Here is a 54947-nt window from a genome sequence, read left to right on the forward strand (position 1 = left end):
CATGCTTATCACCCTGTGTTCTCCTGCTCGAAAAGTGAGCAGAAGCAGTTGAACACCTGGGTCAGTTTTCAGTCGGCAGAACAGCCTCTACTGGGTCAGTTTTCGGTCAGCGGCAACATGAATATATCTACGGGCCCACTTAAATGCTCATCTGAATGACAAGGGGGTCATTTAGCTCAACGATGCTACGGGTGTTTAGCGAAGTGGAAACTGTGTCAAGGGCCGCCGCACCGGCTCATCGGGCTTGCCCGATGCACGGAGCGCCGGGGCGAAGCCTTCACCCTTGACGCAGTTGGAACGAGACCAACCTCCGCAAAGGGAGCTGATGGATGCTTTTCCCATCAGCTTCCCGCCGCGTCGCAAGGTAGATCTGGGGTGTCCAGAGGGGCAAAGCCCTTATGGCCCTAGCGGAGCGGCTGGAACCAACCTGATGGGCCATTTTCTTCCGGGCGGATTCCTCACGAGCCAAGAACTGATCCGCAGCATATTCCAGCGCAGCCCAGTAGTTGGCATCCTCGATCACCAGCTCGCCCTCGACAAATCTGTGCGCAATCATATTTCCACCCCCGGAATCCAAAGGCCACGCTTCACGAACTGCTTGAATGCGCCCTCAACGTACAGCGTACCCGTACGCACCTGCCATGCTCGATAGCTCCATTTGATAGCGAGGATCAAAAAGGGCAGTGTCATCGACAAAATGCTGATGCCAGTTGGGGCCGCACTACCTGTTGCAAGGCCGTACAAAGCAATAAGCGGACAAAGCACGGCAAACACCCAGAACATGCGCGATTGTCGCGTGTGTGACTTGATTAGGCCCGTCTGCTCTTCTTCACTCATGCCATTGAGTTGGGCACGCCCCTTTTTAGTGACGAGCGGAAGCAGCACCTTATTGATTGAATCTTGACCGCGCAGCGTAAAGACCCCGAAGCCACAACCGCCCGAGCAAGTCCAGGGATAGAGCGCGTTTTCGTCTGGTTCTGCATCCTTGTGAACAAACATCACACCATTGTCGCACATCGGGCAATGCGGGTTTCTGATCGTGCTCACCAAGTCTTTCAAATGTTGATGGTTCGACGAGATATTGCGCCATCCAAATATCGAAAGAGGTATAGAAACGAACGTGAATTTTGCGGCATTCTTTGCAGTTTTCAAAATTGTCATTTCAAAGCACCTGACGCGCGCGGCGGCAACGTTTCACGGAGATATTAGCCAGAACTTTTTCAGCTACAGCGATAAGCACCGCCATGATGTCCTGAGAGAGATTTTCTTCTACCTTGCATCCTTGTTTCATGGTTTCGACCTCCGGGGTCAGTGGTACAAATTACCGTCCCTTGTGGGCCGGATAATTACGGCGACGGATCGCTGTCGTTATCGCTTTTTCTGGTTGCTGCTTTGGTGGCCTCTACAGTCTGATCCCACCATTTTTTCATGAGCGCTACAGTATGTGGCGTTAGTTCTTGCAGCACGGGCTCATCAGCAGGCAGCACACGAATATATTTATTCTCTAACCAATTTTTAGAAAGATCGGAGTAATGTAAAACAAGCTTGGTGATCGTAGCTTGGGGAGCACTCTTTAATACGTGCATCGTGCTCATGGAGATAATAGAAAGGCTTGATATCGCATAGTTTGCTTCTTGAGTTGTCGCCAATAGGTTAGCGTTCTCTCTTTGCAACGCAGCATAGCTGGCCTTCCATTTGTTGTTTACCTCAATCCACTGGCTATTCGCATCCTCAAACCCTGCGTCATAACCTTCATTTCGGCCCTTTTGATAACCCTGTCTGCGGCCAATAATTACCCCAGTGGTCTCTGCGTTAAAGTCATAAGACATAGTTTTAGTCCCTTCACGTAATTATCGGCTTGTTATTGTTAGCGTTGCTATCTCGGCCACCAGGCCTCGGCGGAGTTTCAGAGTAAAACGACTCGCCACCGAATCCGCTAGGCCCGTCATCAGCAGCCCCCGACGGAACGACTCCCTGCGGGCCCGAGCTAAGCAACTTAGGTGCACCGTTCTGGCCACCACGGCCACCGCCGCCATCACCACCTTCGTGTTGAAGGCCAGATGATCCACCACCGGGAATTGGTTTTTTCCCGCTGCCGCCCCCGCCCAAGCTGCTCGGGCCAAATTTCTCGGTGTTAGAGCGCATCTCGTTAGTGGCCTGCGTCGACCCCATAGAGTCGATACCGATGCCAATCCATTTCAAGACCACATCCGGTAACGTCTGCGAAAGCCCAAAGATCATGTAGATTACAGGCAGCAATAACAGGCCGTACATGATGAGCCAGTTGCGCCATTGGAAGAACTCGACAAACCAACCCAAAGATTCCGCACTTGTCACGTTGGCCGCGCGCATCGCCCAAAATGCTTTACTGATATAAAGCAGAATTGGATTTGCTATTGCCATTGCTGCAAACAAACCGAAAACGATCAGCACTGGTCGAGCAAACAGCGACAACAACATTAAATAACCTTGGGTCTGCGAACCGACAAACGAACGCTCAGGCGTCATATGCATCAGGGCCCAAAGTGGCGCCGCCACAACTGATTGCAGAACGCCAAGAACCCATCCGACCACGGCAATAATAAAAATGGTATAGGGCAGGGATGGCAGAAAAACACCGAAGTAAAACGCTAATACTCCGACCCAATTAGCGACTTCAACGAGTGGCATTAAAAAATTATAGATTACCCATTCAAGCAATGTATCAGCCAGCGGGGTCGCATCAATACTAGTTCCGAAAAACGATACTGAGCCAACCCCAGCAGCTACCGCTTTGGCGCCTGATAGCGCGGTATGCACGATGCGATTTGTTGCTATAGCGGACGCCTGCATGATTGCCAGAATATCGCCAGTGGTCTTGATCCGGGCGATTGCATCGACGTCGCCATCCGTACCAATCAACGAGGCCGTAACTCGCTCCATACCCCAGCCAATAAAGTTGCTCATAATGCTATCGCCACGACTACCCAAGGTGTCGATGTTCAAATCATCCAGCGATGCCGGAGCTAAAGCCGCTTTGATGTCTGCTGCATTGGGCGTTACGGGCTGCTTGTAGCTTGAACCATCGAGCGACTTGCTAATGATCGCCTGATAGACAGTCTGATAACTGCTTAACGCCAACTGGCCCGCCGCGCCGTTCGGCAGCATGTTGAGATTCGGCTGCGTTGCAACCGCAACAGGCTCCGCAAACATAGCCCCCATTTCTTGCCGAATGCCAGAGAGGCGCTGATAAAACCCCCCAGCCATCGCCCAGCCGTCTTTAGTCACATCCTCGACGTACTTCGCCATTATTTTTTGTAGCGTCGTATCGTTCGTCATTTGCGACGTTAGATTTTGAGTAAGCGTATTTTGAGCTTGATTGATAATGGTGTTAAAGCGGTCACTGATAACGGCATCCCAGCCGGTCTTGGTTATATCCGTGGGCCAGGTATTCACCCATGCATCAATATCGGCCATCACCTTGTTCAAGGCGACTATCTTGGCGTTAAGCGCGGCATGCCGTACCGCCTGCATCGCGGCTTTGTTGCTGGTGATCGTAGCGGGGTCGAAAATAGAACCCGTAGAGGTCGAGGTCGTCACCAGCTCCGCAGGAGCGCTAAAGCTATAGACCTTGATCGCCCCACAAATTGGGGCGCCACCGCCAAGGTTGGTGGCCGAATTGCGATCCTTGACAAGATAGGTCGCCGCCTGTCGGCCTTCGCCGTCATCCACCTTGGAGTCAGGCGTGGAAAGCGCCTGTATGGCAGTAGGCTGGTCAAGCGAGCCATAGATCGCATTCAGTGACCGGGCGCACCAGCTGGACGCCAGATAGGCTTGGCCGAACTGGCGAATGTCGTACAAAGGATAGTTGGGGTTAGGCTTCGCACCGCTGCCAAACCCAAGCTGGCTGCTAACACTGCTGAGTGAGCCATTAACGATCCCGTTTTCAACACCAGCTCTAAACACACCGTTGGCAAAGCCAATGCCCCAAAGTCCAATCGTCAGCACGATGATCTGGATAAATGAATAGCCGCTTGATGCGGGCAGTAAGACCCCGCCGCCGAAAACGATACGCAAGGGAGTCCAAAGCGTGCTCCATGCCTTGCCCATCGCTTCGCCTTCATTGGCCGTGTTCGCGACGCCGACAATGGCGATATACGAAACGAATAAGGAGGCCAGCACCATCAGGCCCGAGTTGTATTGCACGAACATCGAGGCCAGCACGTTAGAGCTGGCAGTAACGGTTTCCGGGTCACTGCCTTGTGCCAAAGACTCAATGACCGGCCCAAAGACAGCTTGTAGCACTCCAACACTTGCGTCTGAGCAACTGCTCGCGCCGTCCGTAGTGCCGCACGGTGAAAAGGGCATGCCTGCCATTCGTAGAGCCTCGTGGGATATTTACATTTAAGTCTATAGGTCAGAAACCTCCTTTAAAATACGGGCAAAATTCGCACATGGACTATAGTCCATAACTTTCGGAAAGCACTTAGTTAACTTGATGATTTTATTAGTTTAAAAATATTTTCAATAACGCGAATAAACGCTAAAAAAGCGATCACAATAATGTTTCTTAAAAATTGGGCATAACTTAGACTCAGGGCACTCCATAACCTGCTAGCAGAGATGGCAAAAATTGAGATTTAAGCTCAAGTACCAGGACAGCAAAACACTAGGCATCCAGTACATCGGCAACCCTGTGACTTGTTTTCGCCTCCTGAATGAAACGACAAAAGGCGGCAATCAAAAGCAAAGCTACGTCTGCACGATTAGTCGATGGGACACCGAGCTACCGGAGCATGCTGTCCGGTTACTTACAGAGGTTGAAATAGGGGAGTGGAAAGCGTGGAAGAAGTCTCACGATGCTGGATTCAGACGCAAGCAACTTGAGGCTTCGCTGGATGCCTTGCCGCTCACACTGCGCTATGCGGCGGCGGCGCTGGCTGAGAGCGCACCCACCGCCAATGAGGTGCAAAAGGCCACCATCTGGTCGGCCCTGGACACATTCACACGAGCCTTGGAAAAGGCCAGAGTGGAGCGACCACCACGAGGGCCCGGTCGCCCGCCTGCAATGGACCTACCTGCGCCAGAAGAGGGGCTGCCCATAATGTCTAACCTCGATCAGCTCGGCTCCCCACTTGAGTGTGCCTACCGCTCCCTCGTAGAACGCTACAAGGCCTTACAAGCGCGCAGTAAGCTCTCCAACGAAAACGACGACATTGCTTAGCTGCCACGACGGGTGTTCAGTTGCTCGCGCATCCACTGACCATCCCGCCTCATCTCTGCCCGCAGTTCATCGACCTGTTCAGGCAGCAGCGAAAACAACGACCGCAAGGGCGGCTCTTTGGTCATGCGCTGACCATCTACCCTTTCCGGGTCGAACTGCTCTCTATCGAATGTCATGCCGTATACCTCTACATATTCAAAATGTGCCGGGCACTCACGACCCCAAGGATCGTGCACCCATAAATCACCCAGACCGTCCCGGATGACGTAATACGCGCCGGGATCGTTCCGCACCATGAGCGGCAGAACAGCGTGGAACTCCTGGGCGTCGGGGTCGAACCGCCATGCATACTTCATTCTTTCTAACATGATCCTGCTCTCAAATATCCAAGTCCGGTGTGTCTCGGTCGAGTGAGTTCTGACGCTCGCGATCTTGTTCTTCTTGACGCGGTCGCAACCGCTGAGCCTGGGCCTGTCGAGCGGCTCGCTGATCGTGCTGGCTCGGTGCAGGCTCGCTATCTAGGTGAAAATCCATCAGTATCTGCCTCGCATAATCGCGCTTCTCTGTCCAATCAATGACCGATAAATCGTGTTCTATGATCGCCTGGTTCCACGCATCATCTCTAAACTTAACGGCATCGGGATGATCGCTAGTTAAGTGCTCGCGGCGCGCCGCCAATGGCCGGGTCACATTCTTGTCAAAGTCTTCGTCCCACTGCATGGCCTTGCCTTTCGCCATATGTCGACCAATGAAGCCGCCCGCCTTCTCCGGATCAGGACGTTCGCCCAACGACTCCCGGAATGTACAAGCCAGCTTAGACCGATACCGAAGTATGTCGGCATCGACTGCTTCCATCTCTACATAGTCACGGACTGGCCGGACCGGCTCCCTTGCTGATAAAACTTGTTTTGCCGCGTCTCGCGTCATTCCAGGCTGCTGGGTTGCTATCTTGGCCTCCGCCAGCGTCCCCAAAACATCGACCTGCTTTTGATCTTCCACAACACGCTGCCGCTTTTGGTCTATATCGGCCTTGATCGCGTCCTTACGCCGTTGCTCAAGCTCAGGATCGGCAAACCGTACGTCTAGCCGCCGCTCAGCCGCCACTGCAAGTACACGATCCCGGAATTCTTGATCGCCATGCACGACTACAGCGCCGAATTTTTCTTTCGCAAGAAGCAACCCCATCTCGATGCTGTCCGGATCGTTGTGGCTGTCATTGTTGAGGGTGATACGTTGCCCTTCATCTCGGAACGCCAGGCGGTTATTAATCAAATAGTTCACCGAACCTGTAGAACGATCGACAGCCCATGTAACGCGCTCCGAAAGCCTCGTAGGCCACACCGGGTCAAGATCACTATCCGAAAAAGCTGAAAAATATGCCTGCTGTGTGTTCGCAATGTATCGCTCCTGCGGATGCTTGCCCTTACGCTTGTCTGCGTGGGTAAAGCCCCGAAGCTGCGATATGGCTGCCAGATCGCCAGCCTCTGCACGATCCCCCACCCAGTCCCGATAAGATGGATATTTCTCTTTTCGTAGACTGGCATTTTCAGCCTTAAATATGACTTTTAATTCGTCTCGTCTGGTCGCAGCAGTAAACGCTGCGACCGATAGAAGTGCTCTGCGATGATTGCCGTCTAGCCCACTTCGACGGATGGCATCCCGTTCTGTCCTAAGTCGATCAGTGAGCGCTTTACGCCGCAATTTCTGGGTGTTGGCTAACTCAGCCTTAGCCGGGGCTTTCATGCCCTTCCACTCAACGACAAAACCTTCATATTTTCCGCGCAGCTCTTCGCGTTCTTTGGCGCGCTTCTCGCGGTTTTCGGCGCGCTTAGTTGGATCACGCAATGGGCGATACTTGCTATAGGTCTGATTCTCTACCGCTTCCCGGTCAAAATGCCGGGTTTCAAGTGGCTCGTAAGGGCCAAGCTGCTTTATAAGTTTTCCCCCTCCTAACCCCATGTCAGATGCCTTGATCGGAGCTTGGGCGGGATCACGTACCGACGCCACATAGAAAGCGTTGTTTCGTTCATTTGCTGGTCTTAACTCAAGTCCATGAGTGGCTAGAATGGTATGCAACGTCTGCCACGATGCCTTGGCGGATTTCATTAGCGCCCCAGCATCATTTTTGGGCTGGCCTTTGGCATAGCCTGCTAACGACTCATTGCCGCTGTGAACCTCAAACTGCCGGGCCTTCTCTGGCAGATCTGCGCGCATCCCTTCCCGTGCCTTGAGTCGGTTTGCTGCACTCGTATGGGTCCAATCTATAGACTTCTTACCGTCAACCTCTCTGACAGAAAAAGGCCCATTATCGTGTTTCCACCCTTGGTCAATTTCGATCTGTCGCATTGCCTTATCTAAGGTGAATTTCGAAAACGACATTTTCGGTACTCGGTGCGTATCCGGGTGAACCTTATTCACCATCATATGCAAGTGCGCATTGTCGGTATCACGGTGTATGGCCGACAGAAACTCGTGGCCGTCAAGCCCAATAGCGGCGAGCGCAAATTTACCCGCATCAAAAGCTTGATCGTCGGTTGGGGACTCTCCTACTGACCAGCTCAGAACAAGGTGCATTACCGGGTCTTTCGTGCGCGTACTACGAACAGAAGTACCCCACATTTCAATCCACGCTGTGTCCTCAGAAAGGCAGTTTGTTTGCACTGCTACTGCCCCAACTGTAACTTCCCCAGTCTCAGGATCAACACCATGTCGAAGACTGTTTATGTACTTAGACAGACTACGAAAACTTGTCTTCCCATCGCTCCGACGGCCGCCAATTTTAGCGATCATCGCTATCCGCTTCCTCAACGTCTGGAGCTATGCGTTTGAGGGCCAATGCCGCCTCGTCAACAGCATGCTTAAACGCAATCAATATCTCCGACGTCTGCTGTGAATACGCACCACCACTGCTATTAAATAGCTCTTTTTGCAAGCCACCTAAACTACGCAATTGGGCGGCAAACGTCTTTATGTCTGCACAGATAATACGGTCTGATTGGTTCCGTATACGACGACTCAATCCAGCGCAACGAATAAACATCGACAATGATATGCCTGCATCCTCGGCTTTAGCTTTCAGCGCGTCTGCCTCTTCGGGCAGACAGCGAGTATGAACGACCACAGTCCGTTTCCTTATATTCGAACCAGAACGACCATTTGAGGCCATAACAAACTCCGCTTCTAGTGGCCGCACAGCGGCAGGGGTCTCGGGGCGTAGCCCTGAGCAGGGCAGGTTAGGGGCGATGACGAGCGAAGCGAGGAAGAACCCCGGTGAGATACCAGCACGAAGTGCGCGGTAGCTCAAACCACACCCTGTCCTCAGCTTTAAACCTAAAGCCAAGTATTAAGCATGTCAACCAGGTTACTAATATCAACACTTACACAATATCACCACAATGCAACCACACTACAATAATAGCAACCTAGAAATTACCGCAGTATCCCCACAACCTAAACACTTAACAACCATACTATTACCCTGTTATCACTACATTTCCATCACATTCTTACCATATTACTACCACCCTTTTATCAAGCTATCATCCCAGTTGAACCACAGTTAAATAAAAACAATGAAATGCCTTTACCTTGCCATATCGAAGTCCAAAGCGACTTATTGCCACAAAAAAATGCTGCATGCGCATGTCATTAGGTGTATCTAGATATCGGCTATGAACTGCGGGACAAGGCGTCGTGCAGCTAGTAACTTCGCTGACAAGCTGAGGCAGATAGCCGAAAGTTAAAACTCTAGAGAGGTTGAAGTGAATGCAGCCATACGCTTTATTATGGCTAAGCTAGAGCTAGCTGAGATGGTTTAAGCAGGTTTATTGGCTAAAAGCAGTTTTGATAGCTCCGAGACACGTATAAAACTATTCTGCCCTTCTGCACTGCCTGCTGCTCCTTTCGCAGCAATTCCCACTACGTGCTGACGAGCATTAATTACCGGCCCTCCACTGTTTCCTGGATACAACATTTTATCAACTTCAGAATGCATCACTGGAGGTTTAGACAAAGGATACTTGTTAGTCACTTGTGCACGCATCACCCCTACCTTCGCACCATTTTTAACATTAGGAAATCCCAAAACAACTACCGGATCGCCAATACTTGGTTCCTCACCCTCCTCCAAGTGAAAAAACTCATCAACCTGAAGATCCAAAACTTTAAGAACAGCGATATCAGTATTATAATCCTGAAACAACACTTCCGCCTGATACCGAACGCTCTCATCGTCTACCTGGTATATTTCACACTCAGTTACCCTAACACCCTTTTCTTCGAGCACATGGGCGCAAGTCACCAATATGTCCTTGGATATCATAAACCCTGAACCTTGAGATATAATACAATCTCCCGGCACATCAATAGCACCTCAACAACCCAACACTTGGAACGGACAAATTTATTTACTGCAATACTTGCCTCTCGCTCAGAAGTTAAAACCACTGACGATGGAACTTTGTATTTTAAAGGCAGGACATTAAAACGATTTGAAAGTCTTGCGTATACAGGTGAACTTTTACCAAAGACCTGATGAATAAATAGCAAACGGCCTTGGACGTGTACTGCTAAGGGAGTAGTCGAGCCGGGATTTTTCTCAGATCGCCTCTCGTTAGAAACCTCTTCTCCGACTTGCTCTAATGAATGGATCATCGCAGCTGTCTTACGGACATATTTTCTGTCTACGTTAGCTTTAGAATTCACCACCAAACCGGTAACGATTTGTTTTTCAGAGTTTGAGAGCAGCCGGGTCTTCCTCTTATTTTCGCTAAAGCCAAAGTCAGCAATGATTGCAGCCACTGCACTACCTAATTCTGCTTTGTAATGACTCAGTTCTCCTTGTCGCGAGGAAACCTTAACTATATCTGCGGGGATGAACCGCAACGGACACTTAAAGGAAAATGAAATATCATCCGCATACCTAGAATAAGTCGCTTTAAACCTAACGGCTAGACTGTATAGCAGTCTATCCATACTTGCACAAAACATATTAGAAAGTATTGGTGATGTGGGTGCACCTTGAGGAAGTGACCCATTCAGCGTACACAGGTGGGCTATAACAGTCGCGGTTTCCGGCATTAAGGAATACGGTTCAGCAATGAGCAGGCCTCTGATGCGATGAAACCTTACTGACGGAAAAAAGTCCTCCAGATCCATGTTGAATACGTATTTACTTCTACAGTGTAACTTTGCATTTTTTGCTATATTAAAACCAGCTATGAAACCTGTGACGCCCTTTCTCGGCGTATAAATCTCAGCTAGTCGGATGGCCAAACGAGCTTGCAACGTCTTGAGTTTATCGTCGGGCGCCAATATCAAGCGCTTTGCCCCATTCTTTTTAGGAATGGAGAATTGCGTATAACAATCCGCTATGGGTCGACTATAATAAAAGTATTTTATCTTCGAGTAACTAGTCCCTAGCATTACAGCAAGCTCATCCGGCGTTGTAGCAGGACTAAGCCTATCGAAAAGCAAAAAGCCCCCACCCATATTTCACCCTATTCCTTCAGAGTATCGTCCAGAGTTATCCAGCGCGATGTTGCGTATAGCATTGTCGTGTAGGGTCGCGTTTGAACAACCCAATTTAATACCTGGATGGGGCATGTGCAAGCGTATGCGAAATCATACACTCAGGCAATATACGCACGAATTTTCCACCTAGCGGAGAAAAATACGCAAATCTAAGGAGGCCTCAGAATATTCCGGGCGTCCTAAACAGGGGTATCGTTCAGCGGATTTGCGAGCAGGCGTGATAGGCCTCGCAAGCTACTTACGAGGCGACCTCAATTTTTCTGGGAAAAGTTTTTCCTCACAGCTGCCTGATGTGCGCTTTAGAGCAGTACATCTCAAGTCCGAGAGTACGATGTGAACCTGATGAAGCCAGATTCCGAATGGGCGTTTAACCAGGTTCCTAGAACAATCGCCGCCGATCCACCACACGCCACCAATCGCGCTAGGTGGGCTCGACGGATAGCTGCCACATGACGACCATCAGTCGTTTATCCGGAAATGTAAATTACCACGCACACCGAATACGCCCCCTCGATGAATCCTAAGCCCCTGCTCCTGGGTCTATTACCTTAGGAGTAAGCCTTTCTGCAGCCGATCTGAAAACCAGAGGGGCTGTGATGCCAATATTCATAGCCAAGAGCGCATTAATGCTTCCACCAGACTGCTGGTGAAGATAAACAAGAAAGCCTCCCGCGAGAGGAAGTATAAAATACGGAACCCAATACCAGAGATCTTTTAAATCGGGCCTTTGAGTCTGGGGCAGCTTATGTACCTCGGCCAGCTCAAGCAGCTTTATAATTAGCGCGCTTGCGGCGGCAGTCAGCACGGGTGGTGAAATAATTTGATCCATCAGTCAGCCCTATTCCTCAACGCGGATCCAATTCTTGACCATGTACTAGACTCTTTGCTGTGTTTGTTTCTGGTTGTGAATAGGGCCTCCCCCATGGGGCTAAAAGCAGACGACTGGATAATTAACGCACTATTTTTCCCTATTATCTCTTTCACCCGATCAGGTGAAACCCCTGTAAATTTCGAGATCCCAGATATAGTCCTCCACTTGTAGTTTTTGTCTTCAAGGGCACGAATCACCTTCTCCAAATCATCAGACATGTCTACGCCCCGTCAAACGTTTATCGCAATAGGAATTTGCACGCGCGGGGAAATGGCCACAAGTGCACTATATTTAGCTTGAATTTTTTCGTATAAATCTGGTGTTGTTTTCGATGAAACAGTTACCACGAGAGCATAAGTCAGCTTAGGCGCTCGCCTAGGTGAAACGCTGTTTCCTGGTTCTCTTGCTATATAATGAATATCGAAAACCGGGTCTGAAAGCGATGAAGCCCTTTTTTTAACCTTAGCACTTCGAACGGTATCCCATTTATGTGCATCCGTTCGAAGTTCTTGTTCGTTACTTTGCGTATGCCGCCCGAAAAAAGCAGACGTAGCAGGGAAGCGTGAATCTTTTTTCTTCTGTTTGGGGTCAAATTTATTTTTGTGAGGTCGAAATTTTACATCAAGGCCAGCCCGGGTATATTCCCCAGGAGTATGAGGATCAGTAGTGCACGTATAGCAAAATGTTGCCTTTATGATGACATCGCCTTTGAGGACTTCATCAGGAAGCGGGATGGGGGCTCGAAGAACTTTTCCAGGTTCAAGCTTGCCGGTAAATAAGATCTTTACCTCGCCATCTTGACACATAGTAATTCTACGGATGTCCGACTCGGCCACGCCCCATCCTACCTCTTCGACCGGGTGTCCAGGATTAGAGGCTGAATGAATGAGCAGAGACCTGATGGCGGGAGTGGTCAAAGAATTTCCAAAGTACGCTCTTAAACCAGCTGCCAGTCTTATTACAGCCGGCGTAGAAAAACTAGTACCGCAGTCTTCTGCGATCGAGGGCCCAGGGAAAATAAACTTGAACTTATTGTCGTCCACTCCTCCGAAGGCTACGAGGTCAGGCTTAACCAGTCCAGGGCTTCGCCCAGGACCGATTGAACTGTACACCGCCCTACTCCAACCTTCATGATGGCCATTACTAGCACCTATGGCTAAAGCGTTTACCGAGTCACTCGGAACTTGAATTCGACTATCAGGCCAAGCCTCATCGCCATAATTTCCGACTGCGACGGCGGCAAGGATATCACCCTCTCCCAGGTGATCATCTAACATTGATGTCCAAGCGGTAACCTCGTCGTCTCCTGCAACTTGCGCAGGGCCTATACTGAAGGAAATCAAGGGGTAGTTTGACTGAGACAAAATATTATCGATATATAGCATTACTTCATACAGACTGCCATCTGTCAGTTCGTCACCCAATACGCGATAATGGTCTACTTCCGCGTATGGACGCTCCAAGCTGCCCGGTTGAACATTTCCGAAAAGCAGTGCAGATGTAACCGCTTGTCCATGGTCTAGGTATGCTGGGATAGGAGCGCCGATCCGGAATGACCCACTTGGCTCTATATTTTTGGCCCATAACCCGAACGGGTGGTTGCCTGGCAGACCGCCATCAAACACTGCTATTTTAAAAGTTTCGTCGAGAGCCTTATCAACGGGAATGGATAAGCGGCCGCTGCCAGTGCTTCTCAACATCTGGGGACGGCTTACTGTCCGAAGTACAGGCATTTTCCGAATGGCTCGGATGAAAGAGAATTTCGCCAGATTTTGCACCGATGCTTCAGTCCCCTCCGCACTTAAAAATAGCAACCCTCGACTTTGATAGGACCTTGACATATCCAACTTAACTTTACTTTTTGATGCATACCTCTGAAAGTCAGCTTCCCAGTCAATATCGACAGCACTATCAAAATGCACAACTATTTCTATCTTATTTGAACTCTCGTCAAACTCTCCCAGCATTCTATCTTCCGGCTTTAAAAGCTCTAAGCTTTCAATTTTCACAAGATCGTCTGAGACCTTGCTATCCTCATCTAAGTTTACTAGAGAATTCTTAAAATCCTGAAACGATTCCGGCGATCCCGCAACATACAAAATAGTGGATGCTATGCCTGCATCTTTTTCGCTTCCTCGTCCCGACTTCGGCTTGCTCTTGCTTGGCTTACTACCAATTAGCCTTAGCGAATATTCGGCAAGCAAAGCAACTGGAAAACCAGAGCGTGCAATATATTGAGGATGGAGCGTAAGTGAGGTAACAGCTTTGCCATCTGCCAAGGCATCTTTTGGGGTCGCCGCAATTTCAGTTATGACATCATCTAACATTTGACCAATTCGGCCTACTTGTTCACCCAACTTATATGGTGGTACGGGCTCCCCGAAGCCCGATTTAAAGGGCACGTGATCTGCCAGTTTTTCCCCGCGCCCGAATAGAAATCTTTCTTTCTCGGCCATTATTTAGCTCCTGCTGACAATGCTGATCGAAGTGTATCCCTAGAAACGCCGGTAATTTTGCTGGCTGTTCGTTGTGAGGCTTTCCCCTTAGTCACCAATAGTAATGCTAGCTGCTTTCTCTGAGCGCGATCATCTGGGCACTGACGCTCCAATAGCATTTTCAAAAAACTTGTAGCGCCATTTTCTCCCTCTAACAGCTGAGCCTTCCGCAAATTATTTATTTCTCTCTGGAAGTCACTGTAGGACGTCTCCTGCATAAGCGCCGCTACGAAATACAACCAATCCTTAGGCAAGTTGCTTCCAGATGTCAGCACACTGCCGACTCGCAATAGATCTTCTGTGCTTGGACGCTTAAATTCTACAACCTGATCAAACCGTCGCTGCACAGCTGGATCAAGTAGGTGATAATGGTTTGTGGCTGCAATCAGCAAATTTGTCCCTTGCCACTGATCAAGCTCTTGAAGAATGACAGTAACTAAGCGCTTCGTTTCGCCAACATCCGAGTTATCGTCCCGTTTCTTTGCGATGGCATCAAGCTCATCCAACAATAAGACGCACGGCCGCGAGCGTGCGTACTCAAGAGATCGCTTAATATTGTTTCCCGTTTTTCCAAGGTAGCTGCTTACGACTGTAGCTAGATCCAAGGTAAGTAATGGAACTTTTAACTTCTGTGCTAAATACTTAGCACAGACGGTCTTACCGACCCCAGGCGGCCCGGTGAATAGAATTTTGCTCGTAGGCATTATTCCTGCATCGATGAGCTTCTTAGTATTTTTCCGTTCGGAAATAATCAGGTTCAGAGGCCCCTTAATTTCTTCCGAACTTACAAAACCATTTGGAAGCGTTACCGGATCCTCGACGTTCAGAAGCTCACTATTTGTTTCGTTGTCGGCAGGTACAGGAGAAGTTAGACCAGAATCCTTCACACGGCGCATGGCACTGGTTGCAGTTTGGTCGAAGCGCTGCGAAAAAACTTCATTCTGAATGAGTTCAGCTATCGGGCTTCCGGTTTCTCGGAGGCTTCTTACTAGGCGCAAGGCTTGAATTCGCACCTTCTCGCCATCGCCCAACGCGCCAACCTTTGCGATCTGGACTAATTTGCTGATGACGTCGCTGAACTCGTCCATTTTTCGGTTAAACCTCTGATTTTAAAGCTTCTGACGGTGGACTAGCGCTCATTATCCCATCGGCACTGTGGACGTACAAGAGAGTTTACGACGAACGACACGATTTCGCTGGATGGATGACCAGTTCTTCTGATTTTTCCTCGACTCCGTGCTCTCCCAGAGAGCGTTATAAAGTTCAACGCAATCACCTGCCCGCTGGGGCGTAACGGCTCCACCCGTACAGCCTGTAACGTCCCGACAGCGATCACGAATAGCTCTCAGCATCGCTGCCGCTTCCCCTTTATGCTTCTCGCTTGGGCTTGGGCTTGGGCTTGGGCTTGCGGGGGTACAGCAAGCCCTGCTGAGCGCCTAGCGCGGCAAAGGCTTGTGGCGTTCGCTAAGGCATTGGAATAATGACTGTAAGTGTCGAGCCTTTGATGCTCGCGATCATAAAATCTGACCTCGCCTCAAGCGCCCTGGGATCCCGCTGAATCACAAACAACCTCATTCGAGCTTACTTTGGGAATCGCCAAGCGAGGCATTCAAAACAGCTTTAGCTCCATAGTGCTGATGACTGCTTGATTTGCCGCGCAGTTCTCGGCAACTGAAAACTAGAGCCACAATCGACCTCGTCCGGACGACTTTTCCAACCCAACTCGGCTCGTCCTAGCGACGGCACCACTGCGAGCAATTCAGACAGGACTGGACCACCGGATGGCTACCACTTCACGCAGCCTATCTTTGCGGAAAGATAAACAACCCTGAACACTACTAGCGAATCTAACTGACGCCTCGCTCCGCTCGTTGTCGGCCGGACACCAAAGCCGGACAGCTTCGCCATCCTGCTTTGCTAGCCGGCTCAACTGACTCCGATGCATGTCACCTCACGGACAAGCGTCACCTAACGTTGCATTTGCCGAATACGCTTGGCGATCGGAATGTTACAGCCCTTTGATCAAGCCGGCGCGCAAACGCGCCCGGTTGAGTCCTGGGTCGGCTTGCCGGCCTGGGGCGATTTATCCGGGTCTTAGCGCCCCAAAGGGTGGCCGCAGGCCAGGGCAGGTGAGCTTCATCCACCTGCGCCGCTTAGACGGGTTGTCACGCCATCGTGAGGGCTCCGTTCCGCGCCGTGCCATAGGCACGAAGTGCGCGGTGCATTAATGCTCTTCGAGGTATGAACACCTCGGAAAGCTATTTTTTTTACCGAAGGGGGTTACTGACGAGGGTATAAAATTCCATTTATTAAAAACCGCCCGCAGTGACGTATGGCACGCCCGTGGATATGCATGTCAGGGCTACTGAAACGAGTGATTTTGTCGACTATTGATGACCGGACAGCAGCCGAAAAGTGAGTACTTTTTTAGCACCTTAATCGCGTACAAAATGCGAGTACTACAAAGCCTCCGCTTGAGCGGATACAAAAATAAGGCAACGCAAACTGTCCGTCCGCCGGCTCAGGTTAGGACAAAGGATATTGTCAGGTGGATTGGTAACCAGCTGCGGGCAGGCTATTTTGCCCGCAATGCTCTTATGGCATTTAGCGCCGCATTGCCCGTCACACGCTCAGGGACAAATCCACGGTCTGGCTGCGCATTGCAAGATGGTGCTACAGCTGCCTGCGTACCCGGAAACTCACCGGTTCCACCTGTTTCACGGGCTTGCTTAGCGTGCCAGCGCTTTCGGGAAACTTCTCGACGGTGCTGAGCTAGGGATTGGCGCTCGAACTCGGTCAGTCGACGCTGGTCAATCTCACGTAGCTGGGCATCTCGGCGCTTCTTGGCTGCATTCTGCACACGTTCAAAAACATAGCGCAGACCCAAATCATTCCAGAACTGTTTGGTAAAGCGGATCAGAACGCGGGTACGAACCAAGTTCAGACCGCTTTCGTCTTTTTCATCAAGGCGGATTCGCTCAATTCGACGGTAGACGTAGCCAACCTCGTCGAGGGTCTTGAACAGCCGACAAAGCACCGGTGATGAGACGCCTTCGGAGTCTTCGGCAATTTTGCGTTGGGTGTTGAGCACGTAGCGCCCGGACCCAGGATCGATGTACCCCAGTATCCCTGTGGCCAAGTCCAAGCGCACCAGCAATTGCTCTGCTACTCGCTCGATCACTTGAAATTTCTCAACACGGGTACGTCGATCACCGTGCACCGTATCAAGCCGACGCAGATACTGACCTCGGTAGCCGACCATGTTGCTAAGTCGTTCGTACGCTGAACGGATGAGCGGGTTCTTGAGCTGTTGATTGGAGAGGTGTCTAGGGGCTGCGTACTGGGCAGGCATTGCCCGCGCCGGGCGGCGCAGCGCAGAATGGGGATCGGAAGGTGCAAGCCTCACGGCTTTGTGGAAGGTCATCCCTCACCTCCAACGCACCCTGGCTTGTACTGAACAATATGTCTAGTCCGATTGAGTGCATATATCTTGCCCCCACCGTTATGACGATTAAACATCGGACTGAGCTTTCTTGAATTTCCCATCGGGCACAATCGCCTCTGTGCGTCAAAGCACACCTACTTGCGAACAGCAGGGATGGGAGCTAGGATGCTAACTAGTTGATAGCTGCATCGTATTGTCGTTCCTCAACCGCCAAGCTGAGGGACGCGACACACCCCTGCTGTAGTCACCAGAAGCCCGCTCGCCAAAGCGGGCTTCTGCATTCAGGGGTTCTGCCGAGCGGCGGATTCGGTTGTCGAGTGTCGTTTGGCTGTTTTGGACTCGAGCCAGTGGTCAAGATCATGCTCGAACCAGCCTACGATCCCGCCACTCAGTTGCACCGAAGCCGGGAAGGACGGGTCGTTACGCTCAAGACGCCAAAGTGTTGAAGGGTTGATGCCCCCTAGTTTTTTGCAAACGGCTTTCCGGCGAATGATCTGCATGGCTACCTCTGTGCTCTATCAATTGCATGCAGTGTCAGCAGAGGGCATTCCCAGGTCACGGATTCCGGCTTTATTATTTTCGCGCTCGAAAATCCGTGATTCACAGGCTTGGTCAAAGTAGCTGTAGGGACGGGGGCAGCTAGGGCTGCGAAAAGGTAGCAAGCTCCAAAGTGTATATGAAGGTGACTATATTTTTTGCAGCGATACGTGGTCCCCATAGAGTACGGGCCCTACAGACGACATTTACGGTTTAACGTGTAACAGTGACCGTGGATTTACACGGATCTCGATAGACACAAAATCCCCGTAATCACTCGCTGATACGGGGATTTTTGCGTCTTGGGATCACCATCCTCCTTCCTCGACTACACGCAGACCTTGCGGGCCTGCGCATAACGTATTGGCCAGGGTCACGGCAGCCCGTCGTTCACGATTCCGCCGTGAATACTTTCTGTCAGGTCGCTTCGGGTAAAGGGTGCGCTTTCTCAGGCGGTTTGATTGAGCCGATGTAAACCGCAAAGATAGTCACCAGCGCGCCGCAAATCTGTAGCGTGGAGCTGGCCTTGCCGAGAAAGGTGACATCAATGAAATACGTGATCACCGGCTCCAGCAACAGGATCAGTCCGGCCAACCCCAGGCTGATGGCTCCGATCGAACGGTTGACCAGCAACCAGCCGACAAACTGCACCAGTACCCCGTATATGATCAGCATCAGCAAGGTTTGCCCATCCACGATGGCCAAGCTTTCTCCAGTTGCCAGCGCGTATGTCAGCAGAACCAGTGCCGCCCAAAGACTCAAATTGAGCATCTGTGCGATCTTGTCACCCCCGCCGTCAGGCAACTGGGTGTTGATCTTCAGGAAGTACACGCAGATGGCATACGCCAGCCCCGATAGTACGCCATACACCACGCCCTTCATCCCTACCGCACTGGTCATCTCGGGTAGCAACAACAGATAGAGCCCAACAAATGCCAAGGTGATGGATACCAGGAAGTAGATCGAAGGTTTTTCCTTCAACAGGTACAGCCCCAGTAGGGTCATGAAGAACACCTGACAGTTGGTCAGGATCGACCCGATGCCCGGGCCGACGATATAGATGCTCTGGTGCCAGAGCACCAGGTCGATGGCCAAAAACACCCCAGCCAACGCGGTGTACAGCTGCGCCTTGGCGCTTTTGAGCAGAACCGGTGTTTTGCGCACCTTGAGCAGCAGGAAGAACAGGATCGAGGCGAACAACATCCGATAGAACCCTGCGCCACCCGCGCCGATATGGGCGAAAGCGACGGCTAGAGCAGACAGACTGAGCATAAGTCCGCCGATGGTCAATTCAATGATTGCCCGATTGTTATTAGTCGACATGAGAAACCTCATTGATAAAGACCGGTATTAACTTTATGAACGCTCATACCCCCCCCGGACAACAAATATCAGACTCGATAAAGCAGAAAAGCCCCAAAGGCCTTTTCTGCCACGAGTCAAAAAAAACAACTGATTTTTAATTGACCTTATTAGTTATCAGCAGCACAACTCTTTAAACTTCTTGCGCGGCCAACTTCAACCATTGCTGTACCGGTGCATAACCCAGGATGTTTTCGACATAGCCCTGCAGTTGCGCAGGAATGGCAATACCATAACGACGGAAGCGGAACACCACCGGAACAAACATCGCATCAACAATGCCGAAGTCACCGCAGAGGAACTGTGTTGAACCGCTCACCTCACGGAGCTGGTTCCAGATAGCGAATACCCGCATGATTTCCTCTCGGGTCTCGCCGGTCAGGCTTTCCGGGATGTCACCGGTGTTCAGGCCAAACGACATCTGCGTGCGCAGATGGGTGAAACCGGAGTGCATCTCTGCCGCAGCTGCTCGTGCCAGGGCCTTGACCCGTGAATCCTGGGGCCAAAGGTTGGCTGCCGGATATGTGCCGGCAATGTATTCGCTGATGGCCAGGCTGTCGTTGATGACGACATCATCAAGCAGCAGCGCCGGTACCTTGCCGGAAGGCGAGTGCTCCAGAATGCGCTGGCGGGTGTCGGTTTGTTCCAGTTTGATCTGAAGGGTTTCAAATGCAACATCCGCTGTCACAAGAACCAGCCACGCACGAAATGACCATGAAGACTTATTAAAATCCCCAACTACCAGTTTTATAGACATCGCAACCCTCGCTTGTGTTATGAAATAGGTGCTAAATTTAGCGACCTTTTTTTCATACGTATTGCACAAAACTGGACAATTCATGGACGAGAATCGCCTTAACAAAGCCCCTCGAAAAGACAAGGACTTTGTTCAATTCTGGCGTATACCCGAAGGCGACTGTGAGTTGCTATCTGCGCGTTACAGTACTCAATCTTTCGGCCGACATTCACATGACCGGTACGCTATCGGCGTTATAAGTAGCGGTGTTGAAAAACTTTTTTATCGCGGCAGTTACTACATGGGGGGCGCTGGCAGTGTGGTCACCATTACCCCCGGGGAGATCCACGACGGCTTGCCAGGCCATGATGATGGCTGGATGTATCGAATGCTCTATATCGACCCCGAATGGGTCAATCGGATGGTGTTTCAAGGGCGTTTTTCAGACGATCATATTCATCTTTTTCAAACAGCTCTGAGCCAGGCCCCCGACTTCGCCCGGACCTTTTTGCATCAACATCAAATCATTGAAAAGTCCCCCTCCAGCCTTGAACGGGAAACTATCCTGCTGGATCTGGTGACGCAGCTCTTCGAGCGCAGCGGAGCGCCCATCGAACCGGTCAGTACGGCTGAGCAGCACGCAGTGCAAAAGATCAAGAGGAAGCTCGAAGACGAGTTCGACCAACATCTGTCTCTGGAAGAACTGGCGCAACTGGTGAACCTTGACCCTCTTTACCTGATCCGGGTGTTCAAAAAAAGCGTTGGCGTCTCCCCCCACAGCTATCAAATCCAGAAAAGAATCGCCCAGGTCCAAAAACTGCTGCGCACCGGGTCCAGTCTCGCAGAAGCGTCATTCGCTTGCGGCTTCTTCGATCAAAGCCACATGACCCGCGCCTTCAAAAAAGTAGTCGGCATCACACCCGGCAGTTTCCGCAACAGCAGTGCTTGAGCCTGTAAGTAACCCCATAGCCTGACTCGTTTCCTGAAATGCCTTGCAGTATCTGCGTGAAGCGCCCTTAGAGCCCTCGATGTGAAAACACCCGCCCAAGAAAAAGCCGCGTTCATACGCGGCTTTTTTGTGCCTGAAATAATCACCCACCACACCACCGATCAACTGTGGGAGCTTGCTCCGGGCGGCGATCCGACGATCGCGGAGTGTCAGTCGGCGAAGGTATCGAATCTGAAATCCTCATCGCGAGCAAGCTCGCTCCCACAGGGGGCATGTGTTGGGTCAGACTTTTTTGGTCCGTGGCAAGAAGATCGCCAACACCCCGAACAACGGCAGGAACGAACACAGCAAGTACACGTATTCGATGCCGTGTATGTCCGCCAAATGCCCGAGCAACGCCGCACCAATCCCGCCAAAGCCGAACATCAATCCGAAGAACACGCCGGCAATCATCCCGACATTGCCCGGCACCAGTTCCTGGGCATACACCACGATCGCCGAGAAAGCTGACGCCAGGATGAAGCCGATCACGACGCTGAGGATGCTGGTCCAGAACAGGTCCACATGAGGCAGGATCAGGGTGAACGGCGCTACGCCGAGGATCGAGAACCAGATCACGGCCTTACGCCCGATCTTGTCGCCTATCGGCCCACCAAAGAAGGTCCCCGCCGCGACCGCGCCGAGAAACAGGAACAGGTGCAACTGCGAACTCGCCACCGACAGGTCGAATTTCTCGATCAGGTAGAAAGTGAAGTAACTGGTGAAGCTGGCCATGTAGAAATACTTGGAGAACACAAGCAGCCCGAGCACCACCAGTGCACTGATCACGCGGTTCTTCGACAAGCCATGCGTCGCCGCCTGGCCTTGCTTGAGTTTGAACAGACTCAGGTGGTTGGCGTACCAGCGGCTGATCCGATAGAGCACGAACAGCGCAAACACGGCGAACAACCCGAACCAGGCTACATGGCCCTGACCGAAAGGAATAATGATCGCCGCAGCCAGCAACGGACCGAAGGCCGACCCGGCATTACCGCCGACCTGAAAGGTCGACTGCGCCAGGCCGAAACGCCCACCCGAGGCCAGCCGCGCCACACGAGAAGCTTCCGGGTGAAAGGTCGAGGAGCCGATACCGATCAACCCTGCCGCCAGCAGAATCAACGGGAAGGTTGCGACCACCGACATCATCAAAATGCCGATCAATGTGCAAACCGTCCCGGCGGGTAGCAGCCAGGGTTTGGGGTGCCGATCGGTGTAGTAACCGACCCACGGCTGCAACAGCGAAGCCGTCAGCTGGAACGTCAAAGTGATCAAGCCAACCTGGGTGAAGGTCAGGCCATAGTTGGCCTTGAGCATCGGATAGATCGACGGCAGCACCGACTGGATCAAGTCGTTGATCAAATGCGCCAGCGCCACGGCGCCGATGATACGCATGACCAAAGGGCTGCTTTGTGAAGTCGCGGATGCCGGCTGCGCGCCGGTCTGGACATTGCTGATAGCCATAAGAGTTTCCGTACATCAGATGGGTGCACACGGGCAGGTGCGTCAATGTGCCATTTTTCGGTGCAGCAGCGCCATCCCCTTAGCCTGCTAACGACCTCGGTTTTCATCGCTGAAAAGGTGATAGCGCAACGCCATGGTCTGAATCTTGCCTTGGTAATCCGCTTCAACGCGGCCCCTTACAGAGGGGACCGAGAATGGGAAGTTTCGCTACAGAGCCGGCCTACAGAGCTGACGAGGGTGAACTTTCGAGGCCTTTTAAAAGGGCACAGGTCGCGGCCGCAACGGTTGCGACGCACGCCAATGGCGCGTGGTGTCCAGAGGAGTTTTGGGGCATGCAGGCTTTTTTATCACCGGGGATCGGGTTGCTGGGGCGTTTTGGCTTCGCACGCAAATTTCAGCTGTTATTTCTGCTGTTTATCCTTCCGCTGACGGGCAGTCTGTGGATGATCGGTCAGGACTATCGCGACAAACTGAACCTGATCTCCGGCGAACGTGCCGGGGTTCGGCAACTGCTCGCCCTGGATGCTCTGGATAATCTGCTCGCGGCTCAGCGTGACCGCGCGGCTCGCTGGCGCGCCACGGAAACCAATCGTCAGCCGACACCTGCGACGATCGCGGCGATGGCTGCTTTCGATACGGTTCAGCCCGCCGTCGCCCAAGCCACATCGGACCTCGGCAACGCACTGCAAACCGAAGGCGCCGAGGGCGAAACCCTGGCCCGTTATCAAACCTTGCAAACCGCCCTCAACGGCCTCGACTCTAAAAGCCTGAGCAGCGTCGGTTGGTGGCCGGACGGTTACGATCGTTTCACCAATGCGTTGAGTGCCCTGCAAGCCTTGCGCGAGCAGATCGCCATGGATAATCGCCTGACTCTCGCACCGTGGCTGGAAACGTATCTGCTGACCCAGATCTCCACGCAGCACGCGCCAGACCTGATTGAGCGAGTCGGCCGTCTCGCCAGCGTCGGCCAGGCATCAGTGGTGTCCGGGCAGTTCACCCTGCAAAGCCGTCTGCAACTGCGAGACCTGCGCAGCCGCATCGGCGATGCCCGGGAGCAGCTGGTCAAGACCGCAAGCCTGCTGGAAGCGCGGCTGCCCAGCGCGTTGCAAGCCTGGGCCGGGCAATACCATGACAGCCTCAAGCACCTGGACGCCGAGTTGAAAGTCCTCGATGACGGCGTGTTCGGCGGCAGCATCAAGCTCAAGCCGGAAGAGTTCGAACGCAGCCTCGACGCCCTGCTCGCCGACTTCTCTTCGCTGCGTCAGCAGTCGTTGGTGTCGCTGGATCAGCGTCTGGACTATTACCACGGTTCTGCCATCCGCCAGTTCATCCTGGTAGCGACCATTTTTGGCTGCCTGCTGCTGGCCGCGCTGTACCTGTTCATCTGTTTACAGGCGTCGATCCGTCGCAGCGCCAGCGGCATCACCCTGCTGGCCGAAGCCTTGCGCGACGGCAATCTGAGCCTGCAAGTACCGGTGCAAGGCCGCGACGAACTGGCCGCCATCAGCACCGCCCTCAACGTCGCGGTGGTGCAACTGCGCAACAGCCTGCTGGGGGTCGATCATGAAACCTTGCAGCTGAGCAACGCGGTGCGCACCCTCAACCATCACTCCAGCGGTGCCCTTGGGGAAGTCGAAGCCCAGCAGTTGCAGATCAGCCAGATCGCGGCGGCAGCCACGCAATTGGCCGCGACCTCTCAAGGGGTCGCACAGAGTTGCGAACAGGCCTCCGGCAGCGCTCAGCACACCCAGCGCATCGCCGCCGACAGCAGCCGTGACAGCCAGCGCACGACGGCGAGTATTCAGCAACTCAATCAGCGCTTGAACGACACCGCTGCAGCACTGGGCCGTGTCAGCGAGCAAGGGCAGCAGATTCAGTTGGTGGTGGACACCATTCGCGGAGTTGCCGAGCAGACGAACCTGTTGGCCCTTAATGCCGCCATCGAGGCCGCTCGCGCGGGTGAGCAAGGTCGCGGTTTTGCGGTGGTGGCCGACGAAGTGCGCAGCCTGTCGCAACGTACCCAGTCCTCCACCGCGCAGATTGCCGGCACTGTCGACAGCCTGCGCAACACCGTAAACGAAGCGGTGAGCCTGATGGAAGCCGCTTGCGGCCAGGCTCAGTCCGACGCCCAAGCCGTCACTGGCCTCGGCGAACGCCTGGGGGAAATTGCCAGTGCCGTGCAAAGTGTCACTGACACCCTGGCGCAGATCGCCACAGCGGTCGACGAGCAAGCGACCACCGCCGACGAGGTCAGCGGCAATATCCAGCAAGTCGATCAGGCAGCGGTACGCTTGCTCGAAGGCGCGCGGGCGGTGAACCTGGCAGCGGACACCTTGAGCCAGGGCAGCAAGGCATTGAGTGCCAATACCGGGAGATTTCAGCTCAGTTGACGCCCTCCCCTCGCCCGGTTTTTCGGGTCAGCTGGATAAGCGGTTGAAAGCGTAGAGAAATATTTTAGATTTACGCTTGACACATCTCTGTTACGAGCCAATAATGCGCGCCACTTGGCTACATAGCTCAGTTGGTTAGAGCATAGCATTCATAATGCTGGGGTCCGGGGTTCAAGTCCCTGTGTAGCCACCAAGTACCTGTTTACAGATGTCTCCATGAGTCTCTAAACAACCTCAAGAAGCCCGCCTAGTGCGGGCTTTCTTGTTTCTGGCTATCTCTCCCTGTATCTCTCTATACCTTCCCTCCGTGTATCCCCTGTGTATCCTCGACAAATAATTGAACCGAGGGGATACAAGCCCAAATGAAGCGATCCGAGATAAAACGCCGCCCCTTTCCGATACCGCGTTGGCGCGAAGGGAGCCTAAGAGCAGGGCGCTGAGCTTCTACTCGGGGTAAAAATGTCCCATGAACGTAAGCGCTTCAATCGCCTGGGCGTAAGGGGCAAATCTCGGATCTCCACCCTCGAATGCCTGTGCGACTTTCTGAGCATTTTCAAGGTTGTCCCATTTAGCCAAGTCAGCGAAAACACGGCCTTGTGGTTCGGGACAATAACCTGAGAACTCAATCAACCCATCAAACCCTTTGAGGGTTTCCCGAAGCATCAACCGCAACTCAGGCATTTGGCTTTCGAAGCCTTCCTTGACGGTAAAGATTGCTAGCTCGAGTACATGGCTGTTCTGCGTCATATGTCACTCCAATTGTGTGGTGAGGAGCGACCAGTATCTTGGGGTCGTACTGACACCGTACTGTCAGTGCTTGAGAGGTTGTTGGGCCGTCCATTGATCAGACTGAAACTGCATGTATGACCGCAGGTTCCATTCCGCCTCAAGCTTCTGTCCATCCGTCATGATCTGCAGGCTTCGTATCCGGTCAACTCGAAAGTCTCTGTATGCCTTTCTGGACGTACACCATGTTCCGACAGTCCACTTTCCTCCCCAGTAGAAAAGGCCCAAGGGGAACACCGTCCTGCCCGAGATCTCTTCACTCAAGCTGAAATATGAAAAGTGGACGGCTCTCGCCTGCTGAATAGCGCGGTGGAGATCGTCCAAATATCGTTGGTCTGGTGTGACGGGCTTAGCTCTCAACGCGCGGATATTGGAGAGTGATGGTTCTGTATTGCGAAACGGCAATACGGCAGCAACTTTGCTCAACAGCGTCCTTGCAGAAGAAGCGAGTTCAGTGCCTGCGGAATTTGAAAGCATCTCAACGCCCAACATCAGCGCGTCGAGTTCATCCTGGGTGAGTGTCAGAGGCGGTAACTCAAACCCTTCGTGCAGAGCATACCCAACGCCAGCGACGCCATAGAGAGGAATACCGCTCACAGACAGGTCGTCGATATACCGATAAATCGTGCGGACTGAGACCCCGATACGCCCCGCCAAGTCTTCCGCTGTAATCGGCTGATGTACCCGGATCAGGTTTACTACCTGGAATAGCCGATCTGATTTACGCATGTACTGAAGGACCAATGTGCTCGATTTTAGGAAGGGCGTTGCCATTGCCTCCGACGCATCCCATGTGTCGGGCGCATCTCGTCTGCGGGGCACTGGAGTGAATCAAAAACTGCTCTACTCAGAGCTGAAGTGTTCATTCTCCCCCATTTGGGGAAACAACCCCATGGAAGGCTCGCGTCAAGTACCGGCCGGCATGTTTTCGCGCAGTGTTTCGCGCACACCCTTCACGCACCTTGAAGTGCGCGAACTTTCCGGAGGAGCGAACTGTGAGGCGTGCCCCTACGCCGAGCCACCCAAGAAGTCGCATCAGGAACAAATCGCCGGCAACGCTGACAACGCCCGCTCCCATATCTGCCAGGTACGCAGCCAGGCCATCGCCTGCCAGTCGCTGTCAGCGGGATAGAACTGCTCCACCAGATTCAGCTTGATCCCGCGCCCCACGGCATCTCTCGGATTGCCGTGCAGGTGTAGCCAGTGATCATCGCGCAGATGACGATGAACCTCGGCGCCGGGATACGTCCCACACTCGATCACAAACGGCATCAACCGCGCGTGCGGCAGCGCGTTGATCAACGCCTGGGAGGTGTAGCCGGTGGCGGTAGCCGCAACGCCGGTTTCGCTCAGCGTGTCGGCGCCCGTGTGCAAGGTATAGAGCCAGGGACCATAGATGGCCTGCGCATCCGCAAGCGCCGGATACGCCGACTCGGTAATGGTCAGCAACATCGGATGACCGTATTCCCCGGCACCGGTGTGCAAGTCGAAACACATCGCCACTTCGGCATGGGAAACATGCTTTTGAATGATCTGATGCAACGTGCGGTTCGACCAGCTCGGTGCCAGTCCGCCGTAGAACAAACCATCGGGATGACGGTGCTGGCCACCCTCGACAATCGACATCACCGCTGGCCAACCGTGTTCGCTAATCTGTTCGTCGAGCAAGGCATCGGCGCGATCACGCTCCGAGCCCCGCAACTGCGTGCAGGCATAGATTTCATGAAGCGCTGCGTAGGCCCGGTTATCTGGCAATGCGTGGTCGAAGTTCAGGTGATTGCGGTTCAGGTCGATGTTGTCTTCGTTGACCCGACGCAGCCACGCAGTGCCCCACGGATTGATCAGGTGGATCATCACCACCGCGACATCGGCCGGCAGCGAACGCTTGCCCAACTCCTGCAACCACTTGATCTGACATCCCGAACCATAGAAGCCTTCGACGCCATGAGTGCCACTCAGCACAATCAGCAAACGCTTGGCGCCCGGATCACCCAGCACGGCCACATCGGTGCTCAACGACTCACCGAACGGCCCTTTGAGCGGATGCGGGTACTCGGTCAGCGTCGCACCGGCCGCGGTCGCGGCGGCCAGAAATTGATCACGCTGGGTGCGGTAACTTGGCTGGGTGGGGAACTCGGTCTGCATGTCTGCCTCTTGTTGATCTTATGGCCAGTCTGTTGCCCTCGACCCTACAGAAAATCCGTGGAGTCATGAAGGGCAAAATCATCTTTGCTGTAGGCCTTGGTTTGCGTCACTTCCTTTCGGCCGATAAAGTCCCCTGATCTTTTCCCACGGACGGAGTGCCCCCCACGTGTTCTCAACCTTCCACTTGAGTCGCTATCGCCTGTCAGCCCTTTCGCTGATCGCCGCTGCTTTAACCCTCGCAGCCTGTAGTGCTCCGACCTCTTCGACGTTGCCTGTTGCGCCGGAAATCGCGTCAGGTTATCGCACTGACCTGCAGACCCAATACGCCTCAAAACACATGGCGGCCGCGGCCAATCCGCTGGCGGCCGAGGCCGGGCGGGAGATGTTGCGTCAGGGCGGTTCGGCAATCGATGCCGCAATTGCGATGCAGGCCGTGCTGACGCTGGTCGAGCCGCAATCCTCGGGCATTGGCGGTGGCGCGTTGATCGTGCTCTGGGATGGCAAGGCTGTGCGCACTTATGACGGACGCGAAACCGCTCCGGCCGGCGCCACCGAGAGGCTGTTCCTGCAAGCCGACGGCAAACCGATGCCGTTCACCCAGGCGCAGATTGGCGGTCGTTCGGTGGGGACACCGGGCGTGTTGCGAGCGCTTGAGTTGGCCCATCAGAAACACGGTCGACTGCCGTGGGCGCAACTGTTCGAACCGGCGATCAAACTCGCGGAGCAAGGCTTCGCCATCTCGCCACGCCTTCACCAGTTGATCGCCTCGGACTCGTCCATTCGACGCTCGCCGGACATGGCGGCCTACTTCCTGAATGCCGATGGCAGCCCGAAAGCCGCAGGCACGCAACTGAAAAACCCGGCGCTGGCCGCCGTGTTCAAACGCATCGCCAAGGAAGGACCGGATGCATTGTACAAAGGCCCCATCGCACAAGAGATCGTTGCCAAGGTTCAGGGCCACGCCAACCCCGGCAGCCTGTCGCTGAACGACCTCAACGGCTACAGCGCCAAGGAGCGCGCGCCGCTGTGCACCGACTACAAACGCTGGCAGGTCTGTGGCATGCCGCCGCCGTCGTCAGGCGGGATTGCCGTGGCGCAGATCCTCGGCACCTTGCAGGCCCTGGAAACCCGGGATCCGCGTTTTGCCCTGGCACCGCTCAAACCGGTCAAGACCAGCCAACCTGCGGGCATTGAGCCGGCGCCTGAAGCCGTGCACCTGATCTCCGAAGCCGAGCGCCTGGCCTACGCCGACCGCGCGCTCTACGTGGCCGACGCAGATTTCGTTCCCGTCCCCGTCAAAGGTCTGGTGGACCCTGCGTATCTGGCCGACCGCGCCGCCCTGATCGGCGATCGCAGCATGGGCACGGCCAAACCCGGCACCCCGCCAGGCATTCAGGTCGCCTACGCACCGGACCGTTCGCCGCTGCGCATCTCCACCTCGCAAGTGGTGGCGGTGGATGACGAAGGCGGCGGCGTGTCCATGACCACCACCGTGGAATCCGCGTTTGGCTCGCACCTGATGGTTCAGGGTTTCCTGCTGAACAATCAGATGACCGACTTCTCGTTCATCCCCGAAGAGAATGGCCAGAAGGTTGCCAACCGCGTCGAACCCGGCAAACGCCCACGCTCGTCCATGGCACCGACCCTGATTTTCGACCGTCAGAGCGGCGAATTCCTCGCCACCATCGGCTCCCCCGGCGGCTCGCAGATCATCGAATACGTCGCCAAATCCACCATCGGCCTGCTCGACTGGAACCTCGACCCACAAGCCGCCATCAGCCTGCCCAACTTCGGCAGCCGCAACGGCCCGACCGAACTGGAACAGGGACAGTTCAGCCCGGCGCTGATTCAGGCGCTGAAAGACAAAGGGCACAGCGTGAACGAGATCGACATGACCAGCGGGACTCAGGCGATTGTCCGGGTCAAGGATGCGCAGGGGAAAACGTCGTGGGCGGGTGGGGCCGATCCGCGGCGTGAAGGGGCCGCGTTGGGGGATTGAGTCGTACGCGGGAATGAGCAAGGGCTTACCGGGAGGTAGGCCCTTTTTTATAGCTAACGAATACTGATCGGCAATCTCGCGCAGCCTTTTCCTACCCGCAAATGACTGTTTCTTGGATAGAGTGTGGAAATTGTCGGCATCAACAAACACTACGACGCGATCGACGCTGATACCGTCGAGATGGAGTAACCCATGAACGTACGCCCCATTCACACCGACGAGGACTACCGTACAGCGCTCAAGAATGTGTCTGCACTCTTCGACAATGAGCCTGAGCCAGGCACACCCGAGGGTGATTACTTTGACATCATGATCACCCTCATCGAGGCGTATGAGTCGAACCGGTTCCCAGTCGATCTACCAATACTCCGGCAGCGGGCACTGGGCAAAGTAGTGATCGATATCGTTTGACGGCGCACACAGGGACTTGAGCTTGCCCCTACGGCAAGCTCTATCGTGGCCCCCGACCAGCCTAAAAGGAGGTTTCACATGCTTACCATCGGACAAATGGCCCGCAGCCACGGGCTCACCACCAAAACCCTGCGCCACTACGACAGCATCGGCCTGTTTATCCCGGCGCTGACCGGTCGCGACAATGGTTATCGCTATTACCGCCCCGAACAGATCGTCACACTGGGGCGGATCGTCTGGCTCAAACAACTGGGCATGGCGCTGGAGGATATTCGAGCCCTTGCGGTCAACGGCGGGCTGGACAGCGTCGCCAGCCTGCGCGAATCCCTCGAAGGGCATGCCCGGCAGTTGAGAGCCGACATCCAGCGTAGCGAGCAAGTCCTGGGGCAACTGACCCGCTACTTGGCGCAACCAGAGCGCAGCCTGCCACCCATGCAAACGCCGGAGCGAATCGACTACCCCGCCTTGCGGATCATGGGCATGAGTTGGCAACAGGACGACGACGACACCATCGCCGAGATGTGGCAGCGCTTTGTGCCGCGCGAGGAGGAAATCGATCGTCTGACCGATCCGGTGGGCACTTTTGGTGTGTGCCAGCCGCTGGATGACGGTCAATGGCGCTACATCGCCGGACTACCGGTAGGACCGCACGCCCCGCTTGTTCAAGGCATGGTGGAGATGGAGATACCCGCTCGCCGGTACGCCCGGGTCGAACACCACGGGACGGTCACCACCCTGCCGGAAACGTTCCGGGCCGCCTATAGCGAATGGTTACCTGCTGCGGGAATGACGCCTGCTGAAGGTATCGAATTCGAGTACTGCGGCGAACGCTTTTTCGGGCCAATGCACCCCGACAGCGTGGTCGAGTTGTACATCCCGCTCAAAGACTGACGAAAATACCGAAGGCTGGAACAGCCACCTCCGGGTTTAAATCAAGCCGGCACACCCAAAATGATATGCGACGCCTTGATCACCGCCGTCGCACTCACGCCCGGCGCCAGGCCCAGTTCTGCCACAGCCTGGCGTGTCACGATCGAATAGACTTCGGTGCCGCCGTCGAGCTGGATGACCACTTCGGCGTTCACGGCGCCATCGATGACACTGGTGACCTTGCCTTCCAGGCAGTTGCGCGCCGACAGGCGAATGTCGCTGGATTCGGTCATCAACATGACCCACGGCGCCTTCACCAGCGCGATCGCTTCCTTGTCAACTGCCAGGCCGAGGTTCTTCACGCTTTCCATGGTCACCACGGCCACCAGTTCATTACCGCCTGACAGTTTCAGTGAGACTTCGGCATTTACCGCGCCGGGTTGCAATTGACTGATGGTGCCTTTGAATACGTTACGTGCGCTGACTTTCATGACGTGTCTCCTCGAATAATTATTGTTGTATTGAGCCTAGCGAGAGATCTTCAGCGTTTGCCGCGCCTTATGCTTCTCCAGCGCCAGCTCGATCAAACGGCTGACCAGCTCGCTGTACGTCATACCGGTGGCCTGCCATAGCTTGGGGTACATGCTGATGCGGGTGAAGCCGGGCAACGAGTTGATCTCATTGATCAGCACTTCGCCACTCTCGGTCAGGAACACGTCGACCCGCGCCAGCCCGGAACAGCCCAACACCTGAAACGCCTCGACGGCCAGGGCGCGGATGCGTTCACTGGCCTCGATGCTGATATTTGCCGGCACCACCACTTCAGCCGCTTGAGCGTCGATGTATTTGCTGTCGTAGGAATAAAACCCGCTGCGCACCACGATCTCGCCACAACCGCTGGCGATGGCGTTTTCATTGCCGAGTACCGCGCATTCGATCTCGCGGCCGCTGACGGCGGACTCGACCAAGACTTTCTCATCGAAACCCAGGGCCAGTTCTACTGCTGCCGCGTACTCGGCTTCGTCATTCACCTTGCTCACGCCGACGGAAGATCTCTGGTTCGCCGGTTTGACGAATAGCGGCAAGCCGAGTTTGCCTTGCACCTCGGCGAACCCGGTGCGCGCCGCGGTGGCGCGGGTCAGGGTGACGAACGGCGTGACCGCCAACCCGGCGTCACGCAGCAGACGCTTGCTGATGTCCTTGTCCATGCAGACGGCCGAACCGAGTACATCAGAGCCGACAAACGGCAGATCAGCCATGCGCAGCAAGCCTTGCAGGCAACCGTCTTCGCCCAAGGTGCCGTGGACGATCGGGAAGATCACATCGACGTGGCCCAGCAGTTCCTGACCGGAGGTTTCCACCAATTGCTGACTGACCTTGCCCGGCACGACGGCCAGTTCACGGTTGGATTGATTAAGGGTGATAAGCGCCGGGTTTTCCTGGTTGAGCAGGAAGTTCGAAGGGTCGTTCAGATGCCAGTGACCTTGCTTGTCGATGCCTATCAGCACCGGTTCGAAGCGCGACCGATCCAATGCATCGACGATGTTTTTCGCCGATTGCAGCGACACTTCGTGTTCAGCCGAACGACCACCAAAAATAATGCCTACCCGCAGTTTGCTCATTCAGAACTCCTCAACGATTGGCCACCAGATGCGCGCCGAACAGTAGGTAGCAACTGCCGGCGAAGCGATCCAGCCATTTACGCGAACGATCATAAGCACCCGCGACCCGACGGCTGGCAAACAGCAGCGCCACGCTGCAATACCAACTGAAGGACAAGGTCGCCATGGTCAGCACTGCCAACGCCAGCAACATTGGTGGCACAGAAGCGGGCATGGCCGTAGCGAAGATCGTCGCGACGAACAGTGCGGATTTGGGGTTGGTCATATTGCCCAGAAAGCCCTGGCCATACACTGACAACAACGTGCGCCCCGCCCCCTCAACCGAGCCGCTATCGTCCGCAACCAAAGGCGGTTTGCGCTTGAATTGCTTCAATCCCAGATAGATCAAGTAACAACCACCGACAATCTTGAAGCTCAGGTAGAGGGTCGGGGCTGCGCTGAACAGTGACTTGATTCCCAACCCGCCCGCAAGGCCCCAAAGCACAGTGCCTGTCGCCACGCCCAGTGCGGCCACTACGCCGTGACGCTTGGATTGACTGGCCGCCAATTGCGCGATGTTGAAAAAGTTCGGCCCCGGCGTCACCACCGCAACCGCCCACAGCAGCGCCAATGACAACAATGGAGCGGCGTAGCTAAGAGGGAACATATCCATAATCTGGGTCGCCTTCGTGGCTAGGGAGAAGATGTAACACCTTGCAACATTAGTCCGGGATTTTCTACCGGCCGGATGATTCGATCGGCGGCAGACAGGCGGCTGCTCGGTGGGGTAACGTGTTCAGCATCGAGCTCAAGGCAACACCACCATGGCCAAGCACACGCCTCCCATCGACTGGTTCCACCGCGCGCCCGACGTTGGCGGGCTTCAGCGTTTCGAAGCGTTTTTTGCAGGCCACGGCTACGACCTTCACCGCCACGACACCTACGCCATCGGCCATACCCTGGCCGGTGTGCAGAGCTTTCAGTACCGCGGTGGCTGGCGCCACAGCCTGCCGGGCGGGACCATGGTGCTGCACCCGGACGAAGTTCACGATGGCGAAGCCGGCACCGAGACCGGCTTTCAATACCGAATGATGTACATCGAGCCGGCGCTGATCCAGCAGATGCTCGGCGGCCAGCCATTGCCGTTTATCAAGACCGGCCTGTCAGCCGATCCACGTTTGTTCGCCGCCACCGCCGTGCTGCTGCGAAGCCTTGATTGTCCCCTCGAGCCTCTGGAAGAGCAGGATGCGCTGTTCGATCTGGCCCAAGCCTTGAACAGCGTTTCCGGCGTGTCTGCCACCCGCCAGAGCTTCGACTACGTGGCCGCCGAACGCGCGCGGGAATTCATTCATAGCGCCCTGGATCGCACCGTGACGCTGGAAGAACTGGCGCAACACAGCGGTCGCGATCGCTGGAGTCTGTCGCGGGATTTTCGCCTGTTGTTCGGCACCAGCCCTTATCGATACCTGACCATGCGCCGCCTGGACCTGGTCCGCTCACTGCTGATTCAGGGCCAGTCACTGGTCAGCGCCGCGCTGATCGCCGGCTTCACCGATCAGAGCCACATGACCCGGCAGTTCAGCAAAACCTACGGCCTGTCGCCGGCCCGCTGGATGAAAATGCACCGCCGCTGAGCCACGCACAATCGTTCAAGAAGCACACCGATGCGCGGGCTATCGTGGATTTACGATCAACCACGAGAGCTGCTTCATGAAAGCTTACGAAAGCCTGAATTTCGCTGAAAAAATCGCCAGGATCGGCCCGTACTGGACGCCTAGGGTCATCGCCGAAATGAACGACTACCAGTTCAAGGTGGTGAAACTGCTGGGGGATTTTATCTGGCACGATCACCTTGATACCGACGAAACCTTCATCATCCTCGAAGGGCAACTGCGCATCGACTTTCGCGATGGCCACGTGCTGGTGAACGCTGGCGAAATGTATGTGGTGTCAAAAGGTGTCGAGCACAAACCGTTCGCCGAGCAGGAGGTGAAACTCCTGCTGATTGAGCCCAAGGGTGTGCTGAACACGGGTAACGAAGGTGGCGAGCGCACGGCGCAGAATGACGTCTGGGTGTGAAAGGCCGACTGCTTAAGGCTGCAAGGTTTTGCCGTCCACTGGATCGCCGATTTTCAGGAAATGCCCGCCAGCCACATGGTGCAAGGTGCGCAACGTGTCTTGCCCTTCGAAGTGCCAGCGACCGTCACTGAACACGCGCTCGTCTGCCTGAGCGGCAATCACTTCGGCCAGGAACAGATCGTACTGCTGGTGATTGTCGGGTTCCGGCAGCAGTCGGCACTCCAGCCAGGCGACACAGCCTTCGAGCATCGGTGCATCGATCAGTTCAGCGCTGAAGGTCGGCAAACCATAGACCTGGAATTTGTCCCGGCCTTGGTCCCGGGTCAATTCCAGGCCGGACGTCGAGCCAACGGTCTGGACGATATCGGCTTGGGCAGCGCAGGGAACATTCAGCACAAACGTGCCCGAAGCCTCCAGCAATTGCCGTGTCCAGGTGGACTTGTCCAGCACCACGGCAATTTTCGGCGGCTCGAAATCCAGCGGCATGGCCCAGGCCGCCGCCATGATGTTGCGCTGGCCATCATGAGCCGCGCTGACCAACACGGTCGGGCCGTGATTGAGCAGACGATACGCCTTGGCCAAGGGAACCGGACGGCGGTGGGAAACGCTCATGATGGCTGCTCCTGGGGAAAACGCCGATTGTAGCGATTTACGCCGCGATGGCAGGCATCAAGTCGTCAACTGATTGGCAAACTGCCCGACCGCATTCACCACTTTCTGTGCACCGTCCTGAATCTCGACAATCACCGTCCCCGCCTCTGCCGCCAGCGCCAGCCCCTGTTCAGCCTGGAGTTTGCCCTCGGTCATCAGCGCCACGGCGTTGCGCGCCATGTCCTGGTTCTGACGGACTACGCCAACAATCTCATCGGTTGCCTGGCTGGTGCGCGAAGCCAATTGCCGGACCTCATCCGCCACCACCGCGAAACCACGCCCCTGTTCCCCGGCCCGAGCCGCTTCGATGGCCGCGTTGAGCGCCAGCAGGTTGGTCTGTTCGGCAATCCCGCTGATGGTTTTGACGATGGTGCCGATCACCAGCGACTGCTCGTTCAGCGCTTCGATGCCTTCACCGGCGGTCTGCATGTGCCTGGCAAGGTCACGCATCACGTTGACCGCCTGAGTCACCACCGCGTTACCGCGCTGCGCGCTGCTGTCGGTTTGCTGCGAGGTGCTGTAGGCAATGTTGGCCGCTTCGGCGACCGCTTGTTCCTGATTGACTTGATCGGTGATCACCGTGGCGAATTTCACCACTTTGTAGAGCTTGTTGTTGGCATCGATCACCGGGTTGTAGGACGCCTCCAGCCAGACCCCGCGGCCGTGGCTGTCGACGCGTTTGAAACGCTCGGCGAAGAACTCGCCTGCATTCAAGCGACGCCAGAAGTCCTGATACCCGGCGCTGTTGTATTCCTCGGGTTCGCAGAACATGCGGTGATGTTTGCCCTTGATCTGCGCCAGGCTGTAACCCATGCCGCTGAGAAACCGTTCGTTGGCCGCCAACACGTTGCCATTGAGATCGAACTCGATCACTGCCGTGGAGCGCACGAGGGCGCCGATCAGGTTCTCATGCTCACGAGATGCCTCGATGGTGCGGGTTAGGTCACTGGAGTAAATCGAGAAGTGTTTGATCCGCCCGTCCGCGGACCGAACCGGCTGCACGATCGAGCGCAACCAGGCTTCCTGGCCATTGCCGCGCAACAAACGCACCGTGCCGGCAAAGTGCTCACCACGGGTCAACGAGACCTTGAAGCGCTGGTGGAATTCGTCCGACTTCACATGGGCCGGGACGATGTCTTCGATGTGTCGCCCTATCATGTCGCTGCTTTTGTAGAGCATCTCACCGATGAAGTTCTGGTTGACCGATTGAATCCGCCCATCGGCATCGAGGGTCAGGACCAGCATCTCGCTTTCCAGACTTTCCTTCACTTGCTGGAGGCTGGAGAGTTCTTCGCGAAGAGCCGACAGCTCCTGCTTCAAGCGTTTGTTGAACATGGGGATACACCGATGGACAGGGGTAGAAAGCGGTATGCAGCCTAACCATCGGCCTGGGGGATATTTTCTGAAGAGTGTTTCAGGGTTGTCCTACAAAAATAGTTAGGCATCTTGATGCGCGTCGTGTCGCCAGAAGCCGAATGGTTGTCGAAACATCGTTTCTTCCCAACATTTCCGGAAATTAAACACCGCTCGACAGCACTTGTTGAAAACGGCTCAAGGTTACTTCCTGCAAGCTACAACACCTTGCGTCGTTGCCTACGGCTACGCCAGAATCTGCCGGCTTGTGCGCCTTAGCCTTGGCCTCTATCGTTTCCCTGCCACTGCCCATCAGTGGTCGGGTTTAGTCGCCCGTCGTTGCTAAGTCGCATAGTTCCAATCAGTCAGGTATCCCATCCTGTACTTATGGTGGCTGTGCGCAGGGCACTCTTGGGTGCGCCGATTTCTTAGCTCGTCGGTCGACTAACCTGTGCACAGCTGCCTCCCATTCGTTTAGTCGCGAACTGGTTGCAGCCTCACTCAAGAGAGAGCTAAGACATGTTCAAGGTAACTCCAAATCCGCCGGACACCGATCCGGTCTCCCCCTACGAAAGCCCCGACTCAAACAAACTCAACGAAGCCGCCGAGCGCGCCCTCGACCATCACTTCCCGCCAGCCGACCCCAAACCACCAAAACGCAACGGTCAGCTCTTCAGCGTCTGCCCGGGTATCAACCCTGAAACCCTTCTCGCCAATGCCTCGGAAGATTTGCTGTCCATCAGCGCTATTGCCGCCAACCTCGCCGACGATGTGGACGGCTCCCGCCGCTCCGTAGCCTTGGCGCTCAGCCGCATGGCTGACGGCGTGCATTTGTTGGTGGAGCGAATGCTGGATCATCTGGATGAACCCGAGATAGCGGCGATTTTCGCCAAGCAACAAAGCCGCGTCATCTAATCCGCCACCCCCATAAAAAAATGGGCACCCAACCTGGTTGGCGTGCCCATTCTTTTTTCCGCTCCCCGCCACGCGGGACATAGATGCCTGTTACGGATTAACGCAGTCTTTCAACGATTTGCCCTGGCTTGAAGCCACGCTGCGGCTCCCTACATTAGGCATCCGCGCTCCAAAATACGCGGCACTGCTCACCCCCACAGCCCCCATCACCGCGCAGAAGATCACACAGATCCATGGGCTCCATGGCATCAGACCGATCAGCAACAACGGTGTGATACTCGCCCAGACGGCGTAGGCAATGTTGTAAGTGAAGGAAATCCCCGAGACACGAATTCGCGCCGGGAACAGGCTGACCATCACCGACGGCACCGCGCCGACCACCCCACAACCGAGACCGGCCACCGCGTACGCCAGACCGATCCAGCTGCCACCGATGATCAGGCAGGTATAGAGCACGCCGATGCCCAATGGCAGCAGCAGGCTATAGAGCATCACCGTGCGCCAGGCGCCAATGCGGTCGACCAGCAGCCCGGCGAGGACGCAGCCGATATTCAGAAAAACAATACCCAAGGCACTCAGGGCGAAGGTGTGGCTGGCGGTCATGCCGAAGGTTTTCTGCATCATGGTCGGGGTGATCACCACGAACACCACCACCGCCGAGGTCAGTACGCAGGTGAGGATCATCGCCGGCAGCATGGCCAGACGGTGTTCACGCAAGACCGTGCGCAGCGGCAGCTCGACGGCCGCATCACGTTGGGCCTGCATGGCCATGAACACCGGGGTTTCGCTGAGCCAGCGGCGTAGCCAGACGCCGATTACGCCGAACACGCCGCCCAGCAGGAACGGGTAACGCCAGGCGTAATCAAGGATTTCTGCCGGGGTGAACGCCTGCGCCAGAAAAGTCGCCGTCAGGGCGCCGATCAGGTAACCAAACGTCAGCCCGGCCTGCAGGAAACCGAGGGCATAACCGCGATGCCCGGCCGGTGCATGTTCGGCGACGAATACCCAGGCGCTCGGTACTTCGCCGCCCACCGCCGCGCCCTGGAGGATTCGCAGGGCCAACAGCAGCAGCGGTGCGAAATAACCGATCTGGGCGTAGGTCGGCATGATGCCGATCAACAGGCACGGCAGCGCCATCATCAGGATGCTCAGGCTGAAGACCTTCTTGCGGCCCAGCCGGTCGGCGAAATGCGCCATCAGAATCCCGCCCAACGGCCGCGCCAAATAACCGGTGGCGAAGATCCCGAAGCTTTGCAGCAGTCGCAGCCACTCGGGCATTTCCGGGGGGAAGAACAGCTGGCTGAGGGTCAGGGCGAAAAATACGAAAATGATGAAATCGTAGATTTCCAGCGCGCCGCCAAGAGCCGCAAGGCCGAGGGTCTTGTAATCCGAGCGGGCGAACGGCGCCGGGCGCGAGTGGGTGTTGGCGGTCATGAAAAGCACTCTGGCATAGGCAAAAAACCAAGGCGCCCATGGTCTACGCAAACGCGCCAACGGACAACCCGTTAGACCAAAGTCCTAGACTCGTAAAACTTCGTCACAAAATAGAACCGATTGTTTTACTGTTGACACCTGTCTAGACGGGCCTTTGCGGTCCTGAAGACCACAACAAATATAAAAATTCGAGGTACACCCGTGGCCGCTGATATCGAAGATACCCGCTCTGCCCGCTTTGCCCTGCGCTGCTCAAGTTTTGCCGAACGCTGGTTCCCTGACTCCTGGGTATTTGCCGCACTGGCGGTGATTATCGTCGCCGTGGCCACTCTGTTCATGGGCGCCAAACCCACCGACGCCGCCATGGCCTTCGGTGACGGATTCTGGAGCCTGATCCCGTTCACCATGCAGATGGCTTTCGTGGTAATCGGCGGTTATGTGGTCGCCAGCTCGCCACCGGCAGTGAAACTGATCGACCGGCTGGCGCGGATCCCGAAAAACGGCCGCTCGGCCGTGGCCTGGGTTGCGTTGATCTCCATGGTCGCTTCGCTGCTGAACTGGGGGCTGTCGCTGGTGTTTGGCGGTTTGCTGGTGCGTGCCCTCGCCCGCCGTACCGATCTGAAAATGGACTACCGCGCTGCCGGTGCTGCCGCCTATCTGGGTCTCGGCGCGGTGTGGGCCTTGGGCTTGTCCTCGTCCGCCGCGCAATTGCAGGCCAACCCGGCCAGTCTGCCGCCGTCGATTCTGTCGATCACCGGGGTGATTCCTTTCACGCAAACAATCTTTCTCTGGCAATCCGGCGTGATGTTGCTGGCGCTGATCGTGATCTCGCTGATCATCGCCTACGCCACTGCACCCGGCCCGAACTCGGCCCGCGATGCCGAAGCCTGCGGCATCGATCCGAGCTTTAACCTGCCGCCCTTGCAACCGCGCACCCGCCCCGGCGAATGGCTGGAGCACAGCCCGCTGCTGACGATTTTGCTGGTGCTGCTGGCGGCCGGATGGCTGTTCCACGAGTTCTCGACCAAACCGGCGATCAGTGCGATTTCCGGGCTGAACACCTACAACTTCCTGTTCATCATGCTCGGTGCGCTGCTGCACTGGCGCCCGCGCAGCTTCCTTGACGCTGTGTCCCGCGCGGTGCCGACCACCACGGGCGTACTGATTCAATTCCCGCTGTACGGCTCGATCGCGGCGCTGATGACCACCGTCAAAGGGACTGACGCTCAGACGCTGGCTCACCACATCTCGACCTTTTTCGTACAAATCGCGTCCCACGACACCTACGCGCTGCTGATGGGCGTGTACTCGGCGATCCTCGGTTTCTTCATCCCGTCCGGCGGGGGCAAGTGGATCATCGAAGCGCCGTACGTCATGCAAGTGGCCACCGACCTGAACTACCACCTGGGCTGGGCCGTGCAGATCTACAACGCCGCCGAAGCCTTGCCGAATTTGATCAACCCGTTCTACATGCTGCCGCTGCTGGGCGTGCTCGGGTTGAAGGCGCGGGACTTGATCGGGTTTTCGTTCGTGCAACTGCTGGTGCACACGCCGCTGGTGCTGTTTCTGCTGTGGGCGTTGGGAACGACGCTGACGTATACGGCGCCGGTGATGCCGTAACACGTAAGTGATTGCACCTGCTGCGGGCAGGTGCAATCAGTTCACCCGGCTTGAGCATGAAACAAACGCCTAGATTTATCCTACATACAGGCTCGATTCCGCCTGACATGAAACCCGGAGAGTTCTTATCTCCAACCTATGAATCGCTGAGTAAACTCCGACAGCTCACAAACTTTTTAAAGCAAGACAGCACTGACCAAGGATGAACAAACACATGTCTTTAATATCGAAAACGCTGGAAGAGATGATTAACGAGATTTACCAGGACGGTAGGGTTTCAGTCGTTGAATATAAAAAGCTGCGTGATGATGCAGATCGCCGTATGGATGCTGTCGTCCGCGAGTTCGGCCAGCACAACAATCTGACCGCCCTTCAAAAAGCGATGGATGTAGTGATGCAATTAACGCAAACGTCCATCATTGATGCCAAAAAAGCCAAACTGACCGATACAGGAGAGGCCATCGTCAAGGATGCCGTATTTGCACAGGTCGAGTACTTGCGCGCCGGCACTCATCTGGCACTCAAGCTGTTGTAACGCTTCAATCTCCGTCCGGCCCATAAACATTAAGCCCGGGCCGGCCTCCATAACAAGAGCTCCTGGCATACACAGCGCAAGCTCTAAGCAAAAAAACTACACGTACACACTGTTCTGTGTAACGCCGGTGATCCAGTATGTCGCGTACCCCAATCAACGGGACCACGCTGAAAAGGATCTGAGCATGTTCAAGTTCGCAGGCCTCACCCTCGCGGCCCTCACCCTGAGTGCCGCCGCCCATGCCGATGTCGACCTGAAGCTGGGCAGTACCGAACGCGTCACCCGCCTGTTCGCCTATCCCAACAACTGCAACGTGATCTGCTTTCGCAACTGGACGCTGGAGCAAACGGTCGAGCATTACCTGACCCAAAGCGTGCAGCGCGATGGTTACAGCGCGGCGAAAGTGCTGGTCAAAACCGATAACAATCAGCTCTACGCCGAAATCAGCGGCGTACCCCGTGGCTATGAAAAACCGTTGGCGGCGTTACTCGATGCCGGTGATCTGGCCTATACCGGCGCCAGCAAGCTGAATGCCGATGGCAAGTGGGCTTACAGCTGGTATCTGTTCCTGCCACTGGGCATGGCTCTGGAAAACCGCAAAAGCGTTGAACTGTTGCACTTTCCACCCGACTATTCGTTGACCCAGGCTCAGGATTACCTGCGATCCGCCACCACCGATCGCTGGGCCACACTGCTGACTGACAACGGAATTCCGGCCGACCAGACGCCGGGCTACCAGACCATCATCGACATCGCACCGATTGCCGCACCGTCCAACGCCGGCAAGGATCTGGAGGGCGTCTACGACTACTTCAAGGACTACCAGACCACCATGGTCAAGCAACTCAGCCAGAACGCCAGTGGTGCGGCGTTGCCGATGGTTGCCTTCGGCGCGCCGGTGCGTAACTGGATCAAGCAGCAATACGGGCCGACCGTGAACGTACTGGGCCTGGTCAGCATCAGTCCGAGCGACGGGGTGAAAGTGCCAGTGCTGGGTTCCAACCACCCAAGCTACATTTGGTACGCCGCCGACCCGCAAAGCTATACCGGCAACGATGCCCAGGCCAAGGCCGACGCGGCGGGCCTTAAAGTCATGGGTCAGGATTTGAGTGCCGCGTGCTGGCAGGCCGCCATGGGCCGCCAACCGGACAGTAATCCCGACATTGAACTGAGAAGTTGCACCCAAACCTGGCAAGTGGCTCAGGCAGAAAAAACCTGCGAGCTGTTCTATACCTCGATCCGCAACCTGACGCCCGAAAAAGCCGTGGCCAAGTGCGCGACGGCACCGATCAAATCTCAGCTCAAACAGCTGAAAGCTCCGGTACCCGCGACTGCGATCCCTGTCCCGCCTCTGTAAAACGATGAACGGCGGGTCTACTGTCATAACTGACAGTAGACCCGCCGTTTCATTTGCGAGAGGCTTGAGTCGTTCCCATGTGTTGCAGTGCTGACAGGATTGTCAGCTGATGGAGGTCGCAGCACCCAGCCGACAAGGATCGTTATGAAAACCCACGCCCTGCACGAGACGCTTGCACAACCTCCCGATGGGATTTATCCATTTGCGGAGCTGCCCGTTCGCCTTGGATTCCCCTCCCGGGCCGACTTCGAGATTATCGACAACACCAACGGATCGGCGGGAGCCGTCGCAGTACTTCGGGACTTCCCCCGTATCAGCCGAATTTGTCGGGCGTCAGGGCACTTGCTGCCTTATCGCTGTCGGCATACCCGGCAACTGGCCCGTGGCATCCATGTCTACGACCCGCGCTTCTGCGGGCTGCTGCGACACTCCTGCGACCCAAACGTATTTCTCGACATGAGCGAGCTGTGGTTGTGGGCGCTGAAGGACATCAAAAAAGGCGACCGACTGACGATGGACTACGCTTCCACCGAAGACAAACTCTTGCGTCAGTTCGCCTGCCAGTGCGGCTCGTTCGACTGCCGTGGCTGGATCACCGGCTACGATGAACCGCCGAACGCCGACGGCCAGTTGTTTCTGCAGCACTGGCGCCGGCGAAGTCTCTGCTGAAGGGCGTTACAACGTCTCGACCGGACGCAGACGGTATTGCGGCGGCAATTGCTCGAAACCGCTGATGGTGGCGTTCAGGCTTTTCCAGCGACCGTCCTTGATGCCATAGATGCAGCCGTGAACAGACAGGCTCTGCCCGCGGTGCCAGGCGTTTTGCACAATGCTGGTGTGCCCGACATTGGCCACTTGCTGGATCACGTTGTATTCGCAGAGGCGGTCGACCCGCTCTTCTTCAGTGGGCAATTTGGCGAGTTCTTCGCGTTTTTCATAATAGAGATCGCGAATCGAGCGCAGCCAGCCGTCGATCAGGCCCAACTGACGGTCCTGCATCGAGGCGCGCACGCCGCCGCAGCCATAGTGGCCGGTAACGAGGATGTGTTTGACCTTCAGCACGTCGACCGCGTACTGAATCACCGACAGGCAGTTGAGGTCGGTGTGCAGCACTACGTTGGCCACATTGCGGTGGACAAACAGATCGCCGGGCAGCATGCCGACGATCTCGTTCGCCGGCACCCGGGCGTCGGAGCAACCGATCCACAGGTATTCCGGGGTTTGCTGACGGGCCAGCTTGGCGAAGAAATCAGGATCTTCTTTGGTGATCGCGTCAGCCCAGCGCTCGTTGTTATCAATCAGATCTTGTAATTCGTTCATGCAATGAAACCTCGAGAATGATGCGCTTCTATGACAGACAACCATCTGTCGGGGTCACGCGCCAGATGCAGAAACCCGGTTTTCCATGCCGGAGGAATTCTCAGCAGCCCAGGGGGTCCACCCTAGTAAGGCCTACAGTATGAGGAATTGCCATGACTGAATCACGACGTCCGTACGATGCGGTGCAACCCGAGCCCATCGATGACAACGAAGACCGCATGGGTTCGATGCATGAGCTGGATTTCGACGAGGAAGAACCCAGCGCCAAAATCGGCGACGAGCTGCCGCAAACAGAGCGTGAACGCCTGATGCCTCGGGAACGCGTACGTGAAGCCGGCATGACCGGGGCCTCGACCGATGACCATGAGTCCACCGACGACGACATGAGCCCGGAAACCCTGATCCATGAAGACGGCGCACGGGACGCCCACGAAGCGGGTGAAGGTGACCAGGCCGATTGGGATTTGAGCATTGTCGATGAAGACGACATCGGCGGAGGCAATGGGCTGGATGAAGAGGAACTGGCGCGGCGGGATCCGATGGACGGTAATCGTTGATCTATCTGTCTGAGAGGATCGGAATGTAGGAGCTGCCGAAGGCTGCGATCTTTTGATCTTCCTGTGTCGTGACAACAAAAGATCAAAAGATCGCAGCCTTCGGCAGCTCCTACACGGGATCGCTGTTCAATCGACCAAAGTGCAGGCCATGACGACAGCATCTTCACGCCCGCCAACTGCCGGGTAGTAATCGCGCCGCCGACCAATCTCGTTAAACCCATAACGTTCATACAACTTGAACGCGCCACGGTTGCTGTCGCGCACTTCCAGAAAACACTCCCGCGCCTTGGCGTCATACGCCCGGGACATTAAATGCTCCAGCAACGTCAAGCCCAGGCCACGGCCCTGGTTCTCCGGTTTGACGGTGATGTTCAGCAGATGCGCTTCATCAAGGATGATCTGCACCACCCCATGGCCGACCTGCTGCTGGCCTTCAAACATCAGCCATATCTGATATTTACCCAGCCCATCGAGAAAAATCCCGCGAGTCCAGGGATGGCTGTAAGCCGCGTATTCGATTTTCAGTACAGCGTCCAGGTCCGCCTCGGTCATTGGGCGGAACGATACAGCGTCACTCATTCGATTCTTTCCAGCGCGCCATCAGCCGACGCATGGCTTGCCAGACATCAGCCTTACGCTGTGGCTCTTCCATTAATAATTCCAGACCCGGCAGGGCCCAGACCGAGCCCAGGCCTTCGACCTGGAGTTCACGGTTGAAGGATTCGGCGTTCGCCTCACCGGCGAAACGCACCGCCGGCAAGCCGATCAGCCACACGCAGACGCACGGTGCGTCTTCCAGCCGGGCCGAGAGAAAACCTTGCACGAAGTCGCGAGCCGCTTCCGGGCCTTGATCCATGGTGCCCCGAGACAACAGCGGCCAACGCACCGGCTCGCCGACGATCTGCGGGCTGTCCGGCAGACCGGCGGCGCGCAGCATGTCTTTGAGCAACAGATAGGCGGGGTCGCGGGTCTGGAACGATTCGCCTGTGGGTAACTCCACCAGCAGCAAGCAACGCCCGGCCCGCAGCAATTGCAGAGCGAAACGCGGTGGCGGCACGACTGGCGCCTTGGCCACAACCGGAGCGGCCTCTTCTTCAACCTTGGCATTCGTACGCGTGCTGGCCAGCGATGGCCGTGGCACCTCGATTTTCACCCGTTCGGCCGGTTTGACCAGCGGTTCCACGGGCGCCTCTACCACTGGCGCTGGCGCCACCGGGGCGACGACCAACGGCTCGGGCATCTCCAGCAATTCAGGGCGCGAGGGCGCAGCAAAAGGCAATTCGGTGCGCGGCAGCCAGTTGACCACCTGCATGGCGGTCAAATAAGCGCGGCGACGGGACTCGATAAGCAAAGGTCGGCCACTTGTGGATAACTAAAGTGCGGTGATTCTACCGCCCTTCGCTCAAGATCGCCCACGCTTGATCGATAGAAAGCCAACTGTCCGTCCCGAGAGTGAATCGCAACGGGCGTGATGCAGTACAATCGCTGCTTTTATTCGTCAACCAGCCGGCCATTCCGATGATCGAACCCAAGCGCGTCTTGCGCGCCCTCGCTGAACACTGGGCACTTCTGGAGCCACTGTGCGAGCACTTCGACCAAGGCACCTTGAGCCTCAACGAACTGCGTTCACAGTTGGCCGCCCAGCAACTGGACAGTACGCCGCAGGACATCACCAGCCTGCTGGACGTGTGGATCCGCCTCGACATTCTGGTTCCCGTGGCGAAAAGCCCGAACCGTTTCGAGCTCAATGCGCGGATCCACGACTTCCTCGCCTACCTGCGCCGTGAGCACCGTCTGGGCCTGTGCCTGGAGATCGAAGCCTATTTGCGTCACCTCGAACGCCTGGCCGGTTATATCCAGGACGCCTTCGACATCCGCGACGGCCACGACCTGGCGCGCCAGTTGCGCCTGCTCGACATGCGCGTACGGGACGTATTGAAGAAACTCGCCAACGACGAACAGGCCCTGGTGGCCGTCGCCGAGCGCGCCAAGACCAGCGACCGGCAAATCCCGCTGCGTCAGCGTTACGCTGAAGTACTGGCGACCTGGGACGAATACGTCGAACCGATGATCCAGTTGGTGAACGCCGACGGCGCCTTCGAACAAGGCGTGCGCAAGGTCGAGAACGTCCTGCTGAAGATGCTCACCGAGCAGCAGCGCCTCGGCCACCTGGTCGATGACGACATGCTGCTGCGCACCCACGCGCGCATCCTCGAAATGCAGACCAGCGCCCAGCTGACGCTGCGTCATGCCCGCGAACTGCTGCTGCCGCTGCGTGAAGAAGCCCGTCGGCACAACGCCGTGACCCGTGGCGCGGCGCTGGCTTTGTCGGCCATCCGTCGCAAAGGCATCGATGCGGTGCCACAAGCGGCGATGCCGATGTTCACTCGGCCGCAAAGCACCTTCTTGGGTAGCGCCAGTCAGGTCGAAGCCTACGTTTATGCGCTGGCCCGTTTCGAGCCGAAACCGGCGCGTTTCCCCAAGGCCCACAAGACGCAGAAAGGCGAAGCGCCGCGCGCGCCACGCACGGTTCGGGAAATGCTCGAACGCTGCGAAGACGCCCTGCCGATGCCGGACCTGATGACCTGGCTGCTGGAGCAGGAGCCGGACGGCGCTACCGACGAATTGCTTTACTGGTTCTCGCGCCTGTCGCGGGAAAAGCGCTTCACACGCGAGCGTCTGGAACGCCGCGATTACCACACTCACGAGCACCAGGTCAGCCTGCGCTCCTTCGCCCTGCTCTCGGCCGCCGACACCGCCGCCGAGGATTCTGCGAGCATTCCAAATGCATCTTGATCTAAACGAACTGTCCCAGCTGGCGCCGATCTTTCGCGAGCTATTCAAGGGTTACCACGTCAGCCGCCGCGATCCGGAGCTGTACGCGCAACTGTCGAACTTCCAGGACCAGTACCGCACGCTGTTCAAGGCGTTGGGCTTTGAATTGGTCTGCGACACCCGTGGTTTTTACTACTTCGTGCCGGACCTCGCCGCCGCAGCAGTGAACAAGACCGCGCAACGTCTGGCGCTGTTCACCTTCATTCTCGTCGAGCATCTGGCCGACCAGGGCCGGGACCCGGTCGCCGTGCTCGACGGTGGCAGCCTCGGCCGCGACGAATTGCCATCGCTGCTGGAGAAATACCGCGACCTGTTTATCCAGGCCGAAGTGCAGACCGTCGAAGAACTCGAAGAAAAAATCATGCGCCGCATGACTCAGCTCGGTTTCGCCGGTGAAGAAAACGGCATCTACCGTTTCCTGCCGCCGATGCACCGTTTCCTCGATGTCTGCCTGTCGGTCCAACAAGACCGTGATCTGGCCGCCAGCCTGCACAGCGTGTTGCCTCTGCCGGTTCCGGTGCTGATCGACGACGACAGCGACGAAAAGCTGTTGGAAACCGATGACCCGCTGGATTTGAGTGACTTCGAAGAAGAAAGCGAAGAAGACGCCATGGCCCGCGCCATTGCCGAAGAACAGGAGACCGACGCATGAGCAAGGAACGCTACGGCATTCGCCGCTTCGCCCTTTTGAACACCGCCGGTTACAGCCTCGGCCTGTTCCCGCTGGAAGAACCGTTGTCGGTTTACGGCGCGAACAACCTCGGAAAATCCGCCTCGATCAACGCCTTGCAGTTCCCGATCCTGGCGCGCATGTCGGACATGAGTTTCGGCAAGTACAGCCTGGAGCAATCCCGGCGCTTCTACTTCGCCTCGGACACCAGTTACATCCTGGTCGAAGTCTCGCTACCTCACGGTCCACATGTGATTGGTGTGGTCGGTCGCGGCCCGGGCGGTGGTTTCGGTCACCAGTTCTTTGCCTACGCCGGCAAACTGGATCTGGCCCATTACCAGAAAAACGACACCTGCCTGCGTCAGAAAGAATTGTTCACCAACCTTGAGCGCGAAGGCCTGAAAGCCTACGAGCTCAAACCGGATGAATTGCGTCGTTTGCTGGTCGGTGGTCACACCTCGATCCCGCTGGACCTGACGCTGATCCCGCTGCGCTCCACCAGCGAGCAGAGCCTGAAGACGTTCCGCGCGCTGTTCATCAACCTGCTGCACATGCGCGAAATCACCGCGGCCAAGCTCAAGCAATTGTTCCTCGATGCGTTCGAGCACAGCCTGCGTTCCGGCAGCGTCGATTACATCGCCGCGTGCGAAGAAGCGTTCCGCGATGTACGACGCATGGAGCAGGATTACAACTCGCTGGTCACTGCCGGCCCATTGGTCGAAGCCCTTGCGGCAGGCGTGACCCAGCGCAATATCCTGCGCGGCAAACTGCACCGCATTTCGCCGCTGCTCGACTCCCTGCTCGGCACTTGGTCGGACTACGCCAGTGCGCGCAAGGAAGAGCTGACGATTCAGGCCGAGCATTACCGCAACGAGCAAGACGCGCTGCAAAACGATCAGCGCGGCGGCACTCAGGAACTGATGCGCCTGGAGCGGGAAATCACCGGCATCCAGCGCTGGCTCGGCGAGCTGTCGGTGCTCAAGCATCGCTTCGCACTGGTCGATGACGTCAAAGTGCTTGAGCAGCAACTGCTCGCGGCCAAGGATGCGCACGATGAACTGGCCGGTGCGCTGGCGCAGTCGCGGCAGTTCAGCGCCGAAGATTTGGAAGAGCGTCTGCGGGATCTGGAAAAACGCCTGAAGTCGGTCAAACAGCAACTCGATCATGCCGACAACAACAGCTACGCCCGTCTGCGTGAAGAGTTCTCGCAACAGGATGTCGAGCGCCTGATGCGCCTGTTCAACAGCGCGCTGTTCAGCCTGCCGTTGGGTGAGCACGGTATTACGCTGGACGAGGACGGTCAGTGGGTCAAATCCATGGAACTGATCCTCGATGGCTTCAAGGGCGAGCGTTTCGAAGTGCCGGGCCTGTCCATCGACATCTCGCACATCGAACCGCCGGCCCTGCAAGCCCTGGCTGACCGCGCGGCGTTGCGCGATCAGAAAGAGCGTCTGGATAAAGAACTCAAGCAACTGAAAACCCAGCAAGCCGTGGCCGCCGACCGCGCCGCGAGCAAGACCCAGACCGAAGCGCTGTACCAGCAAGTGCTGGATGCGCAGAAAGCGCTGGAAGATTTCCGCCGCGCGCAAACCCTGAGCGCCGAGGAAGGCGACAAGTTGGAACAGCTGGCGCAGATGGAAGCGGCGCAGGACGAGTTGAAGCGTTCCAGCGACGCCTTCACCGAACGCGTCCAGCAACTGTCGGCCAAGCTACAACTGGTCGGCCGGCAGATCGGCGACATGGAAGCCAAGCAACGCACCCTCGACGACGCCCTGCGCCGCCGTCAGCTGTTACCCGCAGACCTGCCGTTCGGTACGCCGTTCATGGACCCGATCGACGACTCCATGGACAACCTGCTGCCGCTGCTCAATGACTATCAGGACAGCTGGCAGGGTCTGCAACGCAGCGATGGTCAGATCGAGGCGCTGTACGCTCAGGTCCGCCTCAAGGGTGTGGCAAAGTTCGACAGCGAAGACGATATGGAGCGTCGCCTGCAACTGTTGATCAACGCTTACGCGCACCGTACCGACGAAGCACTGACCCTTGGCAAGGCGCGTCGTGCGGCCGTTACCGACATCGCCCGGACCCTGCGCAACATCCGCAGCGACTACGACAGCCTCGAGCATCAACTGGCGCTGTTCAACCGCGAGATCAACAAGCGTCAGGTCTCCAACCTGCAAAGCTTCCGCATCGTGCTAGCCCCGAACAAAGAAGCGCTCAAGCACATCGACCAGATCATCCACAGCGCCGGTCAGTATGAAGAAGGCGAAACCCTTTCGGTCTTCGACCTGAGCCAAAGCGCTGATCAGGACAACAAGAACGAAGAAGCCAAGGAGTATCTGGCACGGCTGGTGGCGGCGAACCACAACCAGCTCGGTCTCAAGGATCTGTTCGAGCTGGCGTTCGAGATCACCAAGGTCAACGGTCAGCCGGTGATCCACACCGACATCGACGGTGCCGCTTCCAACGGTACGACCATGACCATCAAGGCGCTGACCAACATGTACTTGTTGCTGCACTTGATGGACCGCGACCAGGCCGGTCGCGTGCGCCTGCCGTATTACCTCGACGAGGCAGCGGACATCGACGAGAAGAACCAGGCAGCGCTGTTGGAAACCAGCCTGCAACTGGGCTTCGTACCGATCCTTGCGAGTGTGAAGCCGCAGGTCTGCGCCAGTGTTGCCATCGACCTGGAAGGTGGCAGCGGCCCGAACGGGATCTACATCGACGAGGCGGACTGGAAGTACATCCGTCGTCACGATGAAGTGAAGGCTGCCGTTGCCGTTGAAGCGGATGAACCGGAGCTGGATGCGGTTTGATTTGAACCGTTAGATACGAAAAAGGCCGCGATCCAATGGATCGCGGCCTTTTTTTGTGTGCTGACTTGAGACTTTCAGTGAACTTGAGGGCCTCTTCGCGAGCAAGCTCGCTCCCACATTTGACCGAGTTGTCTGAACGAACGCGGCTCAATGTGGGAGCGAGCTTGCTCGCGAAGGCGTCATCACAGACGCCAATAAATTACTTGCCGATTGAAATCTTCGGCGCCCAGGTCAGCCATTCGTCTTCGAACTTATCGAACAGCGGGAACGTTTGCTCAGCTCGCGCCGGACTGCCCATACGCTCACCGTCCGGCGTGGCGAAAGCGATGCCGCCCTGAATCAGTGTCTCCAGCGATTCGGTACGCATCGTCGCCCCTTTGAACAAGCCGTAATCAAAGCCAAAACCACTGGAGTTCCAGAATCGCGTGCCGCTGCGCACCAACGGCGCGTACTTCGGCTCGATCAGGATGTGCACCAACACACGATCCGCCGTCTGGCCGAGTTCATAGCCTGTCACCTTGCCCACGGTGATTTCGCGATAAGTGACCGGCACACCTGTTTTCAGCGAACCACGGCGGGCAGCGCTCAACACCAGACTCAAACCGGCTTCTTGTTTAGCGGTTTCCGGCGGATTGGCCAAGGCCACGAAGTTCTTCTGCGGGCCGAGGTTTTTCGCGGCCGGTTGCACTTCGATGTATTGGCCAGTGACCAGCGTTTCGAGGTTGGACGTCTTGATCAGACCCAGTTCAGGTTTGACGACCCAGAACTGACTGCCCACTCGAGCGATGCGCTCCGGCACTTCGGTGATTCTTGCGGTCAGCATCACCGATTGCAGGTCATCCGTGAGGTCGACGTCTTCAATTTTGCCGACATCCAGGCCTTTGAATCTCACAGGTGTGCCGTTGCGTAAACCATCGGCGCGATCAACCTTGATCGTGACCACGGTGCCTTTTTGGTTGGCCTCGTCATGGTTGGCGAACAAACGGAAACGCGGAATCCGCTTCTGCAACGGCGCCTTGGCTTCCGGGGTTTCGAAGGCAATGCCACCGGCCATCAGGCTTTGCAGCGACTCACTTTTGACCTGAATTCCACCGGTCAACCCACCGGTCATCGTGATGCCGCTGGCATTCCAGAACCGTGTCGAGGCGTTGACGAGACCTTCGTATTCCTTCTCGATGTGTACACCAATCACCAACTGCTTTTTAGTGCGTGAGAACTGATAGCTCTGGACCGAACCGACCTTGACCTGCTTGTAGAGAATCGGGCTGCCGACCTCCAGTGAACCGAGGTTTTCGGTGAATAGCACCAGGTGCAATCCCGGTGCACGCAAGTCGAGCGGCGGTGCCTTCGGCCGTGCCACAAACTCGCGCTGCGGTGCGGCGCCTTTGTCTCCCGGACGCACGGCGATGTAGTTACCTTTGACCAACGCTTCGAGACCGGTGATACCGGCAAGCGAAATCGACGGCTTGACCACCCAGAACTGGGTGCCTTCGACCAGGTAATCTTCAGCCAGAGGATCGAGGGTCAATTCGGCGGTGGCACTGGATAGATCAGGATCTATCTTGAGCGCTTTCAGATTGCCGACCTGGATGCCTTTGTACATAACCGGTGTGCGACCCGCCTGCATTCCTTCGAAGTCGCTGAGTTTGACCTTGACCCGAATACCGGCGGCGGCTGCATCGAAATCTTCGTAGAGACGGAATGGCAGACTCGGATCGGTGGGCGGGCTGTCCTTGCGGTTCTCCGGCGTGGCAAACGCGATACCGCCGGCGACGATGCTCGCCAGGGACTCGCTACGCACCTTCACACCCGACAGGTTGGCGTCGATGCTGATGCCGCTGGCGTTCCAGAAACGCGTGTGTTTGCGCACCAGCTTGGCGTAGGTGGGCTCGATGAAAACTTTGAGTTCGACGGTGCTTTGGTCTTCGGACAGCAGGTAACTTTTGATCTGGCCGACCCTGATCTGCTTATAGAACACCGGGCTACCGCGATTGAGTGAACCGAGGCGATCAGCCTTGATGGTCAGGTGGAGACCGGGCTGGGCGTCCGACAGCGGTGGCTCTTCGGCCAAGGCTTTGAACTTGCGAGTTGGCTCACCCTCGCCCGGGCTTATCGCCACGTAGTTACCTGAGACCAGCGTCTCCAGGCCGGTGATGCCGGCCAGGGTCACGCTCGGCTTGACCAGCCAGAAACGGGTACTGGTCCGCAGGTATGGCTCCACGTCCTTGTTCATTTCAACGGTGGCGATCACGCCTTTGGAGTTGCCTTCGTCATCAAGTTTGAGAGTCTTTACCTTACCCACCGACATGCCTTTGTAGACGACTTCGGTCTTGTTGGCCTGAATGCCTTCACCACTTTCGAAACGCACCTGAATCTCGATGCCGGTCTCATTGTAGGCACGCCAGCCGAGCCAGCCGCCGATGATCAGGGCGATGAGGGGCAACACCCAAATGGCTGACCAGTTCGAGGCCGGTCGGGTTTTTGCTGTAGGCAAATCAGTCATGGTCGTCGTCCGACTCCGTGTTATCCCAAATCAGTCGGGGATCGAAAGTTACTGCGGCAAGCATTGTCAGAATCACCACACTGGCGAAAGCGATGGCGCCAAGATTGGCTTCGACGCTGGCAAGCCGTCCGAAATTCACAACCGCCACCAGGATGGCGATCACAAAAATATCGAGCATCGACCAGCGGCCAATGAACTCAATAAAGCGGTACATCCAAATGCGCTGGCGAGCCGAGAGTGGCTGGCGACGCTGCACGGAAAACAACAGCAGTGCGATGCCCACCAATTTGAACGTTGGTACCAGGATACTGGCGATAAAAACCACGGCGGCGATTGGAATCATGCCGTGTTGAACCAGTTGGATCACACCGGACATGATCGTGCTGGGATCGCCCTGCCCCAGTGAACTGACGGTCATGATCGGCAGCACATTGGCAGGGATGTAGAGAACCGCCGCGGTAACCAGCAACGCCCAGGTACGCATCACGCTGTTCGGGCGACGGGCGTGAACCAGCGCACCGCAACGGGTGCAGACCTGTACGTCGGTGTCGGCTTCCTGCTTGTTCAATTCATGGCATTCGGCGCAAATCAAAATGCCTGCATCAATCGCCCGCATGGGCATCCTCTCCTGATAAAGCCTGCCAGATCTGATGGGGTGACATCACAACCTCCAACCAGACCTGAACCAACAACAAACCGATAAAGCACGCCAGGCCAAGCCCGACGGTAATTGCTGCCATATCTGCCAGTTTGACGATCGCCACCAGTACGCCCATGAGGTAGACCTCGAGCATCCCCCAATCGCGTAAATGGTGATAAATGCGGTAGAGCAACAGGCCGTAACTGCGTCCGATATCAAAACGAATACTCAGCAGTACACCCAGTTGGCAAAGCAGCTTGAGCAGCGGAATTCCCATACTGCAGAGAAACACCACGACTGCTACGCCCTGCATTCCGGTATTGAACAGGCCAACAACACCAGTCCAGACAGTGTCATGCGATGACTGCCCGAGTAGATGGAGCTGCATAATGGGTAAAAAGTTCGCCGGGATATACAACAACAGAGCGGCGATAACCAGGGCGAGACTGCGCTGTACGACGTTATACCGATGGGCGTAGAGCTCGTAGCCGCAGCGCGGACAGAGGGCTTTCTCGCCATGGGCGAGTTCGGGCTTGCGCATCAGCAAGTCGCACTCATGACACGCTACCAAGTCGTCCAGCGGTAATTCTGACAGCCCTGGGGCGTCAACCGGATCTGGCATAAAGGCTATGGCCTCCAAAAAAGTTGGACCTATTCTAGTGTCATGGATCGAAAATAACTGTGCAAATTTGTGCTTTAACTGAAAGCCACTTTCCTGCGGACAAAACAAAACCCCTACCTGCATACGCAGATAGGGGTTTCGGAATTTAATCTTGACGATGACCTACTCTCACATGGGGAAACCCCACACTACCATCGGCGATGCA

General features: G+C 56.0%; 48 protein-coding genes, 1 tRNA gene and 2 pseudogenes. 18 read left to right on the forward strand and 33 right to left on the reverse strand.

Translation table 11 applies throughout. From position 1 onward, the window contains the following. Positions 1-552 precede the first annotated feature (552 nt). The 4 genes from E3W21_RS29135 to E3W21_RS29145 are packed head-to-tail and all read right to left on the reverse strand — an operon-like array spanning position 553 to position 4356. Positions 553-1161 carry a hypothetical protein gene (locus tag E3W21_RS29135; protein ID WP_134423110.1) on the reverse strand — a complete coding sequence of 203 codons (609 nt, stop codon included), beginning with the start codon at positions 1159-1161 and terminating at the stop codon, positions 553-555. A 1-nt stretch (position 1162) separates the two neighbouring features. After that, positions 1163-1291 (reverse strand): hypothetical protein, encoded by a 129-nt coding sequence (locus E3W21_RS32080; protein WP_256661695.1) that lies wholly within the window; start codon positions 1289-1291, stop codon positions 1163-1165. Between the two features lie 55 nt (positions 1292-1346). After that, complete coding sequence (locus E3W21_RS29140) at positions 1347-1829, reverse strand: hypothetical protein (RefSeq protein ID WP_134423112.1); 483 nt, start codon at positions 1827-1829, stop codon at positions 1347-1349. A gap of 13 nt (positions 1830-1842) precedes the next feature. After that, positions 1843-4356: a DotA/TraY family protein gene (locus E3W21_RS29145; RefSeq protein WP_134423114.1), complete on the reverse strand. Its 2514-nt coding sequence runs from the start codon at positions 4354-4356 to the stop codon at positions 1843-1845. Between the two features lie 256 nt (positions 4357-4612). Here E3W21_RS29145 and E3W21_RS29150 point away from each other — a divergent pair, with 256 nt between their 5' ends. Beyond that, on the forward strand, positions 4613-5203 hold the full coding sequence (locus tag E3W21_RS29150; protein WP_134423116.1) for a hypothetical protein: 591 nt from the start codon (positions 4613-4615) through the stop codon (positions 5201-5203). Here the strand turns inward: E3W21_RS29150 and E3W21_RS29155 are convergent. The 12 genes from E3W21_RS29155 to E3W21_RS29210 form a co-directional block, all read right to left on the reverse strand. After that, complete coding sequence (locus E3W21_RS29155; RefSeq protein ID WP_256661696.1) at positions 5200-5559, reverse strand: hypothetical protein; 360 nt, start codon at positions 5557-5559, stop codon at positions 5200-5202. The genes E3W21_RS29150 and E3W21_RS29155 overlap by 4 nt on opposite strands. 22 nt (positions 5560-5581) lie before the next feature. Then, positions 5582-7993 carry a TraI/MobA(P) family conjugative relaxase gene (traI, locus tag E3W21_RS29160; protein ID WP_134423120.1) on the reverse strand — a complete coding sequence of 804 codons (2412 nt, stop codon included), beginning with the start codon at positions 7991-7993 and terminating at the stop codon, positions 5582-5584. Next, the gene (mobA, locus tag E3W21_RS29165; RefSeq protein WP_095162368.1) at positions 7983-8324 is read right to left on the reverse strand and encodes a plasmid mobilization protein MobA; all 342 of its coding nucleotides are present in this window, start codon (positions 8322-8324) and stop codon (positions 7983-7985) included. The genes traI and mobA overlap by 11 nt, the downstream gene beginning before the upstream one ends. A 693-nt stretch (positions 8325-9017) precedes the next feature. After that, positions 9018-9503, reverse strand: a complete 486-nt coding sequence (locus tag E3W21_RS29170; protein WP_166793885.1) for a serine protease — start codon at positions 9501-9503, stop codon at positions 9018-9020. A 17-nt stretch (positions 9504-9520) separates the two neighbouring features. Further along, positions 9521-10693: a reverse transcriptase domain-containing protein gene (locus E3W21_RS29175; protein ID WP_134423124.1), complete on the reverse strand. Its 1173-nt coding sequence runs from the start codon at positions 10691-10693 to the stop codon at positions 9521-9523. A 562-nt stretch (positions 10694-11255) separates the two neighbouring features. Continuing rightward, positions 11256-11564 (reverse strand): hypothetical protein, encoded by a 309-nt coding sequence (locus E3W21_RS29180; protein WP_134423126.1) that lies wholly within the window; start codon positions 11562-11564, stop codon positions 11256-11258. 272 nt (positions 11565-11836) lie between these two features. Further along, positions 11837-14062, reverse strand: a complete 2226-nt coding sequence (locus tag E3W21_RS29185) for a S8 family peptidase (protein ID WP_134423128.1) — start codon at positions 14060-14062, stop codon at positions 11837-11839. Continuing rightward, on the reverse strand, positions 14062-15189 hold the full coding sequence (locus tag E3W21_RS29190; RefSeq protein WP_134423130.1) for an AAA family ATPase: 1128 nt from the start codon (positions 15187-15189) through the stop codon (positions 14062-14064). Before E3W21_RS29190 ends, E3W21_RS29185 begins: the two co-directional genes overlap by 1 nt. Before the next feature lie 1487 nt (positions 15190-16676). After that, a complete protein-coding gene (locus tag E3W21_RS29195) occupies positions 16677-17453 on the reverse strand; it encodes a hypothetical protein (RefSeq protein WP_134423178.1) in 777 nt (258 codons plus the stop codon). A gap of 374 nt (positions 17454-17827) precedes the next feature. Next, positions 17828-18046 carry an AlpA family transcriptional regulator gene (locus E3W21_RS29200; RefSeq protein ID WP_083244832.1) on the reverse strand — a complete coding sequence of 73 codons (219 nt, stop codon included), beginning with the start codon at positions 18044-18046 and terminating at the stop codon, positions 17828-17830. A gap of 454 nt (positions 18047-18500) precedes the next feature. Next, a complete protein-coding gene (locus E3W21_RS29205; RefSeq protein WP_134423132.1) occupies positions 18501-19406 on the reverse strand; it encodes a DMT family transporter in 906 nt (301 codons plus the stop codon). Between the two features lie 172 nt (positions 19407-19578). Next, positions 19579-20202 carry a glutathione S-transferase family protein gene (locus E3W21_RS29210; RefSeq protein ID WP_134423134.1) on the reverse strand — a complete coding sequence of 208 codons (624 nt, stop codon included), beginning with the start codon at positions 20200-20202 and terminating at the stop codon, positions 19579-19581. An 82-nt stretch (positions 20203-20284) separates the two neighbouring features. Here E3W21_RS29210 and E3W21_RS29215 point away from each other — a divergent pair, with 82 nt between their 5' ends. Further along, complete coding sequence (locus E3W21_RS29215) at positions 20285-21130, forward strand: AraC family transcriptional regulator (protein ID WP_134423136.1); 846 nt, start codon at positions 20285-20287, stop codon at positions 21128-21130. Positions 21131-21412: 282 nt separating this feature from the next. Here E3W21_RS29215 and E3W21_RS29220 read toward each other — a convergent pair whose 3' ends face one another. Next, positions 21413-22630 carry an MFS transporter gene (locus E3W21_RS29220; protein WP_134423138.1) on the reverse strand — a complete coding sequence of 406 codons (1218 nt, stop codon included), beginning with the start codon at positions 22628-22630 and terminating at the stop codon, positions 21413-21415. A 332-nt stretch (positions 22631-22962) separates the two neighbouring features. On the opposite strand from E3W21_RS29220, the gene E3W21_RS29225 reads away from it, so the two are divergent. Next, a complete protein-coding gene (locus E3W21_RS29225; RefSeq protein WP_129441254.1) occupies positions 22963-25020 on the forward strand; it encodes a methyl-accepting chemotaxis protein in 2058 nt (685 codons plus the stop codon). Positions 25021-25136: 116 nt separating this feature from the next. Further along, positions 25137-25213: transfer RNA gene (locus E3W21_RS29230), tRNA-Met, on the forward strand. A 251-nt stretch (positions 25214-25464) separates the two neighbouring features. Here the strand turns inward: E3W21_RS29230 and E3W21_RS29235 are convergent. The 3 genes from E3W21_RS29235 to E3W21_RS29245 all read right to left on the reverse strand — a co-directional run bounded on the left by E3W21_RS29235 (position 25465) and on the right by E3W21_RS29245 (position 27951). Further along, positions 25465-25767, reverse strand: a complete 303-nt coding sequence (locus E3W21_RS29235) for a hypothetical protein (protein ID WP_129441252.1) — start codon at positions 25765-25767, stop codon at positions 25465-25467. Positions 25768-25830: 63 nt separating this feature from the next. Continuing rightward, positions 25831-26535: a YafY family protein gene (locus tag E3W21_RS29240; RefSeq protein WP_256657541.1), complete on the reverse strand. Its 705-nt coding sequence runs from the start codon at positions 26533-26535 to the stop codon at positions 25831-25833. Positions 26536-26841: 306 nt separating this feature from the next. Then, the gene (locus E3W21_RS29245; protein ID WP_134423140.1) at positions 26842-27951 is read right to left on the reverse strand and encodes a DUF2817 domain-containing protein; all 1110 of its coding nucleotides are present in this window, start codon (positions 27949-27951) and stop codon (positions 26842-26844) included. A 166-nt stretch (positions 27952-28117) separates the two neighbouring features. Between E3W21_RS29245 and ggt the strand changes: the two genes are divergently transcribed. The 3 genes and pseudogenes from ggt (at position 28118) to E3W21_RS29260 (ending at position 31252) form a co-directional block, all read left to right on the forward strand. After that, positions 28118-29950, forward strand: coding sequence for a gamma-glutamyltransferase (ggt, locus tag E3W21_RS29250; RefSeq protein ID WP_134423142.1), 1833 nt, complete (start codon positions 28118-28120; stop codon positions 29948-29950). A 192-nt stretch (positions 29951-30142) separates the two neighbouring features. After that, positions 30143-30313, forward strand: a pseudogene (locus tag E3W21_RS29255) (transcriptional regulator); the annotation flags it as partial. Between the two features lie 126 nt (positions 30314-30439). After that, positions 30440-31252 carry a MerR family transcriptional regulator gene (locus E3W21_RS29260; protein WP_134423144.1) on the forward strand — a complete coding sequence of 271 codons (813 nt, stop codon included), beginning with the start codon at positions 30440-30442 and terminating at the stop codon, positions 31250-31252. A gap of 41 nt (positions 31253-31293) precedes the next feature. Here the strand turns inward: E3W21_RS29260 and E3W21_RS29265 are convergent, their stop codons facing one another. Genes E3W21_RS29265 through E3W21_RS29275 form a run of 3 tightly spaced genes read right to left on the reverse strand, consistent with a single transcriptional unit; the run spans position 31294 to position 33505 of the window. Next, positions 31294-31722 carry a molybdopterin-binding protein gene (locus E3W21_RS29265; protein WP_134423146.1) on the reverse strand — a complete coding sequence of 143 codons (429 nt, stop codon included), beginning with the start codon at positions 31720-31722 and terminating at the stop codon, positions 31294-31296. Positions 31723-31758: 36 nt separating this feature from the next. Continuing rightward, entirely contained in the window at positions 31759-32853 is a 1095-nt protein-coding gene (gene ddlA, locus E3W21_RS29270) for a D-alanine--D-alanine ligase (protein WP_134423148.1), read from the reverse strand. Between the two features lie 10 nt (positions 32854-32863). Next, positions 32864-33505 (reverse strand): LysE family translocator, encoded by a 642-nt coding sequence (locus E3W21_RS29275; RefSeq protein WP_134423150.1) that lies wholly within the window; start codon positions 33503-33505, stop codon positions 32864-32866. Between the two features lie 151 nt (positions 33506-33656). Here E3W21_RS29275 and E3W21_RS29280 point away from each other — a divergent pair, with 151 nt between their 5' ends. Together E3W21_RS29280 and E3W21_RS29285 are read left to right on the forward strand one after the other, a co-directional pair. Next, positions 33657-34466, forward strand: coding sequence for an AraC family transcriptional regulator (locus E3W21_RS29280; RefSeq protein WP_134423152.1), 810 nt, complete (start codon positions 33657-33659; stop codon positions 34464-34466). 76 nt (positions 34467-34542) lie between these two features. After that, a complete protein-coding gene (locus E3W21_RS29285) occupies positions 34543-34911 on the forward strand; it encodes a cupin domain-containing protein (protein ID WP_134423154.1) in 369 nt (122 codons plus the stop codon). Between the two features lie 12 nt (positions 34912-34923). Here E3W21_RS29285 and E3W21_RS29290 read toward each other — a convergent pair whose 3' ends face one another. The 3 genes and pseudogenes from E3W21_RS29290 to E3W21_RS32475 form a co-directional block, all read right to left on the reverse strand. Further along, positions 34924-35523, reverse strand: a complete 600-nt coding sequence (locus tag E3W21_RS29290) for a flavin reductase family protein (protein ID WP_134423156.1) — start codon at positions 35521-35523, stop codon at positions 34924-34926. A gap of 57 nt (positions 35524-35580) precedes the next feature. Then, positions 35581-36189 (reverse strand): methyl-accepting chemotaxis protein, encoded by a 609-nt coding sequence (locus E3W21_RS32470; RefSeq protein ID WP_256661697.1) that lies wholly within the window; start codon positions 36187-36189, stop codon positions 35581-35583. Beyond that, positions 36169-36897: pseudogene (locus E3W21_RS32475) on the reverse strand (PAS domain-containing protein); the annotation flags it as partial. The gene E3W21_RS32470 and the pseudogene E3W21_RS32475, both read right to left, overlap by 21 nt. Positions 36898-37434: 537 nt before the next feature. On the opposite strand from E3W21_RS32475, the gene E3W21_RS29300 reads away from it, so the two are divergent. Beyond that, positions 37435-37830, forward strand: a complete 396-nt coding sequence (locus E3W21_RS29300; protein ID WP_134423160.1) for a DUF6124 family protein — start codon at positions 37435-37437, stop codon at positions 37828-37830. Between the two features lie 90 nt (positions 37831-37920). Here the strand turns inward: E3W21_RS29300 and E3W21_RS29305 are convergent, their stop codons facing one another. Next, entirely contained in the window at positions 37921-39264 is a 1344-nt protein-coding gene (locus E3W21_RS29305) for an MFS transporter (RefSeq protein ID WP_134423162.1), read from the reverse strand. A 201-nt stretch (positions 39265-39465) separates the two neighbouring features. On the opposite strand from E3W21_RS29305, the gene E3W21_RS29310 reads away from it, so the two are divergent. The 4 genes from E3W21_RS29310 (at position 39466) to E3W21_RS29325 (ending at position 43445) form a co-directional block, all read left to right on the forward strand. After that, positions 39466-40884 (forward strand): short-chain fatty acid transporter, encoded by a 1419-nt coding sequence (locus E3W21_RS29310; protein ID WP_134423164.1) that lies wholly within the window; start codon positions 39466-39468, stop codon positions 40882-40884. A gap of 214 nt (positions 40885-41098) precedes the next feature. Next, positions 41099-41419 carry a hypothetical protein gene (locus tag E3W21_RS29315; protein WP_008153466.1) on the forward strand — a complete coding sequence of 107 codons (321 nt, stop codon included), beginning with the start codon at positions 41099-41101 and terminating at the stop codon, positions 41417-41419. A 184-nt stretch (positions 41420-41603) separates the two neighbouring features. Beyond that, a complete protein-coding gene (locus E3W21_RS29320; RefSeq protein ID WP_129441225.1) occupies positions 41604-42776 on the forward strand; it encodes a hypothetical protein in 1173 nt (390 codons plus the stop codon). A gap of 144 nt (positions 42777-42920) precedes the next feature. Beyond that, a complete protein-coding gene (locus E3W21_RS29325) occupies positions 42921-43445 on the forward strand; it encodes an SET domain-containing protein-lysine N-methyltransferase (RefSeq protein WP_134423166.1) in 525 nt (174 codons plus the stop codon). Between the two features lie 6 nt (positions 43446-43451). Here E3W21_RS29325 and can read toward each other — a convergent pair whose 3' ends face one another. Continuing rightward, on the reverse strand, positions 43452-44096 hold the full coding sequence (gene can, locus E3W21_RS29330) for a carbonate dehydratase (protein ID WP_033061212.1): 645 nt from the start codon (positions 44094-44096) through the stop codon (positions 43452-43454). A gap of 152 nt (positions 44097-44248) precedes the next feature. Between can and E3W21_RS29335 the strand changes: the two genes are divergently transcribed. Beyond that, complete coding sequence (locus E3W21_RS29335) at positions 44249-44653, forward strand: serine kinase/phosphatase (protein ID WP_134423168.1); 405 nt, start codon at positions 44249-44251, stop codon at positions 44651-44653. A 126-nt stretch (positions 44654-44779) separates the two neighbouring features. Here E3W21_RS29335 and rimI read toward each other — a convergent pair whose 3' ends face one another. Both rimI and E3W21_RS29345 read right to left on the reverse strand, forming a co-directional pair. Further along, positions 44780-45232 (reverse strand): ribosomal protein S18-alanine N-acetyltransferase, encoded by a 453-nt coding sequence (gene rimI, locus E3W21_RS29340; protein WP_008145534.1) that lies wholly within the window; start codon positions 45230-45232, stop codon positions 44780-44782. Then, complete coding sequence (locus tag E3W21_RS29345; protein WP_134423180.1) at positions 45225-45965, reverse strand: energy transducer TonB; 741 nt, start codon at positions 45963-45965, stop codon at positions 45225-45227. The genes rimI and E3W21_RS29345 overlap by 8 nt, the downstream gene beginning before the upstream one ends. Positions 45966-46171: 206 nt before the next feature. Between E3W21_RS29345 and mksB the strand changes: the two genes are divergently transcribed. Genes mksB through mksF form a run of 3 tightly spaced genes read left to right on the forward strand, consistent with a single transcriptional unit; the run spans position 46172 to position 50977 of the window. Continuing rightward, positions 46172-47449, forward strand: coding sequence for an Mks condensin complex protein MksB (mksB, locus tag E3W21_RS29350; protein ID WP_166793886.1), 1278 nt, complete (start codon positions 46172-46174; stop codon positions 47447-47449). Further along, on the forward strand, positions 47439-48140 hold the full coding sequence (gene mksE, locus E3W21_RS29355) for an Mks condensin complex protein MksE (RefSeq protein WP_027925914.1): 702 nt from the start codon (positions 47439-47441) through the stop codon (positions 48138-48140). Before mksB ends, mksE begins: the two co-directional genes overlap by 11 nt. Next, the gene (mksF, locus tag E3W21_RS29360) at positions 48137-50977 is read left to right on the forward strand and encodes an Mks condensin complex protein MksF (RefSeq protein WP_134423172.1); all 2841 of its coding nucleotides are present in this window, start codon (positions 48137-48139) and stop codon (positions 50975-50977) included. The genes mksE and mksF overlap by 4 nt, the downstream gene beginning before the upstream one ends. 199 nt (positions 50978-51176) lie before the next feature. Here mksF and E3W21_RS29365 read toward each other — a convergent pair whose 3' ends face one another. The 3 genes from E3W21_RS29365 to E3W21_RS29375 are packed head-to-tail and all read right to left on the reverse strand — an operon-like array spanning position 51177 to position 54742. Beyond that, positions 51177-53480 carry an intermembrane transport protein PqiB gene (locus tag E3W21_RS29365; RefSeq protein WP_134423174.1) on the reverse strand — a complete coding sequence of 768 codons (2304 nt, stop codon included), beginning with the start codon at positions 53478-53480 and terminating at the stop codon, positions 51177-51179. Further along, complete coding sequence (locus E3W21_RS29370) at positions 53473-54096, reverse strand: paraquat-inducible protein A (protein ID WP_129441213.1); 624 nt, start codon at positions 54094-54096, stop codon at positions 53473-53475. The genes E3W21_RS29365 and E3W21_RS29370 overlap by 8 nt, the downstream gene beginning before the upstream one ends. Continuing rightward, the gene (locus tag E3W21_RS29375) at positions 54083-54742 is read right to left on the reverse strand and encodes a paraquat-inducible protein A (protein WP_134423176.1); all 660 of its coding nucleotides are present in this window, start codon (positions 54740-54742) and stop codon (positions 54083-54085) included. The genes E3W21_RS29370 and E3W21_RS29375 overlap by 14 nt, the downstream gene beginning before the upstream one ends. Positions 54743-54947 lie beyond the last annotated feature (205 nt).

The sequence above is a fragment of the Pseudomonas sp. F01002 genome (assembly GCF_004402115.1).
Taxonomy (GTDB): domain Bacteria; phylum Pseudomonadota; class Gammaproteobacteria; order Pseudomonadales; family Pseudomonadaceae; genus Aquipseudomonas; species Aquipseudomonas frigoris.

Excerpts from the sequence above, each read along its gene's own strand:
- E3W21_RS29275 (WP_134423150.1), bottom strand. The coding sequence starts at position 33,505 with ATGGATATGTTCCCTCTTAGCTACGCCGCTCCATTGTTGTCATTGGCG.
- E3W21_RS29145 (WP_134423114.1), bottom strand. The coding sequence starts at position 4,356 with ATGGCAGGCATGCCCTTTTCACCGTGCGGCACTACGGACGGCGCGAGC.
- E3W21_RS29265 (WP_134423146.1), bottom strand. The coding sequence starts at position 31,722 with ATGAAAGTCAGCGCACGTAACGTATTCAAAGGCACCATCAGTCAATTG.
- E3W21_RS29335 (WP_134423168.1), top strand. The coding sequence starts at position 44,249 with ATGACTGAATCACGACGTCCGTACGATGCGGTGCAACCCGAGCCCATC.
- E3W21_RS29155 (WP_256661696.1), bottom strand. The coding sequence starts at position 5,559 with ATGAAGTATGCATGGCGGTTCGACCCCGACGCCCAGGAGTTCCACGCT.
- E3W21_RS29240 (WP_256657541.1), bottom strand. The coding sequence starts at position 26,535 with ATGCGTAAATCAGATCGGCTATTCCAGGTAGTAAACCTGATCCGGGTA.
- E3W21_RS29215 (WP_134423136.1), top strand. The coding sequence starts at position 20,285 with ATGGACGAGAATCGCCTTAACAAAGCCCCTCGAAAAGACAAGGACTTT.
- rimI (WP_008145534.1), bottom strand. The coding sequence starts at position 45,232 with ATGAGTGACGCTGTATCGTTCCGCCCAATGACCGAGGCGGACCTGGAC.
- E3W21_RS29315 (WP_008153466.1), top strand. The coding sequence starts at position 41,099 with ATGTCTTTAATATCGAAAACGCTGGAAGAGATGATTAACGAGATTTAC.
- E3W21_RS29375 (WP_134423176.1), bottom strand. The coding sequence starts at position 54,742 with ATGCCAGATCCGGTTGACGCCCCAGGGCTGTCAGAATTACCGCTGGAC.
- E3W21_RS29185 (WP_134423128.1), bottom strand. The coding sequence starts at position 14,062 with ATGGCCGAGAAAGAAAGATTTCTATTCGGGCGCGGGGAAAAACTGGCA.
- ddlA (WP_134423148.1), bottom strand. The coding sequence starts at position 32,853 with ATGAGCAAACTGCGGGTAGGCATTATTTTTGGTGGTCGTTCGGCTGAA.
- can (WP_033061212.1), bottom strand. The coding sequence starts at position 44,096 with ATGAACGAATTACAAGATCTGATTGATAACAACGAGCGCTGGGCTGAC.
- E3W21_RS29235 (WP_129441252.1), bottom strand. The coding sequence starts at position 25,767 with ATGACGCAGAACAGCCATGTACTCGAGCTAGCAATCTTTACCGTCAAG.
- E3W21_RS29180 (WP_134423126.1), bottom strand. The coding sequence starts at position 11,564 with ATGGATCAAATTATTTCACCACCCGTGCTGACTGCCGCCGCAAGCGCG.
- E3W21_RS29260 (WP_134423144.1), top strand. The coding sequence starts at position 30,440 with ATGCTTACCATCGGACAAATGGCCCGCAGCCACGGGCTCACCACCAAA.
- E3W21_RS29320 (WP_129441225.1), top strand. The coding sequence starts at position 41,604 with ATGTTCAAGTTCGCAGGCCTCACCCTCGCGGCCCTCACCCTGAGTGCC.
- E3W21_RS29175 (WP_134423124.1), bottom strand. The coding sequence starts at position 10,693 with ATGGGTGGGGGCTTTTTGCTTTTCGATAGGCTTAGTCCTGCTACAACG.
- E3W21_RS29280 (WP_134423152.1), top strand. The coding sequence starts at position 33,657 with ATGGCCAAGCACACGCCTCCCATCGACTGGTTCCACCGCGCGCCCGAC.
- E3W21_RS29285 (WP_134423154.1), top strand. The coding sequence starts at position 34,543 with ATGAAAGCTTACGAAAGCCTGAATTTCGCTGAAAAAATCGCCAGGATC.
- E3W21_RS29220 (WP_134423138.1), bottom strand. The coding sequence starts at position 22,630 with ATGGCTATCAGCAATGTCCAGACCGGCGCGCAGCCGGCATCCGCGACT.
- E3W21_RS32080 (WP_256661695.1), bottom strand. The coding sequence starts at position 1,291 with ATGAAACAAGGATGCAAGGTAGAAGAAAATCTCTCTCAGGACATCATG.
- E3W21_RS29210 (WP_134423134.1), bottom strand. The coding sequence starts at position 20,202 with ATGTCTATAAAACTGGTAGTTGGGGATTTTAATAAGTCTTCATGGTCA.
- E3W21_RS29135 (WP_134423110.1), bottom strand. The coding sequence starts at position 1,161 with ATGACAATTTTGAAAACTGCAAAGAATGCCGCAAAATTCACGTTCGTT.
- mksB (WP_166793886.1), top strand. The coding sequence starts at position 46,172 with ATGATCGAACCCAAGCGCGTCTTGCGCGCCCTCGCTGAACACTGGGCA.
- traI (WP_134423120.1), bottom strand. The coding sequence starts at position 7,993 with ATGATCGCTAAAATTGGCGGCCGTCGGAGCGATGGGAAGACAAGTTTT.
- E3W21_RS29225 (WP_129441254.1), top strand. The coding sequence starts at position 22,963 with ATGCAGGCTTTTTTATCACCGGGGATCGGGTTGCTGGGGCGTTTTGGC.
- E3W21_RS29345 (WP_134423180.1), bottom strand. The coding sequence starts at position 45,965 with ATGCAGGTGGTCAACTGGCTGCCGCGCACCGAATTGCCTTTTGCTGCG.
- E3W21_RS29205 (WP_134423132.1), bottom strand. The coding sequence starts at position 19,406 with ATGTCGACTAATAACAATCGGGCAATCATTGAATTGACCATCGGCGGA.
- mksF (WP_134423172.1), top strand. The coding sequence starts at position 48,137 with ATGAGCAAGGAACGCTACGGCATTCGCCGCTTCGCCCTTTTGAACACC.
- E3W21_RS29195 (WP_134423178.1), bottom strand. The coding sequence starts at position 17,453 with ATGCCTGCCCAGTACGCAGCCCCTAGACACCTCTCCAATCAACAGCTC.
- E3W21_RS29200 (WP_083244832.1), bottom strand. The coding sequence starts at position 18,046 with ATGCAGATCATTCGCCGGAAAGCCGTTTGCAAAAAACTAGGGGGCATC.
- E3W21_RS29365 (WP_134423174.1), bottom strand. The coding sequence starts at position 53,480 with ATGACTGATTTGCCTACAGCAAAAACCCGACCGGCCTCGAACTGGTCA.
- E3W21_RS29300 (WP_134423160.1), top strand. The coding sequence starts at position 37,435 with ATGTTCAAGGTAACTCCAAATCCGCCGGACACCGATCCGGTCTCCCCC.
- E3W21_RS29140 (WP_134423112.1), bottom strand. The coding sequence starts at position 1,829 with ATGTCTTATGACTTTAACGCAGAGACCACTGGGGTAATTATTGGCCGC.
- E3W21_RS29190 (WP_134423130.1), bottom strand. The coding sequence starts at position 15,189 with ATGGACGAGTTCAGCGACGTCATCAGCAAATTAGTCCAGATCGCAAAG.
- E3W21_RS29325 (WP_134423166.1), top strand. The coding sequence starts at position 42,921 with ATGAAAACCCACGCCCTGCACGAGACGCTTGCACAACCTCCCGATGGG.
- E3W21_RS29305 (WP_134423162.1), bottom strand. The coding sequence starts at position 39,264 with ATGACCGCCAACACCCACTCGCGCCCGGCGCCGTTCGCCCGCTCGGAT.
- mksE (WP_027925914.1), top strand. The coding sequence starts at position 47,439 with ATGCATCTTGATCTAAACGAACTGTCCCAGCTGGCGCCGATCTTTCGC.
- E3W21_RS29290 (WP_134423156.1), bottom strand. The coding sequence starts at position 35,523 with ATGAGCGTTTCCCACCGCCGTCCGGTTCCCTTGGCCAAGGCGTATCGT.
- E3W21_RS29370 (WP_129441213.1), bottom strand. The coding sequence starts at position 54,096 with ATGCGGGCGATTGATGCAGGCATTTTGATTTGCGCCGAATGCCATGAA.
- E3W21_RS29245 (WP_134423140.1), bottom strand. The coding sequence starts at position 27,951 with ATGCAGACCGAGTTCCCCACCCAGCCAAGTTACCGCACCCAGCGTGAT.